The sequence below is a fragment of the Niabella digestorum genome (assembly GCF_036409055.1).
In the GTDB taxonomy this organism is placed as follows: domain Bacteria; phylum Bacteroidota; class Bacteroidia; order Chitinophagales; family Chitinophagaceae; genus Niabella; species Niabella composti.
The window spans coordinates 115,344-173,014 of the sequence record NZ_JAZGLY010000003.1 but is presented as its reverse complement, the minus strand read 5'-3'; the positions used below and the strand labels follow the sequence as shown (position 1 = coordinate 173,014).

The 57,671-nt window shown below is 40.3% G+C and carries 53 protein-coding genes, 1 tRNA gene, 1 other RNA gene and 1 riboswitch (2 of these 56 cut by a window edge); of the genes, 33 read left to right on the top strand and 22 right to left on the bottom strand.

Annotated elements, in window-relative coordinates; genetic code table 11:
- Positions 1–1,561 carry the 5' portion of a glycosyltransferase family 39 protein gene (locus V2H41_RS06190; protein WP_330974268.1) on the bottom strand. Its footprint begins 143 nt before the window's first position, so only the first 1,561 of its 1,704 coding nucleotides appear in the window; it begins with the start codon at positions 1,559–1,561; its stop codon lies off the left edge, out of view.
- A 78-nt stretch (positions 1,562–1,639) separates the two neighbouring features.
- Between V2H41_RS06190 and V2H41_RS06185 the strand changes: the two genes are divergently transcribed.
- The 5 genes from V2H41_RS06185 (at position 1,640) to V2H41_RS06165 (ending at position 6,837) form a co-directional block, all read left to right on the top strand.
- Complete coding sequence (locus tag V2H41_RS06185; RefSeq protein WP_330974267.1) at positions 1,640–2,152, top strand: acyl-CoA thioesterase; 513 nt, start codon at positions 1,640–1,642, stop codon at positions 2,150–2,152.
- Between the two features lie 96 nt (positions 2,153–2,248).
- Positions 2,249–2,639, top strand: an RNA gene (gene rnpB / locus V2H41_RS06180) — RNase P RNA component class A.
- 59 nt (positions 2,640–2,698) lie between these two features.
- Entirely contained in the window at positions 2,699–3,862 is a 1,164-nt protein-coding gene (locus tag V2H41_RS06175) for an esterase-like activity of phytase family protein (RefSeq protein WP_330974266.1), read from the top strand.
- 89 nt (positions 3,863–3,951) lie between these two features.
- Complete coding sequence (locus V2H41_RS06170; protein WP_330974265.1) at positions 3,952–4,521, top strand: DUF4136 domain-containing protein; 570 nt, start codon at positions 3,952–3,954, stop codon at positions 4,519–4,521.
- 177 nt (positions 4,522–4,698) lie between these two features.
- A complete protein-coding gene (locus V2H41_RS06165; RefSeq protein ID WP_330974264.1) occupies positions 4,699–6,837 on the top strand; it encodes a GH92 family glycosyl hydrolase in 2,139 nt (712 codons plus the stop codon).
- A 14-nt stretch (positions 6,838–6,851) separates the two neighbouring features.
- On the opposite strand, the gene V2H41_RS06160 is transcribed toward V2H41_RS06165, so the two are convergent.
- Positions 6,852–8,084 carry a 4-hydroxy-3-methylbut-2-enyl diphosphate reductase gene (locus V2H41_RS06160; protein WP_330974263.1) on the bottom strand — a complete coding sequence of 411 codons (1,233 nt, stop codon included), beginning with the start codon at positions 8,082–8,084 and terminating at the stop codon, positions 6,852–6,854.
- 99 nt (positions 8,085–8,183) lie between these two features.
- Between V2H41_RS06160 and V2H41_RS06155 the strand changes: the two genes are divergently transcribed.
- The gene (locus tag V2H41_RS06155; RefSeq protein WP_330974262.1) at positions 8,184–9,563 is read left to right on the top strand and encodes an alpha-amylase family glycosyl hydrolase; all 1,380 of its coding nucleotides are present in this window, start codon (positions 8,184–8,186) and stop codon (positions 9,561–9,563) included.
- Positions 9,564–9,636: 73 nt separating this feature from the next.
- Here the strand turns inward: V2H41_RS06155 and V2H41_RS06150 are convergent, their stop codons facing one another.
- Both V2H41_RS06150 and V2H41_RS06145 read right to left on the bottom strand, forming a co-directional pair.
- Positions 9,637–11,163: a trypsin-like peptidase domain-containing protein gene (locus V2H41_RS06150; protein ID WP_330974261.1), complete on the bottom strand. Its 1,527-nt coding sequence runs from the start codon at positions 11,161–11,163 to the stop codon at positions 9,637–9,639.
- Positions 11,164–11,353: 190 nt separating this feature from the next.
- Entirely contained in the window at positions 11,354–12,358 is a 1,005-nt protein-coding gene (locus V2H41_RS06145; RefSeq protein WP_330974260.1) for an acyl-CoA reductase, read from the bottom strand.
- 164 nt (positions 12,359–12,522) lie between these two features.
- Here V2H41_RS06145 and V2H41_RS06140 point away from each other — a divergent pair, with 164 nt between their 5' ends.
- From V2H41_RS06140 to V2H41_RS06125, 4 genes are all read left to right on the top strand, one after another.
- The gene (locus V2H41_RS06140) at positions 12,523–12,870 is read left to right on the top strand and encodes a 4Fe-4S dicluster domain-containing protein (RefSeq protein ID WP_330974259.1); all 348 of its coding nucleotides are present in this window, start codon (positions 12,523–12,525) and stop codon (positions 12,868–12,870) included.
- A gap of 106 nt (positions 12,871–12,976) precedes the next feature.
- Positions 12,977–13,963, top strand: coding sequence for a D-alanine--D-alanine ligase (locus V2H41_RS06135; RefSeq protein ID WP_330974258.1), 987 nt, complete (start codon positions 12,977–12,979; stop codon positions 13,961–13,963).
- A gap of 31 nt (positions 13,964–13,994) precedes the next feature.
- On the top strand, positions 13,995–14,834 hold the full coding sequence (locus V2H41_RS06130; protein WP_330974257.1) for a PASTA domain-containing protein: 840 nt from the start codon (positions 13,995–13,997) through the stop codon (positions 14,832–14,834).
- A gap of 29 nt (positions 14,835–14,863) precedes the next feature.
- Positions 14,864–15,175 carry a rhodanese-like domain-containing protein gene (locus V2H41_RS06125; protein WP_330974256.1) on the top strand — a complete coding sequence of 104 codons (312 nt, stop codon included), beginning with the start codon at positions 14,864–14,866 and terminating at the stop codon, positions 15,173–15,175.
- Positions 15,176–15,246: 71 nt separating this feature from the next.
- Here the strand turns inward: V2H41_RS06125 and V2H41_RS06120 are convergent, their stop codons facing one another.
- The 4 genes from V2H41_RS06120 to V2H41_RS06105 all read right to left on the bottom strand — a co-directional run bounded on the left by V2H41_RS06120 (position 15,247) and on the right by V2H41_RS06105 (position 21,803).
- The gene (locus V2H41_RS06120) at positions 15,247–17,490 is read right to left on the bottom strand and encodes a TonB-dependent receptor (protein WP_330974255.1); all 2,244 of its coding nucleotides are present in this window, start codon (positions 17,488–17,490) and stop codon (positions 15,247–15,249) included.
- A 75-nt stretch (positions 17,491–17,565) separates the two neighbouring features.
- Positions 17,566–17,671: riboswitch (TPP riboswitch) on the bottom strand.
- Between the two features lie 212 nt (positions 17,672–17,883).
- On the bottom strand, positions 17,884–19,296 hold the full coding sequence (gene lepB, locus V2H41_RS06115; protein WP_419784735.1) for a signal peptidase I: 1,413 nt from the start codon (positions 19,294–19,296) through the stop codon (positions 17,884–17,886).
- A gap of 341 nt (positions 19,297–19,637) precedes the next feature.
- Complete coding sequence (lpdA, locus tag V2H41_RS06110) at positions 19,638–21,041, bottom strand: dihydrolipoyl dehydrogenase (protein ID WP_330974253.1); 1,404 nt, start codon at positions 21,039–21,041, stop codon at positions 19,638–19,640.
- Between the two features lie 237 nt (positions 21,042–21,278).
- Positions 21,279–21,803 carry a DinB family protein gene (locus V2H41_RS06105; RefSeq protein WP_330974252.1) on the bottom strand — a complete coding sequence of 175 codons (525 nt, stop codon included), beginning with the start codon at positions 21,801–21,803 and terminating at the stop codon, positions 21,279–21,281.
- A gap of 158 nt (positions 21,804–21,961) precedes the next feature.
- Here V2H41_RS06105 and rpmB point away from each other — a divergent pair, with 158 nt between their 5' ends.
- The 6 genes from rpmB to V2H41_RS06075 all read left to right on the top strand — a co-directional run bounded on the left by rpmB (position 21,962) and on the right by V2H41_RS06075 (position 26,139).
- Entirely contained in the window at positions 21,962–22,198 is a 237-nt protein-coding gene (gene rpmB / locus V2H41_RS06100) for a 50S ribosomal protein L28 (protein ID WP_330974251.1), read from the top strand.
- A 19-nt stretch (positions 22,199–22,217) separates the two neighbouring features.
- A complete protein-coding gene (gene rpmG / locus V2H41_RS06095) occupies positions 22,218–22,406 on the top strand; it encodes a 50S ribosomal protein L33 (protein ID WP_330974250.1) in 189 nt (62 codons plus the stop codon).
- 72 nt (positions 22,407–22,478) lie between these two features.
- Positions 22,479–22,652, top strand: a complete 174-nt coding sequence (locus V2H41_RS06090; RefSeq protein WP_330974249.1) for a DUF4295 domain-containing protein — start codon at positions 22,479–22,481, stop codon at positions 22,650–22,652.
- 91 nt (positions 22,653–22,743) lie between these two features.
- A complete protein-coding gene (gene ftsY / locus V2H41_RS06085) occupies positions 22,744–23,715 on the top strand; it encodes a signal recognition particle-docking protein FtsY (RefSeq protein WP_330974248.1) in 972 nt (323 codons plus the stop codon).
- Positions 23,716–24,168: 453 nt separating this feature from the next.
- Complete coding sequence (gene rimO / locus V2H41_RS06080; protein ID WP_330974247.1) at positions 24,169–25,479, top strand: 30S ribosomal protein S12 methylthiotransferase RimO; 1,311 nt, start codon at positions 24,169–24,171, stop codon at positions 25,477–25,479.
- Between the two features lie 279 nt (positions 25,480–25,758).
- Positions 25,759–26,139, top strand: coding sequence for a septal ring lytic transglycosylase RlpA family protein (locus tag V2H41_RS06075; RefSeq protein ID WP_330974246.1), 381 nt, complete (start codon positions 25,759–25,761; stop codon positions 26,137–26,139).
- A 146-nt stretch (positions 26,140–26,285) separates the two neighbouring features.
- On the opposite strand, the gene fbaA is transcribed toward V2H41_RS06075, so the two are convergent.
- Both fbaA and V2H41_RS06065 read right to left on the bottom strand, forming a co-directional pair.
- Positions 26,286–27,356: a class II fructose-bisphosphate aldolase gene (gene fbaA, locus V2H41_RS06070; protein WP_330974245.1), complete on the bottom strand. Its 1,071-nt coding sequence runs from the start codon at positions 27,354–27,356 to the stop codon at positions 26,286–26,288.
- Positions 27,357–27,477: 121 nt separating this feature from the next.
- Complete coding sequence (locus tag V2H41_RS06065) at positions 27,478–28,572, bottom strand: hypothetical protein (RefSeq protein WP_330974244.1); 1,095 nt, start codon at positions 28,570–28,572, stop codon at positions 27,478–27,480.
- Positions 28,573–28,687: 115 nt separating this feature from the next.
- Between V2H41_RS06065 and V2H41_RS06060 the strand changes: the two genes are divergently transcribed.
- Positions 28,688–29,440, top strand: a complete 753-nt coding sequence (locus V2H41_RS06060; RefSeq protein WP_330974243.1) for a lysophospholipid acyltransferase family protein — start codon at positions 28,688–28,690, stop codon at positions 29,438–29,440.
- On the opposite strand, the gene hisIE is transcribed toward V2H41_RS06060, so the two are convergent.
- Genes hisIE through hisG form a run of 8 tightly spaced genes read right to left on the bottom strand, consistent with a single transcriptional unit; the run spans position 29,441 to position 36,783 of the window.
- Entirely contained in the window at positions 29,441–30,034 is a 594-nt protein-coding gene (gene hisIE / locus V2H41_RS06055; RefSeq protein WP_330974242.1) for a bifunctional phosphoribosyl-AMP cyclohydrolase/phosphoribosyl-ATP diphosphatase HisIE, read from the bottom strand. It lies immediately after the preceding gene.
- Positions 30,035–30,072: 38 nt separating this feature from the next.
- Complete coding sequence (gene hisF, locus V2H41_RS06050) at positions 30,073–30,828, bottom strand: imidazole glycerol phosphate synthase subunit HisF (protein ID WP_330974241.1); 756 nt, start codon at positions 30,826–30,828, stop codon at positions 30,073–30,075.
- A complete protein-coding gene (hisA, locus tag V2H41_RS06045) occupies positions 30,829–31,545 on the bottom strand; it encodes a 1-(5-phosphoribosyl)-5-[(5-phosphoribosylamino)methylideneamino]imidazole-4-carboxamide isomerase (RefSeq protein WP_330974240.1) in 717 nt (238 codons plus the stop codon).
- 53 nt (positions 31,546–31,598) lie between these two features.
- Positions 31,599–32,195, bottom strand: coding sequence for an imidazole glycerol phosphate synthase subunit HisH (gene hisH / locus V2H41_RS06040; RefSeq protein ID WP_330974239.1), 597 nt, complete (start codon positions 32,193–32,195; stop codon positions 31,599–31,601).
- 24 nt (positions 32,196–32,219) lie between these two features.
- Positions 32,220–33,359: a bifunctional histidinol-phosphatase/imidazoleglycerol-phosphate dehydratase HisB gene (gene hisB, locus V2H41_RS06035; RefSeq protein ID WP_330974238.1), complete on the bottom strand. Its 1,140-nt coding sequence runs from the start codon at positions 33,357–33,359 to the stop codon at positions 32,220–32,222.
- A 40-nt stretch (positions 33,360–33,399) separates the two neighbouring features.
- Positions 33,400–34,473: a histidinol-phosphate transaminase gene (gene hisC, locus V2H41_RS06030; protein WP_330974237.1), complete on the bottom strand. Its 1,074-nt coding sequence runs from the start codon at positions 34,471–34,473 to the stop codon at positions 33,400–33,402.
- 40 nt (positions 34,474–34,513) lie between these two features.
- Positions 34,514–35,803: a histidinol dehydrogenase gene (hisD, locus tag V2H41_RS06025; protein WP_330974236.1), complete on the bottom strand. Its 1,290-nt coding sequence runs from the start codon at positions 35,801–35,803 to the stop codon at positions 34,514–34,516.
- Positions 35,804–35,859: 56 nt separating this feature from the next.
- Positions 35,860–36,783 (bottom strand): ATP phosphoribosyltransferase, encoded by a 924-nt coding sequence (gene hisG, locus V2H41_RS06020; protein WP_330974235.1) that lies wholly within the window; start codon positions 36,781–36,783, stop codon positions 35,860–35,862.
- A 275-nt stretch (positions 36,784–37,058) separates the two neighbouring features.
- On the opposite strand from hisG, the gene V2H41_RS06015 reads away from it, so the two are divergent.
- The 9 genes from V2H41_RS06015 to trhO all read left to right on the top strand — a co-directional run bounded on the left by V2H41_RS06015 (position 37,059) and on the right by trhO (position 47,144).
- Complete coding sequence (locus tag V2H41_RS06015) at positions 37,059–37,832, top strand: exonuclease domain-containing protein (RefSeq protein ID WP_330974234.1); 774 nt, start codon at positions 37,059–37,061, stop codon at positions 37,830–37,832.
- 60 nt (positions 37,833–37,892) lie between these two features.
- Positions 37,893–38,651, top strand: coding sequence for a polyprenol monophosphomannose synthase (locus tag V2H41_RS06010; RefSeq protein ID WP_330974233.1), 759 nt, complete (start codon positions 37,893–37,895; stop codon positions 38,649–38,651).
- 26 nt (positions 38,652–38,677) lie between these two features.
- A complete protein-coding gene (locus tag V2H41_RS06005) occupies positions 38,678–39,133 on the top strand; it encodes a DUF4268 domain-containing protein (RefSeq protein ID WP_330974232.1) in 456 nt (151 codons plus the stop codon).
- Positions 39,134–39,172: 39 nt separating this feature from the next.
- Complete coding sequence (locus V2H41_RS06000) at positions 39,173–40,084, top strand: alpha/beta hydrolase (RefSeq protein WP_330974231.1); 912 nt, start codon at positions 39,173–39,175, stop codon at positions 40,082–40,084.
- Between the two features lie 18 nt (positions 40,085–40,102).
- A complete protein-coding gene (locus V2H41_RS05995; RefSeq protein WP_330974230.1) occupies positions 40,103–41,506 on the top strand; it encodes an MBL fold metallo-hydrolase in 1,404 nt (467 codons plus the stop codon).
- Between the two features lie 119 nt (positions 41,507–41,625).
- The gene (locus V2H41_RS05990; RefSeq protein ID WP_330974229.1) at positions 41,626–44,076 is read left to right on the top strand and encodes a penicillin acylase family protein; all 2,451 of its coding nucleotides are present in this window, start codon (positions 41,626–41,628) and stop codon (positions 44,074–44,076) included.
- Positions 44,077–44,267: 191 nt separating this feature from the next.
- The gene (locus tag V2H41_RS05985; RefSeq protein ID WP_330974228.1) at positions 44,268–45,584 is read left to right on the top strand and encodes an alkaline phosphatase family protein; all 1,317 of its coding nucleotides are present in this window, start codon (positions 44,268–44,270) and stop codon (positions 45,582–45,584) included.
- Between the two features lie 40 nt (positions 45,585–45,624).
- Complete coding sequence (locus V2H41_RS05980) at positions 45,625–45,963, top strand: hypothetical protein (RefSeq protein ID WP_330974227.1); 339 nt, start codon at positions 45,625–45,627, stop codon at positions 45,961–45,963.
- 140 nt (positions 45,964–46,103) lie between these two features.
- Positions 46,104–47,144 carry an oxygen-dependent tRNA uridine(34) hydroxylase TrhO gene (gene trhO / locus V2H41_RS05975; protein WP_330974226.1) on the top strand — a complete coding sequence of 347 codons (1,041 nt, stop codon included), beginning with the start codon at positions 46,104–46,106 and terminating at the stop codon, positions 47,142–47,144.
- A gap of 383 nt (positions 47,145–47,527) precedes the next feature.
- Here the strand turns inward: trhO and V2H41_RS05970 are convergent, their stop codons facing one another.
- Positions 47,528–47,947: a nucleoside-diphosphate kinase gene (locus tag V2H41_RS05970; protein WP_330974225.1), complete on the bottom strand. Its 420-nt coding sequence runs from the start codon at positions 47,945–47,947 to the stop codon at positions 47,528–47,530.
- Between the two features lie 87 nt (positions 47,948–48,034).
- Here V2H41_RS05970 and V2H41_RS05965 point away from each other — a divergent pair, with 87 nt between their 5' ends.
- Positions 48,035–49,042, top strand: a complete 1,008-nt coding sequence (locus V2H41_RS05965; RefSeq protein ID WP_330974224.1) for a DHH family phosphoesterase — start codon at positions 48,035–48,037, stop codon at positions 49,040–49,042.
- A gap of 65 nt (positions 49,043–49,107) precedes the next feature.
- Positions 49,108–50,127, top strand: a complete 1,020-nt coding sequence (locus tag V2H41_RS05960) for an FKBP-type peptidyl-prolyl cis-trans isomerase (protein ID WP_330974223.1) — start codon at positions 49,108–49,110, stop codon at positions 50,125–50,127.
- A 62-nt stretch (positions 50,128–50,189) separates the two neighbouring features.
- On the opposite strand, the gene V2H41_RS05955 is transcribed toward V2H41_RS05960, so the two are convergent.
- A complete protein-coding gene (locus tag V2H41_RS05955) occupies positions 50,190–51,692 on the bottom strand; it encodes an NAD(P)H-hydrate dehydratase (protein ID WP_330974222.1) in 1,503 nt (500 codons plus the stop codon).
- Positions 51,693–51,838: 146 nt separating this feature from the next.
- Here V2H41_RS05955 and V2H41_RS05950 point away from each other — a divergent pair, with 146 nt between their 5' ends.
- Positions 51,839–52,843: a nucleoside hydrolase gene (locus V2H41_RS05950; RefSeq protein WP_330974221.1), complete on the top strand. Its 1,005-nt coding sequence runs from the start codon at positions 51,839–51,841 to the stop codon at positions 52,841–52,843.
- 8 nt (positions 52,844–52,851) lie between these two features.
- Here V2H41_RS05950 and V2H41_RS05945 read toward each other — a convergent pair whose 3' ends face one another.
- On the bottom strand, positions 52,852–54,285 hold the full coding sequence (locus V2H41_RS05945; protein WP_330974220.1) for a serine hydrolase domain-containing protein: 1,434 nt from the start codon (positions 54,283–54,285) through the stop codon (positions 52,852–52,854).
- Between the two features lie 88 nt (positions 54,286–54,373).
- Positions 54,374–54,889, bottom strand: a complete 516-nt coding sequence (locus tag V2H41_RS05940) for a hypothetical protein (protein ID WP_330974219.1) — start codon at positions 54,887–54,889, stop codon at positions 54,374–54,376.
- 88 nt (positions 54,890–54,977) lie between these two features.
- On the opposite strand from V2H41_RS05940, the gene V2H41_RS05935 reads away from it, so the two are divergent.
- From V2H41_RS05935 to V2H41_RS05920, 4 genes are all read left to right on the top strand, one after another.
- A tRNA-Asp gene (locus V2H41_RS05935) sits at positions 54,978–55,051 on the top strand.
- Between the two features lie 372 nt (positions 55,052–55,423).
- A complete protein-coding gene (locus V2H41_RS05930) occupies positions 55,424–55,981 on the top strand; it encodes a hypothetical protein (protein ID WP_330974218.1) in 558 nt (185 codons plus the stop codon).
- Positions 55,982–56,052: 71 nt separating this feature from the next.
- Complete coding sequence (locus V2H41_RS05925) at positions 56,053–56,853, top strand: WxL protein host-binding domain-containing protein (protein WP_330974217.1); 801 nt, start codon at positions 56,053–56,055, stop codon at positions 56,851–56,853.
- Positions 56,846–57,671, top strand: partial view of a COG1470 family protein gene (locus V2H41_RS05920; protein ID WP_330974216.1) — the 5' end (the start) only. 1,907 nt of this gene lie beyond the right edge of the window; only the first 826 of its 2,733 coding nucleotides appear in the window; it begins with the start codon at positions 56,846–56,848; its stop codon lies beyond the right edge, outside the window. The genes V2H41_RS05925 and V2H41_RS05920 overlap by 8 nt, the downstream gene beginning before the upstream one ends.

The following is a 57,671-nucleotide window of genomic DNA, read 5'->3' as shown; positions in this document are numbered from 1 at the left end:
AAGTTATACCTGGTATAACATAATCTTCGGTTGAGTTGATGTAGTCATACTTGGCTATAAAGAAAGCATAATCTACTTGTAAGGGATTATATAGCTGTATATCGTGGTCGGCTTTGTTTTCAATCGTCAACGTAACCGCGTAAGTGCTATTGGCCTTTAATGTAGAAGGAATATCTGAAGGAGTAATTTTCAACGCATTGATGCAAGTGTAATGTTTGAGTGGCAGTAACGTGCCCGGCGCATATTTTGTATCGATATATGTATGTGAGGGGGCTTCCGCGTTTCCTCCTTTATAATAGTAGAGATTTTGGCCGGAGAATATACAATCATCCTGAAGATTGAAATTTGTTTTCCTATAACTCTTAGTATTATAGCCTATGGCTTGAGCACCTTCGTTATAATACATGTATAGAGAAGGCAATACATAGGAATTTTCAAATAGTATCGGGGTATCGCCGACCTTACTGTACACAGTTTTTGCCCATTCCTTACCATAAAAGAAGGGATAATAATTTTTGATCAGCAAAAAAGGCGAATGAGGTATGAAGAATAAAATACGCGCTAGCAAAATAAGTGCAATATTGGCTATAGCTAGCTTTTTAAATATGCGTTGATATTTGGAAGTGCCGTTGTTGAGTAACCATAAGAACAATACAATAAATGACGGCGTACCAATCAACGTCCAATGAGCCTCTACAGTGTTTTTAAGAGATGAGATTAAAAAGAAAATCAGTGTTCCGGCAAATACAAAAGCGTGGGCTCTTAAAAGTTTGTTTTGTATTTTAATTTTATAACAAGTAGCATAAAATAGCAGTGAGATAAACGGGCCGAAAACCAATAACTGTCCCAGTAAATAATCTGTCGTGTAATTAATTCTATAGTGTTTGGCAAGACGTTCATTAAGATGAAATCTAAGGCTGGGCCAGTCGTGCGTGTACTGCCAATAGATATGCGGAAGAAAGAATAAAGTAGTGAGTAAAACCACCAACCAGAAATGTTTATTCAATAGCAACCGTAAATTGGAGAGTACCACAAAAATTACAAGCAATATACCATGATATTTACTGTAGAACATTCCGGTTATAGCTACAGCCATCAATAATGTATTGCTCAGTGTGTTTTTATCTAGGAAATATTTATAGCTTAATAAAAACAAAGATGCAAAAAACAAGAGAGGTGCATCAGGTGTCGTAATAAAACTATAAACATTAAGAATAAGGGTTGCAGCACAAATGAGAATAAACCATCGCACATTTTTCAACGCATCGGGCAAAGCCTTGTACATAATTAATATGCTGCAGGTGGTAATCAATACTGTTCCCAGTCTGGTGAATACAGGCCCATGTCCCAGTAGTTCGCCCAAACGGATTAGTACAGTTACCATAGGTGGATGGTCGAAGTAGCTCCAGTCCAGATTTTTGGATAGCTGCCAGTAATAGGCTTCATCGCCTTCTAGATTCAGAAAGGCTGCCTGTAAGCAATTAACAACAAACCACCCTAGAGCAAAATAGGTTAGGTATTTTGTTTCATTTCGGGAAGTAGTATGGACACCGATACTCATGTATTTGTAATTTATTGCGGCGGTAGCTTTTTTAGTAATCATCTGGTAAAATGAAGCTTTGCCGCTACCTTTGCAAATATGACGAAAAAACCTAAAGATAGTATCGTAATAATGACAGAGTTGGTTTTGCCCAATGATACCAATACGTTTGGTAATCTCATGGGGGGACGACTTATGTATTGGATGGACATTGCGGCTGCTCTTTCGGCCCAAAAACATTGTAATGCACCGGTAGTAACCGCATCGGTAGATAACCTTTCGTTTGTAAACCCTATTAAATTGGGTAATGTAGTACATATCGAGGCGCGTGTGACACGCTCTTTTAACACCTCCATGGAAGTAATGCTAAATGTCTGGGGGGAAGATTTGGTGCGGAAGGATCGATATAAAAGCAATACAGCTTATTATACGTTTGTCGCATTGGATGCAGACGGAAAACCTACACCAGTACCTGCTATTGAGCCGGAGACTGACGAGGAAAAAGAATTATACAACGGAGCTTTGCGTCGCAGACAATTACGTTTAATATTGAGCAATAAAATGAAGCCGGGTGAAGCAACAGAGTTAAGGCGCCTTTTTGAAAAAGGATAAACTATGTTGGGCTTCATTAGGTGGTAATACCTTTTTATTCGAATAGCGAGAAGCCGTATTTTTGGTCGGTTCAATTATTGATTAAATTTACAAATAGTTACAAGCCAGGCTATCGCCTTTCAATTCTCTGAAGGGAGGAAAGTCCGGACAGCGTAGGGCAACACACCGGTGAATAGCCGGGTTCGCCAATAGGCGAAACAGAAAGTGCCACAGAAAATTACCACCTTTCTTTGCTTTACGGCAGGAAAGGCCAGGGTGAAAACGTGAGGTAAGAGCTCACGGGAATACTTAGTAATAAGTATTTCGGGTAAACCTTGTGTGCTGAAATGCCATGTAAACCCCGATTTTTCTTCGGCCCGGAGAAATGCTTCCATGCTATCGGGGAGGGTAGGCAGATTGACTTCCGGTAGTAATACCGGAAGCAGATAAATGATAGCCATTCCACTTTGGTGGAAGACAGAATCCGGCTTATCGGCTTGTAACTTTTTTTATTATTATATTTCTATGCTCAGGTTCTTCAAATTTTGGTCACGAACTGATCGCTACATGCAAAAATCTATTTCGTTATTTTATTTCTTTATATGTATAGGTATCTTTACTGGTTGTGTAACTAGTAAATCCTATCAAACATCCACTACTTCCGCAGATATTCGGGTTAGCTCATTGAAGTTTTTAGATCTTTACGAAATTCCTTACGAGCTACACTTTCAAAATACCTGGGTTGGAGGCTTATCCGGAATTGATTATGATAGGATCAACAATCGCTTTTTTACGATCAGCGATGAGCGCTCAGCTACCAGTGCCGCCAGATTTTATACGATGGCTATTGATATTAAGGATTACAAAATAGATTCGGTAAGATTTTTAGCGGTTGCTACATTGAAGGATGCCGCTAATGATACATTTCCCGCATTAAGAAAAAATCCTGAAAAGGCGGCAGATCCCGAATCTATAAGATATAATGCCGCTACCGGCACGCTGGTGTGGAGCAGTGAGGGTGATAAGGCTGTGAGAGGTGGAAAGATGGTGTATCAGAATCCATGGATTTATGAAATGGATTTGTCGGGAAATTTTAAAGACAGTTTTCTTATCCCTGCAAATCTCCGCATGTATAAAGAAGATAAAGGTGCGCGTGAGAATGGCGTATTTGAGGGGTTGAGTTTTAGTAGCAGTTATAAATATTTATGGGCAAGTATGGAAAGCCCTATTTATGAAGATGGCCCACTTGCAACCGCGCAGTATGCCAATGTTCCAGTTCGATTTACCAAATTTGATGTTGCAACAAAGAAACCGGTAGCACAGTTTGCTTACCTGTTGGATGCCGTAGCATATCCTCCCACACCCGAAAACGCATTTAGCGTAAATGGCATTTCAGAAATCTTGTGTATTGGTGAGAATAAGTTCTTGGTTATGGAACGTTCTTATTCAACAGGGATAGAGGGTTGTGTGGTAAAAATTTATTTGGCCGATTTCAGCAAGGCTACCGACATAACTGCAGTAAGTGGATTGCATCAGCATGCCACTTATCAACCGGCCTCTAAGAAGCTATTATTCAATCTTGCTTCTCTCAATCGTTATATCGATAATGTGGAGGGAATTACTTTAGGACCTATATTCCCCAATGGTCATTACTCATTGATTCTCATTGTAGATAACAACTTTAGTCGGGATGAAATACAGCAGGTATTGCTATTTGAAGTAATACCGTAGTAGGGCTGATTTTTACATTTTTTTTACAATTCCCATACAGTCTTTGAATATACTTTTTACGTCTTTAGGTTGCAAGGAGACAAATACATATGAAACTAATACGACTGTTGGGTTTTATTTTGCTACTATTTGTGTTTGCTGGTTGTGGGCCGACAGTACATATAGAAAAAGCCGGCAACATCAATTTATCAAAATATAGAACGTTTGCATGGGCGCAACGTGATAGGAGAGATGTGCGCGTAGATATGGCCGAGCAACGCATAAAAGATGCTGTAAATGCAGAGCTGGTACGTACACAAGGATGGCGAGAAGTACGTCGTAACCCCGATGTAATTCTTAGCTATGATGTATTGGTAGAAAGAGGTAAGCGTGTTCAGTCAGAACCTGTTTACTCTTGGGGTGGATTTCGTACTTTCTACAATCCTTATAGCAGACGATTCTTTAGGGTATATTATCCCCAACAATTTATAGGTTACGATAATTATACAGTGCCCATCAAGGAAGCTACGATTACAATATCGATGATCGATACCCGAACAGATCAGGTTATCTGGCAGGGGTGGGCTACTGATGAAATTGATAGTCGCCGGATGACGGCAAGAGAAGCTGAAAGAATTGTAAAAGCCATTTTCAGAAAATGGGAGACTATCAGGAGATAGTTACTTTTTGCTAAAAGCGTTGTTTGGTGAGTTGTGAAATGGGCAGAGTTCCAGTGGAGCTTTGCCCTTTTTGTTTATTATTTCTCGGGAGGAAAATTCTTTTTTCGATAATGAAGAACTTCCTTTTCTTTGAAACCAAAAACGATTTTGCGAATTGAAAACTCTAACGGCTCCTTCATGTTGAAAAAACTAAAATGTATTTGCATCGGTATATATCTAGCTTTATCTGCCCATGCACAGGATAAACTTACTGATTTTGTAAATCCCTTTATAGGAACGACCACACTCTGGGATAGTGTGGATTTGGGATATAAGCCTACAAGACGTGCTTGGGGGGCCGAGACCTATCCCGGTGCTTCCTTGCCCAACTCCATGGTACAGGTAACTCCTGTAACTATGTGGAAGAGTGGCTCTGGATATCAGTATGAGGATACGGTCATTTATGCTTTTGTACACACCAGTAAAGGGCATTGGAATTTGTGTTACGTGCCTTTAATAGCAGTGAGTGGCGACGTAAATCCTAAGGCGTATTATTCAGGATTTAAACACTCCAATGAGTCTGCACGGCCGGGTTATTATCAAGTGTATCTGGAAAAGTATGGAATTAATGCCGAGGTGACATCCACGCTTCGATGTGCTTTTCATAAATACACCTATAGAAGCGGTGATAAGAAAAAGCTGTTAGCCGATTTATCCCGTTCCAATGAAGATGTAAAAGACTGGGAAATAGAAAAACTCAATGAGTATGCTTTTGGTGGATTTCAAAAAACCGGCAATACTTTCTATTTCTACGCGGTAACCAATTATCAAATCGATAATATTGAGTTTGTCAAAGACGGGAACCAGGGAGTGAGTATTGTGAATTTTGAAGATTCCGGAAACAATTCAGCACCTTTAGAAATGAAAGTAGGTTTTTCCTATGTGAGTCTGGAAAATGCTAAAATGAATCTTGAAGCCGAAATGCTTTCCAAAAGTTTTGAACAGGTACAAAACGAGGCCGATGCGGTATGGGAGCAGTTATTGTCTAAAGTGCAAGTGCAGGGAGGCACGCGAGATGAGAAGGAAACGTTTTACAGTGCTTTATATAAATCATTTTTATGGCCCATTTTGCTAAGCGATGTAAATGGTGCATTTAAAAATGCAAAAGGCGAAATCGTTAATGAGGGTTTCCGTTATTATAGCGATCCCTCTTTTTGGGATGATTATAGGAATAAACTTGTTTTGCTGGGGATGCTGGCCCCCGATGTTACGCTTGACGTTATTAAGTCCATAATCGATAGAGGAGTTCTTAGAGGTTATATGCCTACTTTCTTTCATGGCGATCATGCCTCGGTATTTATTGCGGGAAGTTACTTAAGAGGACTTCGAGATTTTAACGTTCAAAAGGCTTATGAAGTTTTGCTGAACAATGCATTCGTGCCGGGGCGAGGTGGTCGTCCACATCTTCAGGAATACATGGATAGGGGATGGATTTCGGAAATGGATGTGCCGCATCCTCGTTTGGAAACAGTGGCTAAAGCAGCCGTTACGAAAACGCAAGAATATGCTTATGATGATTATGCTATTGCTTTATTGGCGAAAGAGTTGGGAGATGAGAAAAATTATCAGATTTTGATGCAGCGTTCGCATAATTATAAGAATTTATTTGACCCAACCACACAATTGATGCGCGGACGACTGGCGAACGGTGATTGGATTATACCCTTCAATCCTGAGCAACCTTATTTTGAATACATGTATCGAGAGGCGAATGGATGGCAGTCTACCTTTTTTGCTCCGCATGACCCGCAGGGCTTTATCGCTCTTTATCCCGATAAGCAGGCTTTCGAAAGAAAACTCGATTCTTTGTTTACCATACCTTGGAAAGGGTATGAAGCACACAACTTTACCACTTTTATAGGACAGTATTGTCATGGCAATCAGCCCGGACATAGTTCGCCCTATTTTTATTATTTTATCGGTAAACAGGAAAAAGCACAACGTATTATTAATCTTATTCTAACCAAATATTACCGTATGGGGCCGGAACGACTGGCTTACGCAGGGATGGATGATGCGGGAGAAATGTCTTCCTGGTATGTGCTGAATGCCATCGGATTGTATACTTATTCGCCTGCAGATCCTGAATATCTTATTACCGTGCCTTTATTTAATAAAGTGGTATTCGATTTACAAGGTTCCAAATTCACCATCGTGAAAAAGGGTAAGGGTGAGAAAATCATAGGCCTTACTTATGGCAATAGAAAAGTTGATGGGTACACAATCCTGCACAGCCAGTTGCAACAAGGTAAAACACTGGTTATACAAACAGAATAAGCACAGGAATATTTCTATGTATTTGCTATCTGTGCTATAATTTCTTCTATCGATTTAGTGCCGGGATAGAAGCTGATAAGTTTTTGTATCACATCTTCCACCAATGCATCAGGGCAAGAAGCACCGCTGGTAATCAAGATGCGTATCGGTTCGGTAGTAGGCAGATAATCGGCGGTGAGTATTTCCTGTTTTGTATGGAAATTATAGTGCAAAATTTCTTTTCGGCTGAGAATTTTCTCACTATTGTTAATATAGTAGGTAGAAAGTTTTTCCTCGCATAATTCTACCAGATGCGAAGTGTTGGAAGAATTGTATCCTCCCACCACGATAGCTAAATCTGCAGGTGTATTTAACATCTCCAGTACGGAGGTTTGGTTATCATTGGTGGCATAGCAAAGGGTGTCTCGTGTATCTGCAAATCTTTCTGCAATAGTGGCTTTGGTAAGTTGATACTTATCAATCATTACTTGTTTGAGGAAATCTGCAATAGCCTGTGTATCGCTGGCCAACATAGTAGTTTGATTGACTACGCCGATACGTTGCAGATCTTTTTCCACATCAAACCCTTCGCTATATTGATTTTTAAATTCTTCGTAAAAGTTTTGTGCAGGAGATGCGCCGGTAATATAGGTTGCCAATCTTTGAGCCTGAGCCATATTCTTTACTACCACAGAGGGGGCGTTTGCGGATGCATGAGAGAAAGTGGCTCGGGTTTCTTCGTGAGAAGGTTTACCATGAATGATAATGGTATAATCTTTCGCGGCAATTGCTGCACTACGGTTCCATACTTTTTCTACAAAGGGACACGTAGTATTGTATTTTTCAATAGGGATACCTATATCCACCAATTTTTTTTCAATATCCAGCGTGGTTCCAAATGCAGGGATGAGTACAATATCTTCTTTGGTAAGTGAATCAAACGGAATAAGTTCCTTGCCTTCGGTATTTTGCAAAAAGCGTACGCCGTGGTTGGCCAAATCCGCATTTACTTGCGGGTTATGAATCATCTCACTAAGCAGGAAAATGCGCTTTCCTGGATTTTGCTCTACAGTTTTAAAAGCAATTTCGATAGCATTCTCTACTCCATAGCAAAATCCAAAATGACGCGCCAAGAATATCTGTACCGGCCCAAAATCAAGTAGCGTGGGGGTGAAATCCTTTTTCAGTTTATCCTTTTCTTTCCGCTTCTTTTTGATTAAGGAAATCAGATTACTTCTGTAAAAAACCGGTACATCAAATTGCTTCATATCTGCAAAGATAAACGGTTTTGCTCATTTGTAGGTAGGGGGCATAGTGTGGCCAATTGCTTGAAAAAATATTCCCTATCTTCATTAAAACAATATTTTATGGTAAGAATAACTGCATTTCTGCTAATTACCGCTATTATTGTATCCTGCAAACTCATGCCAAAGGAAGAAAAGTCTAAAACTGATATTAAATCCCAAAAAATGAAGAACAACATTGCATGGAAGCATTCTACCAATATTTATGAAGTTAATGTGCGGCAATACACCGAGGAAGGAACTTTTAATGCATTTGTGAAAGAATTGCCCCGATTGAAGGATATGGGTGTAGAGGTACTGTGGTTTATGCCTATTACTCCCATCGCTCAGGAGAAAAAGAAAGGTTCGTTGGGGAGTTATTATGCCTGTTCGGATTATACATCCATTAATCCGGAATTTGGTACACTGGACGACTTTAAGCGTCTAGTGGATACGGCTCATGTTATGGGATTTAAAGTGATTATCGATTGGGTGGCGAATCATACCGGATGGGATCATGTGTGGACGAAAGCGCATCCGGAATACTATCTCCGTGATACAGTAACCGGAACTTTTCAGATTGCTAGTGGAATGGACGATATTATTGAATTGGACTACAGCAATTCTGAACTGCGCAAGGCCATGATTGATGCTATGAAGTTTTGGGTAAATGAGTGCGATATCGATGGTTTTAGATGCGATCTCGCATCTTGGGTGGAAGTGGATTTCTGGCAGGAAGCAAGGCCGCAGCTGGACGCTTTAAAGCCACTGTTTTGGCTAGGAGAATTTGATGAATTAGAAAATCCCGAATACGGAAAAGTATTTGACGCGAGCTATTCCTGGAAGTGGATGCATAAAACAAAGGATTTCTATCAGCAGGGGCTTCCTATTGCAGAGCTGGTTGATTTATTACGACAATATAGTGCCTTAGGCGATAGTAGCATGCGTGCATGGTTCACTTCCAATCATGATGAGAATAGCTGGAATGGCACCGAGTACGAAAAATATGGCGATATGGCAAAATCTCTTGCCGTATTCAGTTGTACTTGGAACGGGGCGCCATTGATTTATAGCGGGCAAGAGATACCATTGAAAAATAAGCGATTGGAGTTTTTTGAAAAAGATCCAATACCGTGGACAGGGAAATATGAGTTGCATGATTTTTATAAAACATTATTGAATCTGCATGCTACGCATCCTGCTTTACGAGGAGGCGATCCGGCTGTGACAACTTATCTCATCCATACCAATGCTGCAGATAAAATATTTGCCTATTTGCGTAAAAATGGTGATGCCGAAGTGCTAGTATTGCTCAACTGGTCGGCAGATACCGTGGCTTTTAATATAGAGGATGCAAAAGTGCGGGGAAGTTTCAAAAGTGTCTTCTCTGGTGCGGAAAATAATTTTGATACAATGAAAGAGTTTCAACTATATCCTTGGGAATATTTGGTATATGTGAAGTAGTAGGCAAGTGTATTGAAAAAGAAAGCCGGTTTTATCAACCGGCTTTCTTATGCTTGTATCTTTTTATCTTATACTAGAAGTTATCATCACCTGACAAGTTAATCTGATAGCTATATCTTCCACTATAACCCGGATAAATACCGCCTAATTCGATAATGCTGCTGCGGCTGTTGCCAAGCGCCTTAGCCAGCTCATCGATATTCTTAATTTCTGTACCATTCACAGAAGTTATGATAAATCCTTTCTCCATTCTGGTACGTTTTAATGGACCATTTGGATGGATATTTACTACTTCCACACCACCTCTAATTCTATATTGTTCAGCTCGTTTGGCATCTAAATTTTTCAATTCTACACCTAAACGATCACTAATCGCTTCTGCAGAGGAGATGGCTACCAACTTAGTTTGAGATGATAATGTAACCTCTACAGTATTTTCTTTGCCATCACGGATATAAGTCAGTTTTACTTTATCTCCGGGTTGTGCACTAGCCAGTATACCACTTATCTCAAGTCCTGATGCAATGCTTCTACCGTTGATTTTGGTTACAATATCGCCTTTTTTAATACCTGCTTTAGCAGCACCACCGGAGGGGTCTGTACCTAATACATATACGCCGCTGGAAACGTTGGCTCTTTTCAAATATTCTTCATTCTGAACGGAAGATGAAGAATAAGTGATTCCTAGATAACCGCGTTTTACATCACCGAACTTCACTATATCATTCACAATCTTTTTTACGATATTGGAAGGGATGGCAAAGGAATATCCTGCGTACGTACCTCCCGGGGCTAAAATAGCCGAGTTAATACCAATAAGTTCACCACGGGTATTTACGAGCGCCCCACCACTATTACCTTGGTTTACTGCGGCATCGGTTTGAATAAAGGCCTCAACTGGGGATTCGCTTTGCTGACTATTAATACCAATGCTTCTACCTATGGCACTTACGATACCGGCAGTTACAGTAGCTTCAAGATTAAAAGGGTAACCAATGGCCAATACCCATTGACCCAGTTGTAGGTTATCGGAGTTGCCATACACTAGGTAGGGCAGATTAGTGGCATCGATTTTTAAAACAGCCAAGTCGGTACTGGGGTCGCGACCCACCACCTTAGCGGTAAAGGTTTTACGTCCATCGCTGAGGGTTACTTTAATTTCGGAAGCAACGGTTCTGCCATCGCGGTCAGCAATTACGTGGTTATTGGTAACAATATAACCATCTTGGCTGATGATGACACCACTCCCCGAAGCTCTTTGTTCAGGTATAATGCGCGGACCAAATCCGAAGAAATCTCCAAAAAAATCCTCAAACGGGTCGCCGGTGCTGCCGCGCGAATCCGTTATTTTTCTTGCCGGAATTTTAGTTTTGATATGTACTACGGCCGGCACAGCGGTCTGAGAGGCTTTTGTAAAATCGGTCAATTCACTCTCACCATCTTTTTCTAAAAAGTTAGCATAGTTTACCGGTAGCTTTCCGTCAACGGGAGTTCCTATTGTGATAGCTGGGCTGCTAAAGAATTTACCATAAATGTAAACTCCCGCAAAAGCCGATAGGATGCTTACCAATACTACCAGTAATAACTGTTTTGCTCTCATATTCTTACTTTTTTATAATATTTCTAACCTAATACAATTCTTCTAATGTGCAAAATAGCAAATTGTCAGCTTTTTTCTTTTACAATCAATACAGTTTAACAAACTTTTACTAAAGTCTTCGTAGTTCTCTTTTTCTAAGATACATTAGACATGTGAAAGGTTGCTAATCTGTTGAAAGTAATCGTTAAAATCAGCTTAAATCTTCAATCCATTGCATGGTATCTACGCCATCGGCGTAATCGTTCAGGGAAGGGTGCTGGGCCATTCCAAAGGGGATGCCCCCTTTTCCCACAATACATTGAACAGACTCGTTGCTACTTAATTGGCTCAGAAGTGCTTCGCGGTTCGCATAATACTCGTAGTGCACTTGACCTGCAGGTGAAAAAAGATTGGCGTCTTCAATCAACAACAACGCTGCTGTACTCATGTAATACTTCTTGTTAAGGATATGAAGTGCCAGGTTATAGTCGTAATTGTTTTTGTATTTGTGATGCTCTGCCAAGTAGTCATATTTTTTAAGCACTTGAATAAGAGGAGCAAAATCGTACTGTTCTGGTACGTAAAGTTTGGTTACATTTCTGCAGCCCAATCCGAAATATAAAAAGATATCATCGGCCAAGCGCTCCAACTCCTCAGTGGTTTCATCGCCGTTAAGAATGGCTGCCGAAGTTCGATTTCGGCGTATGATATGTGGATATTTCCCAAAATAATATTCAAAGTATCCGGCACTGCTGTTGCTGCCTGTGGCAATATAGGCGTCGCAGTTTTTAAGCATTTCGGCAAACTCGATTTGTTCTTTGAGTTGCGGAGACCACTCAGAGAGTTTGTCTACTAGATGTTTAAGTATTATCTCGTCCTTGGAAGAAAGTTTGATGCGGCATTTATGTCCACTAATAAATACACAAAGAAAATCATGAAAGCCCACCAGGGGGATATTGCCCGCCATTACAATGCCGATGGTTTTAGGCTGAGTAGGTTGGGACTTGAGTGTGGGGTATTGATTAATCCATTCAATAAGTGCGTCTTTCTGTAAGTATAGCTCCGAAATGTTTTTAATACTAAGGTTGATAAATTCAGGAGTAAACCAGGAGTTGCGGATATAGGCTTGTTCTTTAGCATGGATCCATTCCTGATCGTTGCCTTTCATGTATGTACCTAATTTTACCAATAAATCGATGCGTTCTGTTAATTCCATATTCCTATCATTATAACCCATTAGTAGGGCATTTGTTGTCAATATATTAAAGTTTCGTGCTATTTCTGAACTTATTTATAATACTTCTAGTTTTTCCCATTCATTCAGTAATTTTGCACGTTATTACGAAAACAAATATAGTTTCATATATTAAACGATAAGTTATGGCAATAAAAATTACTGATGAGTGTATAAATTGTGGTGCTTGTGAACCTGAGTGCCCGAACAATGCAATTTACGAAGGGGGAGTAGAGTGGGCGATTGCAGATGGAACCTCGGTAAATGGCGAATATACTTTAATGAATGGTAAGGTGGTGGATGCGCATTTCAAGAATGAGCCTCTTGCTGTAGATACATATTATATTACACCTGATAAATGCACCGAATGCCAAGGCTTTCATGAAGAACCCCAGTGTGCTTCTGTATGTCCTGTGGATTGTTGTGTGCCTGATGAAATGTATCAAGAAACAATCGAAGAACTGCTGGCGAAAAAAGAAAGATTACACTTATAAACCACCGTATATTGAACCAGCATTCCGCACTGTTGTTTATAACGAGGAAGGACGGTTACTGCGGTGTATATTCCCTTTGTCCATATATTTTTAAATATTGCATTTAATGAAAAAAAACATTGCATTGGTAACCGGCGGGTATTCTGGTGAAGCGGTTATTTCTTATAAAAGTGCCGAAACTATTGGCAACCATCTTGACAGGGATCGGTATAATGTGTATAAAATAGATATTACGAAGGAGGGATGGTATTATGTAGCCGAAGATGGCACTCGTTCTGATGTGGACAAAAACACATTTACCATTGTAGACAATGGGCAAAGGATAAAATTCGATGCCGTGTTGATCGCCATGCATGGTACACCTGGAGAAGACGGAAAACTGCAGGGTTATTTTGATATGCTGAATATCCCGTATACAGGGTGTAGTGCAGCTACTTCAGCCCTTACCATGAACAAAAGCTATACAACAGCAGTGGCCAGCAGGTCAGGGATTCATGTAGCCAATTCCATCCTGTTGTTTGACCATTCGCTCTTACCAGCTGCTACAATTCTAGAAAAACTAAAACTACCCTTGTTTGTAAAGCCTAATAGTGGTGGTTCCAGTATCGGTATGAGTAAAGTGCTGCAGCCCGAAGAGCTAGAGCCCGCTATTCAGAAAGCCTTTAAGGAAGATAAGCAGGTGTTGATAGAGGAGATGATTGAAGGACGTGAGTTCACCATCGGTGTATATAAATCGCAAGGGGAAATAATTACCCTGCCTATGACTGAAGTTAAGGCTGACCCGAGTAAGGTGTTTTTTGATTTTGAAGCAAAATACGAAGGTAAGTCCACCGAAGTAACACCGGCACAGGTAGATGAATCTATAGCGGAAAAAATAAGGGAGGCAGCTAAAAGAGTTTATCAGGCGCTTAATTGCCGCGGGGTTATCCGTATTGATTTTATCTACAATGAAAAGGTGGGTGCGCCCTTTATGCTCGAGGTTAATACCATTCCTGGCCAGAGTGCGGCCAGCATTGTTCCCCAGCAAGTGGCTGCAGCTGGCAGAAACTTAAAAGATTTTTATACTTTGCTGGTAGAAGAATGTTTTTTGTAATGTTTATATTTACAGAAACTATTTTTTTCTAATGTTTAAATTCATTACCAATAAACCCCTGTGGGTGAATATATTGGCGGGGGTGTTGCTGTCGGTAGCAATCTTTGTGGGTGCGATAAGTTCTCTAGGATGGTTTACTAATCATAATGATGCGAAGACTGTTCCTGCCGTAACCGGAAAAACATTGATGGAAGCCGAACGCATTTTGTCCGAGGCTGGATTTACCATAGAAATACAGGATAGTGTTTATTATGATAGTCTTCCTCCATTTTATGTTATTAGGCAAGTACCGGATGAACTGGAGGTTGTAAAATCTACTCGTAGTGTATATCTTACTTATAATAGAGCCGAACCGCCATTAATAGAAATGCCCAATGTTGTAGGGTATAGTTTTCGTAATGCTTTGATGGTGCTGGAAAATGCCGGATTGAAACTGGGGGATACAACCTTACGACCCGATTTTGCGAAGAACTCTGTTCTAGAGCAATTGTATAACGGTGTTACCATTCAACCTGGAGCTAAAATCAAGATGGGGAGTAAAATCGATTTGGTAATTGGTTCCGAGCTCAGTCATGTATCATATGCTACTCCTAATCTTATTGGGCTTACATTATACGAAGCTCAGCAATTGTTGGATGGTATAGGCGTAAAACTGGCTGCTATTATTCCCGATCCCGATGTACGGGATACTGCTAATGCCTATATTTATAGACAAAACCCTCCGCGTTATGACGACGAAGGTAATTTGATCACTATTCGAGCAGGGCAGGTAATGGATGTATGGGTGGGTACTACCAAGCCTGTAACGGATTCCACCGATGTATTTACTCCTTCGTCAAGAAGAAGAGACTCAATTGGGGGGCATGAATAATTACTCAACTTTTTTAAATACTATATAACATGGATACTATCACAGTTCACCAGTTAAAAGAAAGATTAGATAATGGTGAAAAATTATTGCTGATTGATTGCCGGGAGCCGGCAGAATATGAAGAATATAATATCGGAGCTACATTGATACCTTTGGGGGATATTCAAAACGGAACATTAGGTCCGCTGGAAGGTAAAGAAGAAGAGGAGGTAATCATCCATTGCCGTAGTGGTAAGCGTAGCGCAGCAGCCTGCTTACACTTAGAAACATTAGGCTTTAAAAAAACTGTGAATGTAGAAGGTGGTATTCTGGCCTGGAAAGAAGCTTTCGATAATGATTAATATTTTTTTAGGATAATTAAAAAGCCTGTCGATATTACATCGACAGGCTTTTTTGTTGTATATGTTTTTGATTAGAAAGTAAAGGAAATACCGAGGTTCCAGTTCGTGCCCGCCTGGGGAAAGTAATAATTTTCCGTAGTGAAAACCCCGCCATATAGGTAACTAAAAGTATATCCGCTGTTTTCGTATTTTTTATTAAATACGTTATTAATCATACCTATGATACTAATATCTTTAAAAGTATTAGAGCTAAACTGATATCTGAGTCTTACATCAGCCAACGCATAAGGATTAATGCTCTTAAGCTTATTCTGAGCATTGTCGAGATATTGTCTTCCTACATATTTCCCTAGAACATCAATATAGAAATGTTGCGCGTCTGCAGGTTTAGTAAAAGGCTCTACAGTAAGAGAAGCTCCTGATATGATGTTGGGGGAGAAGGATATATCGGTATTGGTAAGGGTGGTCGCTATCTGTCCGCCGTTATCATAGTCATCATCGTATTGCGTGATACTTTTTATTTTATTGCGGCTGAAAGTGGCATTGGCAGCGACTTGCAACCAATCTACAGGTTTTGCAGCAACAGAGAGTTCTATACCGGCTCGATAACTATTATCCACATTAGTACGCGTATAAGCTCCTACATCATTAATTTTCCCGGTAAGAATGAGCTGGTCTTTATATTTCATATAGTATCCGTTAATTTCAGCTTCCCACTTAGGGGCATTAAAGCCATATCCCAGCTCAACATCTGTTAATCGTTCAGGACGGGGAGCTTCATCTGTATTTGCTTCGAAGTCGTTACGATTAGGCTCTTTATTAGCAATGGCTACAGATCCATATATTTTGCTTATTGCTGTTTTGGGATGCTTGATGATATAGCTTAATCCTGCCTTGGGATTAAAGAAAGTGAACTGATTTTTTGAATGAATATCGGGGTTCTTTCTGAAACCGTTAATGGTATAATCCACCACCCTCACTTGTAAGTCGGCAAAGCCGTACAGATTAGTAATGAGCTGCTGCTGTAGCTTTGTGTATATATTAAAGTCGTTCTTTTTTGCGGGTAAGTTGTACCAACGGTAATCATTGGGAAACCCTACTTGTGCCCATTTTACAAAGCCGTAGTGTTTAGCATCAAATATAGTATAGGCTCCACCAATATTGATAGTGGTATTTTCTTTGTTATAGTTTGCAGAAAATACGGTACCATAGTAATGGTTGTCGAGCCATAATTGGCGTATTAGATCGGTAGATGTGATTACAGAATCTCCAATGGTAACAGGATGTAGCCCATAGTCGTCAAAATCTTCACCAATTTTGTACTCATTATAATAGCCTCGTCCTCTTGTTAAAAACAAGCTGATATTGGAAGACCAGTGATTGTTGAATTTATGATTGAAGAATGCCTGATAATAATCCTGCTGATAATTATCGGTCTGGTCTTCATAGTAAACCCCATCACTTATTTTACCGAGTGTATTGGTTCTTCTGCCAATGGCATCTAATTGTTTGGTGTAATTTACTGTAGATGGGTCATCTTCGGAAGTATAGTAGGTGCCAATACCATTCCATGCTTGTCCGGTTCTTTCCCTCCCGGTAAGCAGATTAAATTTAATATTCGTCTTTTCATTTTTTGACGTCCATCCGGCAAGAAATTGAAGCGACTTCAAATCACTGAATGAACGTTGTATATAACCATCGGAACTAATTTTGGACAACCGTACATCTACCTGAAAACCTCCGGGCAGCAGTCCTGTTGCGGCTTTCAGCGTATGTTTCCACGTATTGAAGGAGCCATATGCATTACTCACAGATGCATAAGCTTTTTTACTTTGCTCAATATTGTAGATGTTTAGAGAAGCTCCAAAAGCGCCGGCTCCGTTGGTAGAAGAGCCTACGCCGCGTTGTATTTGTACAGAGTTTGCCGATGACGCCAAGTCGCCGAAGTTTACAAAGAAGGCACCTTGCGATTCGGGATCATTTACGGGAATGCCATTGAAGGTAACATTGGTTCTGGTAATATCGGTTCCTCTGATGCGTAACGATGAATAACCTACTCCAATACCGTCATCTGAACTTGTAATAACTGAAGGAATCTGATTGAGTAAGTAAGGGAAGTTTTGTCCTAGATTTTGCTTTTCGATTTCTTTAGAGCTGAGGTTGGATACAGCAAATGGTGATTTTTCATTCAATCTTGTAGAGCGTACTTCAACAGGAGTAAGTTCTTGTACACTGTCTCTGGTAGTTGTGTTTTGTGCATTAACGGCATGATGTGCATACACAACGATGCATGCGAACATGAAAATCCTCTTCATTTGTTTTTTCTTTTGTGGCCTGCTATGTGCAGTGCCGGGTTAAAAAAATAATGAGAGGGGAATGCTGAAATAAGAAAGGAGGGATATCATCCTTCCCTGCGCAGGCATTACCCTGATCAGGTTTGCGGGTATAATCTCAGCCTCATCAATAATAATTGATTCAGCACCCCGGGAAACACTGTGCCTTGAAAAGGCGCTGCAAAGATATAGTAAAAAATTGGTTTAAAGGTTTCGTAGGTGGAATAAATATTTTTTATGAGCACCTATGGCTGTTCATTTGAGAAATAGTTTTCAAAATATTACGGAAAGTGTAATAGTAAGTGCGTTTAAAATAAAAGCCTATGTGAAGTTGACTGATTTTCACACAGGCTTTTTTATAAAGCGTTGATGATTTTATTTGATGATTTTAAACAGACGTTTCCATCGCGGTCCCTTGTCATAGCTGAACCATATCATCCAGGCTTTACCTACTACGGCGCTTTCGGGTACAAAACCCCAGAATCGGCTATCCTGGCTCTTATGACGATTGTCACCCATCATCCAGTAATAATCCATTTTAAAAGTATACTGGTTAGTGGCTTGGCCGTTGATATAGTATTTCCCGTCTTTCACCTCCAAGGTATTGCCTTCATAGGACCTGATGACACGTTCATAAATAGGGTAATTTTCAGGAGTTAAGGTAATGGTACTACCTTTTTTAGGAACCCAGATGGGGCCGTAATCATCTACCGACCATTCGTGCGCTTTATCATAATAAGGGAACAAGCGCTCGGGCTCCGCATTAGTAGGTATTCTTTCTTTAGTGATGCTGGCAGCATCCACTGCAGGAAGTTTTTTAAGAATTTCCAGCTCGTCCAATGTGAGATTAATATGATATATATTATTGCCCAAAGGACTGAAGTCGGGCATGCCGCTCTCCATATTTAAAGCAATGCCGGCTTCACGCAGAAAGTCTTCATCAATGATGACATTATTTTTCGTTCTGAAATAATAATAGGTTGCGGAAGTAGGAGAGACATAACCGGGTTTATTATTGATGTATACAATGCCATCAACAATTTGCAAGGTGTCTCCTGCTACGGCGACACAACGTTTGATGTAATTATCTGTTTTATCCGGGGGATGAGATACTACCGGAAATGTTTCTGGATTGTTAAGTATGTATTGATCTTCCTGCGAGCCTGCGGCTGCTCTTCTTTTAATATCATAATACGGATTGGCGGATTCAAATTCCGGACGATGAATGACACTGTCTCCCGCGGGGAAGTTAAACACTACGCAGTCATTTCTTTTTACCGGCGATGCAAACCATCTGATATAGGGTAATTGAATTAGCGTAGAGTAAGACTTGCCATTGGTAAAAGGTAAATAGTTATGTACGAAAGGCACCGATAGCGGCGTATTGGGTATACGCGGTCCATAACTAAGTTTACTTACAAATAGAAAATCTTTTACCAATAAGGTTTTTTCCATAGAGCTGGAAGGAATCGTATAAGCTTCAAACACAAAAGTGCGAATAAGCGTAGCGGCAACTATTGCAAAAATGGCTGCATCTACCCATTCGCGCCATCCCGGTTTTCTGTGTTTTTTTACTCCTTCTGGTCCTATAAAGCGCGCGTCTTTATTCTTTGCCAGCCAAGGGAAGTAAAAGAAGGGAACCAGTGCTGCTGCCGTATGATCCAGAAATGAAAACCGACAGAATACTTTAGCAAATTCAATAAATATACCTGGCGTGATAAACCAGCCTACTACCGGAATCAACTGCCAGAATACCCAGTGTTTGGGGCGCTGGGCAATATCTTGCATTATCCATGTATTATAAAATGGAATATAGGCTTTCCAAGATTCACGACCTGCTTGTTTAAATAATTTGGCTAAGCCAAATGACGGTAACAGCACAAGTAAGAGACTGATAAGATATATGACTAACAAATGATTAACGGGCATCGGCCTAAGTTTTTGGCAAATTTATCGGAAACTATATAAATAGTGCGATGATGGCAAATAATTAACAATATCTATTTGTTTTAGTAAGCGAGATATGGCGGATAAATCGCACTGACGCATCCATTGAGCACATTATTTTGGTATATATATAAAGAGCGGCTACGATGCGTGCCGCTCTAGTGAATATAATACAGCTATATTTATAAATGGATTGCTTCGTCGTAAGCCACTTCGATAGCATCTTTCACACTTTCACTGATGGTCGGGTGTGGGTGGATGCTGTTCAGCACTTCGTGATAAGTAGTTTCGAGCTTGCGACCTACTACGGTTTCGGAGATGATTTCGGTAACGTTATAACCAATCATGTGAGTACCGAGCCATTCGCCGTATTTTGCATCGAAAATAACTTTTACGAAACCTTCCGCATGTCCTGCAGCGCTTGCTTTTCCACTAGCACTTAGCGGGAATTTTCCTACTCTTACTTCGTATCCGGCTTCTTTGGCTTTCGCTTCGGTATAACCCACGCTGGCAATTTCAGGATAGCAGTAAGTACATCCCGGCACGTTGTTATAATCGATAGGCTCCGGCTGATGCTTGTATTTACCTTCGGCATGGGCGATTGCTTCCACACATACAATACCTTCTTTACTTGCAACATGTGCCAATGCCTGTCCGGGCACACAGTCTCCGATGGCATAGAAACCGTCTACATTGGTTTTATAGTATTTGTCGACAAGTATCTTTCCTTTATCGGTTTTAATACCTAATGTTTCCAGTCCAATACCTTCGATATTGGCTGCAACACCTACGGCGCTCAATAAGATATCGGCTTGCAACTCTACTTCACCGTTTGCAGTTTTGATTTTGGCTTTTACGCCTTCTCCAGAAGTATCTACGCCGGTTACTTCGCTGTTAACAAGTATTTCGATGCCTTGTTTTTTCAGATTTTTTTCTAGTTCTTTTGAAATGTCTTCATCTTCTACCGGAACGATGCGAGGCAGATATTCTACAATGGTAACTTTAGTACCAAGGCTGTTGTAGAAGTAGCCGAATTCTATTCCAATAGCGCCGCTACCTACTACAATAATGCTTTTGGGTTGTTTAGGCAATGACATGGCTTCGCGATAGCCAATGATCTTTTTACCATCTTGTTTCATTGTGGGTAATTCGCGGCTGCGCCCACCTGTCGCTATGATAATATGTTTTCCTTCAACAATCTGCGTTTTCCCGTCGGCCGATTTTACCTCTACTTGGCCTTTGGCTTTTAGGGTGCCAAAGCCCATGATAACATCAATCTTATTTTTGCGCATTAAAAAGTTGACGCCCTTACTCATCTTATCAGCTACACTGCGACTGCGCTTAATAATTGCTTCGAAATTTGGGGTTCCGCTAGCTTCAATACCGTAGTCTTGGGCATGCTTAATATCGTTATACACCTGTGCACTCTTCAATAATGCTTTGGTAGGAATACAACCCCAGTTAAGGCAAATACCTCCCAGGCTTTCTTTTTCAATAATAGCTGTTTTAAAACCCAGTTGGGATGCGCGGATAGCAGCTACATAACCGCCCGGGCCACTGCCCAATACTACTACATCATATGCCATGTGTTATCAATTTTTATGATTAACTATTTTTAAATAAGCATTGTTCAAAAGAAGCATGCATACTTATATTATTACGTATACGATACATATTTGATACTATTGTTATGCAGCATCTTGTAACGGTCTTTGTAAGACGGTTTGAACTCTGCGAAATTAGATGAATTAGGTTAAATCGCAAAAGCCATCCATTTAGGGTAGCTCGTCTATTAGAAGTATGGCTCGCCGACTTTTTTAGCCTCAGCTGCGAGTGAAGATGATGCCATATTTTTCAGTCAATTCACGCTGATGATGCATCCAGTGTGCTGCTATAATATATCCCAATGCTAATACTGTTATGGGGTGCTCGCTAGCAATACCTTTTTTGGATAATTCTGTATCGGTGAAATGTTGAAAAAGCATCAGGGTACTTTGCCTAGCGATGAGCATTTCTTCTTTTAGGAATTCTAGGCTTTTATTCTGCAAGTTGGCGTGCTGAATGTAATAATCTTGGTCAAATCCCGGCAAATGCTGTTGCTCATCGCGAGAAATACAGAGGGCGCGGTAGGCAAATATGCGTTCGGTGTCGATGCAGTGCTGGAGCACCTGTTTTACTGTCCATTTGCCCGAGGCGTAAGCATAGTCGGCCTTAGATACCGGAATCTGCAAAAGAGCAACCTTTAACTCATCGAAGGATTGTGGAAGCAAGCTATGGAGGTCTATCCCCTCAACTAACTCTATATATCGTTGAAAATAAGAAGGATATTGAGATGGATCGATACGCATTTTTTGAGGTAAATTTAGGGAATTAGGTAGGTTTGGCAGGAAACTACAGTCATTTTTATAGTTAATTTTGCTATTTAGCTGATTGTAAAAAAAATCTAAGAGGATTATAAAGAATTTCGTCGAAAATCTCTTACCTTTGCAATCCAAAATTTTTTATTATGGCAAGAGTATGTCAGGTTACGGGTAAAACTCCTATCGGAGGGCATAAAGTATCGCACTCTAACATTAAGACAAAGCGTAGGTTTTTACCCAATTTGCAAAAGAAGAGATTTTACCTGGTAGAGGAGGATAAGTGGATTACTTTAAAGTTATCTGCTGATGCTATCCGTACTATCAATAAAAACGGTTTGTACTCAGTAGTAAAAGAGTTACGTGCGAAAGGTGAAAAAATCTAATTTTTAAAAGAAATTACAAATGGCAAAAAAATCAAAAGGTAACAGGGTTCAGGTAATATTGGAATGCACTGAGCATAAGGCCAGTGGGTTGCCCGGCACCAGCCGTTATATTACTGTGAAAAATAAAAAGAATAACCCTGAAAGATTGGAGTTGAAGAAATACAATCCTATCTTAAAGAAAGTAACGCTTCATAAAGAAATTAAGTAATTTTGCTTGGTGCGACCGGGAGCAATATTCCTATGCGCATCGGTAAGTGATCATTTATCAAATTTGTAAGAAATGGCAAAAGCAACTTCTAAAAACGCGAAGGTAAAAGACGCCAAAGCTGCAGCTGAAAGTAAAAACTGGACAAAAGTGATTCGTGTAGTACGCAGTCCTAAATCCGGCGCTTATACTTTTAAAGAGCAAATTGTGCACAAAGAAAAAGTAAAGGACTTCTTGGCTCAAAAATAATTTTGAGCTTCAACGTAATATAGTGCAAAGCTGTTCGTTTATTACGAATGGCTTTTGTTGTTTAAACTAGGGCACGAGAAAATATCAATAAATGAGTTTTTTAAAAAAGCTGTTTGGTAAAAAGGAAAAAGAGTCGCTCGACCAGGGACTTCAAAAGACCAAGGAAGGTTTTTTGAGTAAAATCAGTAAAGCTATTGTAGGGAAGAGTACGGTAGATGAAGAAGTACTGGATAATCTGGAAGAGGCTTTGGTGAGTGCCGACGTGGGGGTGGATACCACTGTGCGCATCATTAATCGTATTGAGGAGCGTGTAGCGCGGGATAAATACCTTAACACCTCTGAGCTCAATAGAATGCTTCAGGAGGAAATACAGGATATACTCGTTGATGCTCCCAATGGCAGCAATTATACCTTCGATAGCGAATTACCTGCCAAGCCTTATATAATTCTTGTAGTGGGTGTAAATGGAGTGGGGAAGACCACTACTATCGGTAAGCTGGCCCACAATTTTAAAAAAGCTGGAAAATCCGTATTGCTGGGAGCGGCCGATACTTTCCGTGCGGCGGCGGTGGATCAACTCACTATCTGGAGTGAGCGCGTGGGAGTGCCCATTATCAAGCAGGCCATGGGAAGCGATCCTGCAGCAGTAGCTTTTGATACGGCTCAAAGTGCCGTAAGTCGGCAATGCGATGTGGTGCTCATTGATACCGCAGGACGTTTGCATAACAAAATCCACTTAATGGATGAGCTGAATAAAATTAAGCGTGTTATTCAAAAAGTGATACCCGATGCACCGCATGAAGTACTGTTAGTCCTAGACGGCTCTACCGGACAAAATGCTCTCGAACAAGCCAAGCATTTTACTGCAGCTACAGATGTAACAGCTATGGCAGTAACCAAATTGGATGGTACTGCAAAGGGAGGCGTGGTATTGGCTATTGCCGACCAGTTTAAAATTCCCGTAAAATTCATTGGAGTAGGAGAAAAGGCTGAAGATTTGCTAATCTTCGACAAACATGAATTTGTTGACAGTTTGTTTAGTCTCGAAAATAAGCAGGATTAACAACTAGAGTAAAATACCCTATTATCGTTATAAAAGCCATTGCACTATGCAATGGCTTTTATATTGGGTATAAGTGTTATTAGCTAATGCTGTGCAGTTTTATAATCGCAATATTTTCCTATCATTTAATGTTGTGTCGAAAAACGATCGAAAATCTGTCGGATCGTAACGAACAACTATTTGCCGTATTACACAGGTGGATAAGGACGGTACCAGAAGTCATTCCACTGGAGTGAAAGTGATTGATAAACGGTAAAATCTGATACTATATCTTGTAAAAGGTAGCAATCGGCTTATTGAGGCCATGATTGCTGCCTTTTTATTTTATTATGCTTTAATTGTTAGGGTTAAGTTACCTTTGCAGCCTGTTTGCAAGAAAAAAGACGTCTTCATTATAATGAGACGGTATCAATAAAAAAGTATCGTAGTATAGCATTGTAGGAACTCAATTACATGAAATCAAAAACACTTAAGAAAGATAAGGTAAACATTATCACGTTGGGATGTAGCAAGAATATGGTGGATAGCGAAGTCCTAAGTGGACAGTTGCGTGCCAATGGTATTGATGTGGTGCATGAAAACACCAAAAAAGACCACAATATTGTTGTTGTCAACACCTGCGGTTTTATTGACAAAGCAAAGGAAGAAAGTATTAATACCATTCTAGAGCAGGTGGAACTGAAAAAGCATGGACGTATTGATAAGGTGTATGTTACAGGCTGTCTTAGTGAGCGTTATAAAGAAAGCCTAGAGCAGGAGATTCCTGAAGTGGATGCTTTTTTTGGTACTATGGAGCTACCGGCCATTTTGAAGCAGTTTGAAGCGGATTATAAATCAGAGTTAGTAGGGGAGCGATTGCTGGCAACGCCAAAGCATTATGCCTATCTAAAAATATCCGAAGGTTGTAATCGAACCTGTTCTTTTTGTGCTATTCCTTTGATGCGGGGTAAACATGTGAGTAAGCCCATTGAGGAGCTGGTGCTTGAAGCCGAGAAACTGGTAAGAATGGGAGTAAAAGAAATTATGCTCATCGCTCAGGAGCTAACTTATTACGGTTTGGATATTTATAAAAAGCGGATGCTCCCTGATTTATTGAATCGACTTGCCGACATTCAGGGTTTGGAGTGGATAAGATTGCATTACGCTTATCCTACCAAATTCCCACTGGAAGTGCTAGATGTGATGCGGGAGCGGGAGAATATTTGCAATTATCTAGATATACCATTACAGCATGCATCCGATAAGATGCTGAAAGCTATGAAAAGGCAGATAACCAAAGCTGAAATGAATGATCTGATTGCTGCCATACGCGAAAAAGTGCCAGGTATCTGTCTGCGTACTACATTGATTACAGGTTTTCCGGGCGAGACATTAGATGATGTGGAAGAATTGAAGCAGTTTCTGGATCAGCATCGATTTGATCGTGTGGGAATCTTTACCTACTCGCATGAGGAGAATACTACGGCCTATGCACTGCAGGATGATGTACCGCAGGAAGAGAAGGAGCGCCGTGCTCAGGAAATCATGGAGCATCAGCAAGAAATATCCTATGAACTCAATCAGGAAAAAGTAGGTAAGATATTTAAAACAATTATCGATAAAAAGGAAGCCGGCAGGTATATTGGTCGCACCGAATTTGACAGCGTAGAGGTGGATAATGAGGTGATTATTTCCGGGTCACAAAGGCTGCAAATAGGAGAATTTTACAATGTACGCATCGAAAAAGCATATGATTACGATTTGGAAGGAGTTGTTCTAAGTTAAGTTGTTGATAGAGAATCTTTTATAGTTTATTTGCGCCCCTCTATATTTAACTACATAGCGATATTTAATCTCTTTTAACAAGCGCTTGTAATATCGTCATATTGATTATCAATTATTTATGTATTTGGTAAGACATATTGGCGGTTGTTTATAGCCAGAGTGTGCATAAATAAGCCTACCTTTGCGGACGTATTTTGCATGTGGTAAAATATGTTAAAAGGCGTGATAACATAATAAAGCATGTTATTTCACGTTTATTGTTTAACTAAAATATCTCACATGAAGAAATATTTAGTTCTGTTTTTTGCAGTATTGTTGGGGTATCTTTATTGTGATGCTCAAACAACAACAACGCAAAAAGCTTCTTATTATCACAGTAAATTCAACGGACGTAAAACTGCTACCGGCGACATTTACAGGGAATATTTGATGACTGCGGCTTCGAATATATACAAATTGGGTACCCGTCTGTTGGTCACCAATAAGAAAAATGGAAAAAGCGTGCAGGTTGTGGTAAACGATCGTATGGCTCCTAATATTAAAGGACGTGTGGATTTAAGTAAGTCTGCATTTCAGAAAATAGCCCAGTTGCACCAAGGGGTAGTTCCTGTAGAAGTGAAAGTTTTAGAAGGTAGTAAGGATGAAGATGAATCACTGTAGATAGATTTTAAATAAGTTGAGTAAAGCCCCGCACTTACGCGGGGCTTTTTATTGGTGCTATTAAGAATCTTCTACGACAGAAGAAGTTTCGGCTAAATAAAAACCCGGCTATAAGCCGGGTTTTTATTTTTTGATTATTTTTTTTCTTAAGCATTTCTGTTAATACAGTTAAGGTCTTGGAAGGAGATTTCCAAACGTTTAATGAAAGACTCTTCACCTTTGCGCAGCCATACGCGCGGATCATAGTACTTTTTGTTGGGTTTATCTTCTCCTTCGGGATTACCTAACTGGCTTTGCAGGTAAGCTTCGAACTGTCTGTAATACTCGAATACACCACTTGCAAAAGCCCACTGCATGTCGGTATCAAGGTTCATTTTAATAGCACCATAGCTGATTGCTTCTGCGATTTTTTCTTTTTCAGAACCGCTACCACCGTGGAATACGAAGTAAACCGGTTTGTTGCTAGCAGTTTTGAATTTTTCAGCAATGTATTTTTGACTGTTATCCAAAATAACAGGCGTCAGCTGTACGTTACCGGGTTTGTATACTCCGTGCACATTTCCGAAAGCCGCAGCTACAGTAAACATATTGCTTACAGTGCTTAATCTTTCATAAGCATAAGCCACATCTTCAGGTTGTGTATATAACTTAGAGTTATCTATATTAGTATTGTCTACGCCATCTTCTTCACCACCGGTTACACCCAGTTCTATCTCAATGCTCATACCCAAAGGAGCCATGCGTTTGAAGAATTCCAAAGAAGTGCTTACGTTTTCTTCAATAGGCTCTTCACTCAAATCCAGCATGTGCGAGCTGAACAGGGGTCTCCCTTTTTCTTTATAAAATTTTTCTCCTTCATCGATGAGGGCGCTTACCCAGGGCAACCATTTTCTGGCAGCATGGTCGGTGTGCAGTACTACAGGAACACCATAGTATTTTGCAACAGTGTGCACGTGCAGGGCACCACTCACGGCACCATAAATGTTAGCCTGTAAATTGTCGTTAGGCATTCCTTTACCAGCATAAAACTGCGCTCCACCGTTACTGAACTGAATCATAACAGGAGAATTCACTTTTGCAGCTGTTTCCAGTACAGCGTTTACACTGTCTGTTCCCACAACGTTCACCGCTGGTAATGCAAAATTATTTTCTTTAGCGTCGTTGTACAGAGCTTCCAGCTCCTCGCCGTATAATACTCCGGCAGTGTATTTACTCATCTTTCAAAAATTGATTTTATTAATTAAAATAAGCCTTTCTTTTAAGGCTCGCTAAGATAATAATATTATGTGATAAATACATGAACAAAAAGAGTTGTTTTGTTTGTAAAATTAATGCGTACTATATAGGTTTAGGGGTTCTGCGGGCTAAACTGCGGGTTTTCTCCTGAATCAGCTTGAGGTTGTTGCGTAGCATGTATTTTAAATGCAGTTTCAGAATTTGTCCCATATTGTTACAACGATTGAACGCCTGCGTTTTAAAGTATTCATTTAGTTGCTGTTTGAGTAATGCTTCCTTCTCGGGAGTTGATACAGTATCACGAGACATGATGTTGAGTAGCTCCATGAGGCGGAATCGTGTTACTGCTACCCGATAGGCCATTGCAGAACGCTCTTCAGCTCTATATTGCTCAATAGATTCCTGATTGAGATGGCTGAGCACCGTTTTTACAAATAGATTATTTTCTTTGAAAAATTGTGGCATGTACAAATGCCTCCGCCCTTCATAGGTCTGTTGATCGAAGTCGATAGCGCGGAATTTGTATTGATAGCTTTCAATATCGGGTGTTGCCACTACCACGAAGTTATAAGCACGCATATCACCGAGTAGGCGTACGAAACAACGTTCGTTAAATTTTACAAATTCTTTTGCAAGACGTGTTTTATTGGTTTCTTCACGATTTAAGTATTGTTCCAGAAATACATCTCCCGGCAGTCCGGGAATATGTTCTTCTACCAATGTACTCCCATCTGTGTAATAGGTAAGCCTGTTAGGAGATAGGAAATGTTCCAGTTCCAATCCATAAATTCTGGAGGCATCATTGATTTTGATATAGTAATGGTCATAGTTGGCGTTGTATTTATTAATGATACGTATACGAAAAGGTAACGAGTTGCCGAAAGCACAATAGTCAATGCGTGCTACATCCAATTGGTTGGCAAAGCTCATGTCACCTTCAGTTTTCAATATGGCATAAATTTTTACCAATCCTTCACGGAGATAATCCCAGTCACGTTTATCGTAAATTGCCTTTTCCCAATGCGTACTGTTGCCTAGCGCATCGTTTATCGGAATGGACCAAGTAAAGTTTAACAGGTCTTTATGCGAAACAGGCAGACGTACCTCGCGTCCCTGACGGGTGAGATAGTTAGCGAGTTCTGCATTTATGGGATAAAGAATTTTTTTCTTCGAAGGTTTGTTATAGCGTTCGTCCATATTCTCAATTTACTAAATAAAGTGTAGCTCTTTATATAGGAAAAATTTAAAATTCTGAAATTATTGGTAGGAATGTGTTATTTTCTAATTTTAAAGCTCTATTTTGCTGCTGTTCATGAGCAAAGTATTTAACAGACTGAAAAATGCAAACCTTTTGCGTAAGCTAGTGCATTTTACAGTAGGAATGGTTACCTACCCGGGTATTGCCATAATCAATAAGTTAAGAATAAAGGGCGCAGATGTATTAGCGTCTTTACCACAATCCAATGTACTATTTGTCAGTAATCATCAAACCTATTTTCTGGATGTCATCACTTTGTTTCACATTTTCTCTGCAGTAAAATGGGGTAAGAAGGATCGTTTGGGGGTGCCTTATTATTTGTTAAATCCCTTTACTAGGGTAAATTATGTGGCTGCAGAGCAAACGATGAAAAGCAGCTGGGTGAGCCGCCTGTTTTTACTGGCAGGAGGAATTACGGTTCGACGAACATGGAACGAGAACAGTAAGGAAGAGTGCAGAGGGCTTGATCCTAGCGACACCCGAAAGATTGCGCGTTCTTTGCTGAAAAACTGGATTATTACATTCCCTCAAGGAACCACTACGCCTTATGCTCCGGCTCGAAAAGGAACTGCCTTAATTATTAAACATCACAAACCGATTGTAATACCTGTGGTTATTAGTGGCTTTTCAAAAGCATTTTATAAAACCGGAATGCGATTGAGAAAAAGAGGAACCCAATTGACCGTGACTTTTAAAGAACCATTACAGATCGACTATAATGCGTCAGTCCAGGAAATTACCGCCCAACTTATGGATGCCATTGAGCAAAGCGAAAGATTTATGCCGGATGTGCTAAAGCATCCGTAGCTATTTATTGTGTCTGCTCTCTAAAACTCTGATCACATCCTGCAATGTAAACCCTTTGGCTTGGAGTAATACAAGATAGTGAAACATAAGATCGGCAGCCTCTCCCAGGAAAAGATCTTTATTATTGTCTTTAGCCTCAATAACAATTTCTACGGCTTCTTCACCCACTTTCTGTGCAATTTTGTTAATGCCTTTTGCAAACAGAGAGGCTGTGTAAGATTTTTCTAAGGGATTGTTTTTACGGTCGATAATGACTTTTTCCAATTGTTGCAAAGAAAAAGTGTCATTCGCCTTGCCAAAACAGCTGATATCTCCGGTGTGACAGGTGGGACCTTGCGGTACCGCCTTAATTAGTAAAGTATCCTGATCGCAGTCGAGTAATATTTCTTTTACTAGAAGAAAATTACCTGAAGTTTCGCCCTTAGTCCATAAACGTTGTTTGCTACGGCTATAAAAAGTTACTTTGCCTTCAGCTTGAGTTTTATTATACGCTTCTTCGTTCATAAAACCCAACATTAGTACTTCAAGCGTGTCTACATCCTGAATGATGACGGGGATAAGTCCGTCTGCATATTTAGAAAAATCTGGTGTCATAATACTATTAAAGTTTTATTTAGCTTTTCAGCTTATTACTATAAACGTACCGATATATTTTTTGAGTGTAAGTATTCTTTTAATGCACGAATCTCCACTTCTTTAAAGTGAAAAATACTTGCTGCTAAAGCCGCATCAGCGTGTCCTTGGGTAAACACTTCTTCAAAATGTTCGATAGTACCCGCGCCACCTGAAGCAATTACAGGAATATTTACCGACTGGCTGATAGTAGCAGTAATGTCCACCGCAAATCCTGCTTTGGTACCGTCATTCTCCATGGAAGTCAACAATATTTCGCCTGCTCCCAAATTGTAGCATTCCTTTACCCACTCCGTAGCCACCAGCGGGGTAGGCGTGCGGCCTCCGTGGGTTACTACTTTCCATATGCCATCGATAATCTTGATGTCAATAGCTACTACTACACACTGGCTACCGAAGTTTTTGGCAAGAGCACTGATGAGTTGCGGGTTCCTAACGGCTGAAGTGTTCACGGATATTTTGTCAGCACCATTCTCTAATAGCACTGATACATCTTCTACCGTATTAATACCACCACCCACTGTAAAGGGTATGTTGATATGTGTAGCAATATTTCGTACTAGTGTAGCTAGAGTCTTGCGCTTATCTACAGTGGCGGTAATGTCCAGAAATACTAGCTCGTCTGCTCCTTCCTGGCTATATCGAATGGCCAATTCTACCGGATCACCGGCATCGCGCAGGTCTACGAAATTGGTGCCTTTTACAGTACGTCCGTCTTTAATATCCAAACAAGGTATGATACGTTTTGCCAGCATTTAAAAATCAGATTTCAAGTCAGCAATATTAATTTTCCCTTCGTAAATAGCTTTCCCTACAATGGCTCCATAGCATCCGGCAGCTTTTAGGTCTTCTAGATCTTTCAGGGAACTTACGCCACCACTTGCAATCAGCTGAATGTTGCTAATCTCGCTTAGTACTTTTTTATACAAGTCAAGAGCACTGCCTTGCAATAACCCATCTCTACTGATATCAGTACAGAAAAACTGCTGAATACCTTTCTTACTATAGTTACTGATAAAGTCGATAATATGGATATCCGTAGCCTCAGTCCACCCTTTAACCTGAATTTTTTCATCTAACACATCTGCTCCCAGAATAAATTTATCTGCTCCATAGCGGGCGACCCATTGCATCAGTAATAATTCATTTTTTACCGCAATACTACCGATAGCTGCATATGTGGCACCTGAATTAAAAGCGATCTCTACGCTTTTATCACTGCTGATACCGCCGCTGAAATCAATTTTTAATGAAGTTTTACCGGCAATTTGTTCTAATACTTTCCAGTTTTTTACTTCACCGGCTTTGGCGCCATCCAGATCTACGAGATGCAGTCGCTCGAGACCGGCATCTTCAAATCTTTTTGCTACCTCCAGTGGGCGTTCGTTATACACTTTCTTCTGACTATAGTCTCCTTTACTAAGACGTACGCACTTGCCTTCTATAATATCTATTGCAGGAATGATTTGCATTTTCAATTGTTTTAATCAGTCTTAGGACTTATTAGTCTTCTTATATTTAACTTTTATAATGCAAGGAAGTTTTTTAATATCTGTTCTCCGGTTTCGGCACTTTTCTCGGGGTGGAACTGTACCCCGTAAAAATTGTCTTTGTTCAGCGCGCAACTAAACTCAATGCCGTAGTGCGTCGTTGCGATGGAACTTTCATTTATTTCAGCATAATAGCTGTGCACAAAATAGCAATAGCTGCCATCCTTTACATTTCTAAAAAGCGGATTATCGGTTATGGAAATATTGTTCCAGCCGATTTGGGGTATCTTCAAAGGATTGGCCAGGTCTGTGTTTGTAAAACGTTTAACCTGTGTGTTGAAGATGCCTAGACATTCCGTATTGTTTTCCTCACTGTAATTGCAAAGCAATTGCATACCCAGGCAGATGCCCAACAGCGGCTGCTTGGCGGATGTGATGACTTTATCCAGACTCCTTTGTTTTAGGTAATTCATAGCCGTGCTTGCTTCGCCTACACCGGGAAAAATAATTTTATCGGCGGATAAAATTTGCTCCTTATCATCGGTAACCACCGCTGTCACGCCCAATCGTTCCAATGCAAAAAGGACTGACTGGATATTGCCGGCATTATATTTTACAATAACAACGTTCATAAATCTTTTACTTATTGATCCTTTTTAAAGCACCCCTTTGGTACTGGGCAACTGTTCATTGCCGGGAGTTCTTTTGATAGCCATTTTGATCGCTTTGGCAAGCCCTTTGAAGATAGCCTCAATCTTATGATGCTCGTTATCACCTTCTGCTTTAATGTTTAAATTACACTTTGCCGCATCACTGAATGATTTAAAGAAATGATAAAACATCTCCGTTGGCATTTCTCCAATTTTTTCGCGTTTGAATGATGCATCCCATACCAGCCAAGGCCTACCACCAAAATCGATTGCGACTTGTGCTAGGCAGTCATCCATAGGTAATAAGAAACCGTAACGCTCAATACCCTTTTTATTGCCGAGCGCCAGATGAAAGGCTTCGCCTAATGCAATAGCTGTATCTTCAATTGTATGATGTTCATCTATGTGTAAATCTCCTTTGGTAACTATTTTGAGGTCGATACCACTATGTCTTCCTAGTTGATGCAACATGTGATCGAAAAAACCTAATCCCGTTTCAATTTCACAAATGCCAGTACCATCGAGATTGATTTCAATATCAATCTTCGTTTCGTTAGTGTATCGGCTGTGCTTAACTCTTCTTGCCTTCAACTGCAAATAAGCATAGATGTCTTCCCAGCTTTTTGTTTTCAGTGCAATTGTTTGTTCCAATTCTTTCAGGCTGTCTGAAATTTCTCCGGCACCGAGATTTTCATCTAGGTTCAGCCAGATGCCCTTACAGCCTAGGTTTTTAGCCAATTGTATATCTGTAATACGGTCACCGATTACAAAAGACCCTGCTAAATCGTATTCAGGATTATTGATGTATTTGGTCAGCAATCCAGTGTTCGGTTTTCTGGTAGGCGCATTTTCTTCGGGGAAGGTTTTATCTATTAGCACTTCTGAAAAATGAATGCCCTCATTCTCCAGATTACGCATAATAAGGTTGTGGTAAGGCCAGAAGGTTTCTTCAGGAAATTTATCAGTACCCAGACCATCCTGATTGGTAACCATCACCAGCTCAAAATCCATTTCCCGCGCTATTTTCCCCATCCAGGTAAACATCCCCGGGTAGAATGTAATTTTTTCGATGGAATCCAGCTGATAGGTAGGGGGAGCTTCATTTACTAGTGTTCCGTCTCTATCTATAAATAAAACTTTTTTCATACACTTCATTTAATTTTCATCGCTTATAATAAGTGATGGTTTAGCCGGGATAATTTTCTAATGCTTCAATTAATTTTTTGTTTTCCTCTTCTGTTCCCACTGTAATTCTCAGACACCCTTCACAACCTTTTGTGGTGCTGCGGTTTCTTACAATAATGCTTTTGCTTTGCAAATATGTAAAAACATCATTAGCCTGTTTCATTTTTACTAATAAAAAGTTGGCGTCCGACGGATATATTTTCTCTGTAATGGAAAGTTTGGCTAATGCTTCTTCTAGCCAGGTGCGTTGGGCAATGGTGAATTTTGTCCATTCATTTACCTGCATCACGTTCTTGAGTGCCTGCAGAGCCAACTTTTGCGTAGCTTCGTTGATGTTGTAAGGATATTTTACGTTGTTCATATAACCTATGATTTCCTTACTCGCAAATGCAAGCCCTATACGCAATGCGGCAAGTCCCCAAGCTTTAGACAAGGTTTGCATCACCACCAGATTGGGATAATCCACAAGTTGCGTTGTGAAAGTTTTTTGACGGGCGTAATTGATATAAGCTTCATCAATCACCACAATGCCATCGAAGTTATTTAATACGATTTCAATATCCTGTCTATTGATGCTATTGCCGGTAGGATTATTAGGCGAACAAATAAAAATAAGCTTAGTGCGATCATCCACTGCGTCTGCAATAGCCTGAATATCTAATTGATAATCGCTTGTGAGCGGCACTTCTTTCACTTGCACATTGTTAATAGCTGCACAAACGCTGTACATGCCATAAGTAGGAGGGAGAATGATTATATTATCTATTCCCGGCTCACAGAAAATACGCATCAGTACATCAATTGCTTCATCACTACCGTTGCCACAGAAGATGTTTTCAACAGGAACACCTTTGATATTGCTGATCTGTTTTTTAAGTTCCAACTGAAGCGGGTCGGGGTAGCGATTCAGCGGTTCATGCAGGTTGCCGATATCCAAGGACACCGGAGAACCGATAGCATTTTCGTTAGCATCCAGCATTACACTTGCTTCGCCTGTGAACTCGTGACGAGCAGTGCTGTAAGGAGCTAGTGATTTTATATTATCTCTTATCAAGTATTCTAAATTAAATTCCATATGTTCTGTACTAGTAATGATGCGTGCTGCAATACGTGTATTATTTCGCTTTTTTAATATGCCTTAATCTTACTTTTACTGCTTCGCTATGCGCCTGCAGCCCTTCTGCTTCGGCCATGGTTGTAACAGTATTTGCAATATTCTTCAATCCTTCGTCCGTGAGCTGCTGGAATGTAATCTTCTTATAAAAGCTATCCAGTGATACACCGCTATAGGCGGTAGCATATCCGTTGGTAGGTAAGGTATGATTCGTGCCGCTTGCATAATCGCCCACGCTTTCCGGAGAATAATTGCCTATAAAAACCGATCCTGCCGTGTGGATTTCCTTCAGTAGGGCATTGGTGGTTTTGCAAGCCAGAATTAAGTGTTCCGGAGCATAGGTATTGGAAAAGGCAATGGCATCCTTGATATTTTTCATCAAAACGATGCGTGCGTGCTCTAAAGCTTTTGCAGCTATGTTTTGTCTGGGTAGCAAGCTCAGTTGTTGTTGGATGGCCACCTCAGTTTGTTTAATAATATCAGCATCGGTACTTACCAATACCACTTGTGAGTCGGTGCCGTGTTCTGCTTGAGCTAAAAGATCTGCAGCAACAAAAGCGGGGTTGGCTGTTTTATCTGCAATTACCAACACCTCCGAAGGTCCGGCAGGCATATCAATAGCCACTTTACTTTGTAAGATTTGTTTAGCTACCATCACATATTGATTGCCCGGACCAAAGATTTTATTTACGGCCGGTATCGTTTTAGTGCCGTAAGCCATGGCCGCAATGGCCTGTGCGCCACCTACTTTAAAAATGCGTGTTATACCACACAAAGAGGCTGCAAATAGAATGGCATCGTGCACTTTTCCGTTTTTATTCGGAGGTGTACAAAGTACAATTTCTTTACATCCCGCAATAGATGCTGGTACCCCCAGCATGAGCACTGTAGAAAATAACGGAGCCGAACCGCCTGGAATGTATAATCCTACTTTTTCGATGGGTCTTGTTTCGCGCCAACAGGTTACACCTTTGGTCGTTTCAATCTTTACAATAGCCTGTTTTTGCGAACTATGAAACTTGTGAATATTATTTTTTGCCTGTAGAATGGCCTTTTTTAAAGAGGGGTCAATATTTCGGATAGCAGCGTTGATTTCTTGTGTTGTGACGGAAAGGTTCTTCAGTATAATGCCATCGAACTTTTGCGCATATTTTTTTAAAGCCGCATTACCGTTATTGGCGACATCATAAATAATGGCATTTACAGCAGGAAATATCGAACTGCTGTCCATTACAGGCCGCTGGCATATCGAGGGCCACTGTTTTGCGGAAGGATATTTATAGCGTTTCAATGTATCTGATTTTATGTGTAAGACACTAATCGGTTTTATCTTTTTTGACGCCCGGCTTACTCAATAATCTTCTCAATGGGCAAAATTAAAATTCCTTCGGCGCCGGCGGCTTTTAGTTTTTCAATCACATTCCAAAAATCATTTTCGCTAATAACCGAGTGCACCGACGACCAACCTTCTTTAGCCAGTGGCACGATGGTGGGGCTGCTGATGCCCGGCAAGTATTTGCAAATAGTTTCCAAGTTTTCGTTTGGAGCATTCAGCAATACATATTTGGTGTATTTAGCCTTCTTTACCGAGCGGATGCGGAACAATAGCTGGTCCAGTAGTTCCTGTCTTCTTTTAGACAAATTATTTCCGGAAATAAGCACCGCTTCGGATTTTAAGATGATCTGATATTCGTACAGTTCGTTGCTGAACAAAGTACTGCCACTACTTACTAGGTCGCAGATGGCGTCGGCTAGTCCGATGCGGGGGGCAATTTCTACCGAGCCGCTAATAACATGAATGTCTGCATTGATTTTATTTTGCTTCAGCCATTTCTTTAAGATAAATGGATAACTGGTAGCAATTTTGATACCGTCCAGTTCCTGAATGCTTTTAGGTTTCTTGCCTTTGGGAAGGGCGATGGATAATCTGCATTTCCCATAACCGAGACGTTCCAGAATTTTTGTGTCCTTATTTTTTTCGAGCACCACGTTTTCGCCTACAAATCCGATATCTGCCACACCGTCCTGTACGTACTCAGGGATATCATCATCACGCAGAAATAATATTTCCGCATCGAAATTGTCAACACTTATTTTTAGTTGATTATTGCCTGCGGGCACGTCAATGCCACATTCTTTCAGCAATTTCATGGAACCCTCGTTCAGTCTTCCGGATTTTTGCACAGCAATACGCAGTTTTTCAACTTTGCGTGGGGCTTCTTGACTGGTAGACAACGTAGCTTTGGGGTTCCTTTTAGTAGTTGCTTTCATTTTAAACTGTTTATCGTTTTATTAATCGTTAGGCGCTGCTAATAACAAAAAAGGCTTACAATTTGTAAGCCTTTACATATCATTAAATACATAACACCATCGGCTTACTTTTTTAAAAGTATGCGAAATGATGATGAGTATGTATGTTATTTCTTTTCATTGCGGGGCAAATATATAGCTTTTTATTAAAAAGACCTTTAAAATTTGAAAATCTTGTCTTCATTTTATCCTGACCAATTCTTATTTCTTTATCTTAGCTCCCGTCAAATAATATTATGTTACAAATTACAAAGCCTATTGCTTTCATTGACCTGGAAACTACAGGTACGAATCTGGGAACGGATAGAATTGTAGAAATTGCGATTCTAAAATTACTCCCTGATGGTACAAAAACAGTAAAAAGAAAGCTGATTAATCCCGAAATGCCCATTCCCAAATCCTCCAGCGATATTCATGGAATTACCGATGAGATGGTAAAAGATGCCCCCACATTTGCACTGGCAGCCCATGAGTTGAAACAGGTACTGGATGATTGCGATTTGGCCGGATACAACTCAAATCGGTTTGATATACCGCTACTGGTAGAAGAGTTTTTACGTGTAGGTGTGGATTTTGATATGAAGGGTAGAAGAATGATAGATGTGCAGGCGATTTTTCATAAAATGGAACAGCGCACCTTGAGTGCTGCCTATAAGTTCTATTGTGGTAAGGTGCTGGATGACGCACATTCTGCCCTTGCCGATGCTACCGCTACACATGAGGTATTATTGGCTCAATTAGAGCGTTATCCCGAATTGGGCAATACTGTAGAATCTATACACAAGTTTTTGGGCGAGGAGCCTATTATTGATTTTGCTCGCCGATTCGTAATGAGCAATGGAGTGGAGGTATTTAACTTCGGAAAATACAAAGGTCAGCCAATCGCTGAGGTGTTGGCTAGAGAGCCGCAATATTACGACTGGATGATGAAAGGCGATTTTCCGCAACAAACCAAACAAAAGCTCACGGAAATTTTTACCAGAGTAAAACTAAAAGGTTTGAAATCCTAATATCAAAGGGATAAGCATGAATGGGCGATGTGCTGCATGGTTTAACTAAATGGAGACTGTTTGGATAAATTAGTAATTATACCGACTTATAACGAAAAGGAGAATGTAAAAAACATTCTTGAGGCAGTATTTGGCCTACCCGGAGATTTTCATGTCTTGATTGTGGATGATGGTTCTCCTGACGGCACCGCCGATATTGTCAAGCAAATGCAGGCCGACTATCCGGGTAAATTACATCTGGAAGAACGAAAGGGGAAGCTGGGGCTGGGTACCGCCTATATACACGGTTTCAAATGGGCGTTGGCAAGAGGATATTCCTTCATCTTTGAGATGGATGCCGATTTCTCTCACAATCCGAATGACTTACTCAGGTTATACGATGCCTGTAAGAATGGAGGTGCCGATGTGGCTGTGGGAAGCCGTTATGTAAAAGGAGGCGGCTTTGTCAACTGGCCGGCCAACCGAATTTTATTGTCCAAAGGGGGATCTCTGTATACCCGCTTAATTACTTGGCTACCGGTAAAAGATCCTACAGCGGGATTTGTGTGTTATAAATCCGAAGTACTGGAAGCCATCGATTTTGATAATATTACATTTGTGGGTTATGCTTTTCAGATTGAAATGAAATTTGCTACTTGGAAATTAGGTTTTAAAATCAAAGAAGTGCCTATTATTTTCCAAGACAGAACCCAAGGCAAATCCAAAATGAATAAAGGTATTGTGAAGGAAGGTATACTGGGCGTTTTAAATCTTCGCTGGCAAAGCTTGTTTAAAAATTATCGGAAGAAGGTACGTACCAAAACATCAATACACTCATAGTTGTTCACTTTTGTATCCCACAACGAATGTATAGCAAAGCAGAAGCGTCTAATATCAGAAGGGAATTTTGGACAACATTCGGCATGTACATGAAGCCGATTCATAATGCCCATGGGGATACCATCAATTGGGTAAATTATAAAACCGGTATTCGTCACCTTTATTTTCGAATGGATGCCGATCGCAGATTTGCTTCTATTGCCATAGAATTGAAACATGCTGATAAGGAAGAGCGATTGAAGGTTTATCGGAAGCTGGAAGCATTGAAATCTTATTTTCACGGAATCATGGAGGAGGAGTGGGACTGGCAGCAGGTATTTTATGATGAAGATGGAAGTGAAGCTTCGCGAATTATTATGATGTTGCAAGATGTGAGTGTGTTCAATAAAGATACCTGGCCCTCCATCATTTCATTCTTTAAGCAAAGAATTATTAAGCTCGATGCTTTTTGGAATGATGTGAAATTTCAGTTTGAAGAGTAAAGCATGCGATAACGATTGCTAAACGTATAATTTCGACATATGAAAAATTGGATTTGTATATTCCTTTTGTTTTTTGCAAGTATGACGTATGCACAGGATACTTTGCCACTTTATGAAGTAATACCCAACAGCAAGCCGGCGGATAATCTGGAAAAAAGCGAAACGGCAGCAGATGGTATTACGCGTGTCAGTGAGGTCTCTGTACCACAGTTAATTGTATTTAGACCTGCCAATCCCAATGGAACTGCAGTAATTATTTGTCCGGGAGGTGGTTATCGTATTCTGGCTATTACACACGAAGGATATGATGTGGCAAGAGAATTGAATAAGTGGGGAGTGACAGCTTTTGTATTGAAATATCGCTTACCTAGCGATCGTACCATGTTGGATCGTTCTATAGGCCCTCTGCAGGATGCAGAGCGCGCTATACAGCTAGTGCGTGAGCATGCGCGTGAGTGGGGCATTAATCCTAAAAAAATAGGAATTATGGGTTTTTCTGCAGGAGGGCATCTGGCAGCGTCGCTTTCTACGCGTTATAGAGAATCATTAATTGAAAATCCTAAGAAAACTTCCTTTAGACCCGATTTCTCCGTATTGGTATATCCTGTAATTAGTTTTACAGATAGCCTCACACATATGGGCAGCCGGAATAATTTAATAGGTTCCAATCCTTTGGAAAGTCGGATAAAAAAATACTCCAATGAATTCAATATAGATAAGAAAACACCACCTGCTTTTTTAATTCATGCTAAAGATGATAAAACAGTACCCATAGGCAATGCTTATGCTTACTACAATACCCTGCAACAACTGAAAATTCCGGCAGCTTTAAAAGTATACGAAACAGGGGGACACGGATTTGGTATGTATAATAAAAAGGAAGCACATAACTGGATGGGAGAATTAAAAGCTTGGATGCAACAACAAAAATTCCTGCCCAATACTCTTTAACACTTTAAACATCGTTTTATGAAGATAGCTTTTCATGGCGCGGCACAAACTGTTACCGGCTCAAAACATTTAATTACCCTGAAAAATGGCAAAAAACTTTTATTGGATTGTGGCATGTTTCAGGGGATGGGAGAGGAGACGGCTTCGCTTAACCGCGATTTCGGATTTGTGAGTAGTGAAGTGGATGCCATGATACTTTCTCATGCACATATTGATCACTCGGGGCTTATTCCCAAGCTCGTAGCAGAAGGATTTCAAGGAAAAATCTTCTGTAGCCCGGCTACAAAAGACCTTACACGTATCTTATTATTGGATAGTGCAGAAATTCAGGAAAGTGAGGCGCGCTTTGCTGAAAAAAAGATTACAGCCTCTACTCATGATGTATTAAAACCGCTTTACACCATGGAGGATGTAAAGCAAGCACTGCCTTTGTTTGTAGCTAAGGAATATGGAGATTGGTTTGAAGTAATGGAAGGTGTGGAATGTATGTTTACCGATGCGGGTCATATTATCGGCAGTCAGTGTGTGCATCTCAAAATTAAAGAAGGGGGTAAGGACACCAGGATTACCTTCAGCGGTGATTTGGGCCGTTATCGCGATATTATTTTACGCTCTCCAGAAGTGTTTCCCCAAGCGGATTATATCATACTAGAATCTACATATGGCAATAGCTTGCATGACAATATTACAGGTACGCTCGAGTTGTTAGAACATTGGATTAATCGGGTGTGCGTAGAGCGCAAAGGGAAACTTATTTTGCCAGCATTTAGTGTAGGTCGTACGCAAGAAATACTCTACTTTCTCAATCAACTCGATTTGGAAAATAGGTTGCCTAAGATCCCTTACTTTGTAGATAGTCCGTTGAGTATTGAAGCTACAGATATGGTAAAGCGTTATCCGCAATATTTCAATAAGCGGATACAGAATATTATGAAGAGTGATGAAGATCCGTTTATGTTCCCCGGATTGGTATATATAAAGTCTGTTCAGGAATCTAAAGCCCTCAACTATCGTAATGGCCCGATGGTGATTATTTCCGCTAGTGGTATGGCGGATGCCGGAAGGGTGAAACATCATATCAGTAATAATATTGAAAACTCCAAAAACGCCATTGTGATGACGGGTTATTGTGAACCCAGCTCACTGGGAGCAAGACTACTGTCTGGTGCAAAGGAGGTGGGCATCTTTGGGGTAGAACATCAGGTGAACGCCGAAATAGGAGAGATAAGAAGTATGAGCGCCCACGGTGATTATGAAGACTTATGTCAGTGGCTGGCATGTCAAGATCCGCGGGAAGTAAAAAAGCTTTTCTTGGTGCATGGAGAGCCTGAAGTACAACAGGAATTTAAAAAGCGATTGTTGAAAAAAGGTTTTCAGGACGTGGTGATACCTACAAGACATTTCGAAACAGGCCTGGAATAAACAGGCCTTGTTTTTTATCAGCCCGGGGCTAACTATGGGCCGATAGGGTAATGTGATATAAAGCTGAGTATTTACAGGTCGGAAAAAATAATTATCTTTCTTGTAAAATATGCAAACCCATGAGACTGCTGCCATTTTGCTTTTCGTTTCTTGTTACCATATTGTTGATTTTTATTCTAAATCGTCCGATGGGTAGCAAAGTGCCCATGCCATTAGGAAGTTTTTTAAGCCCGCAGACAGGCTTTTGGCAAAATGCAGAAGATACGGCGTTTGACTACAACTTAAATATTGTGCACGAATATCTCAAAGCTCCTGCAAAAGTATATTTTGATGAGCGGCTGGTACCTCATGTGTTTGCACAAAACGATGAGGATTTGTATTTTATTCAGGGATACCTGCATGCACGGTTCCGATTGTTTCAGATGGACTTACAAACTCGAGCCGCTGAAGGCCGTGTAAGTGAAATTGCAGGCAAGGCAGCTATTGAGTACGACAAGGCACAACGGCGTCTAGGAATGAAGTTTGCAGCAGAAAATACGCTGAAGGAAATTGAAAAAAATGCTGATGCCTTAGCGAGATATACAGCTTATACAAACGGGGTGAATGCATACATTAATACACTCACTGAAAGCACCCTTCCTTTGGAATATAAAATTCTCAACTTTAAGCCCGAGAGGTGGAGTAATCTGCGTACACTCATGCTTTTAAAAATGATGGCGCAAATGCTTTCTTCAGGCACAGAGCGGGATTTGATTTATACCAACCTCCGTTCAATTCTTACTTCTGAGCAGTTCAACTTATTATATCCTCAGGTACAGGATTCTTTAGTGCCTATTATTCCTAAAGGCACTATATTTCCTAATTATAAAAAGCAGTATGTAATACCTACTGATGCCGATTCGGCCTATTTCTTCAATCATCGTCAGGTCGCTGTACATGAACCCAATCCACAGGATCGGGATAATGGTAGCAATAACTGGGTAGTTGCAGGCACTAAAACAGCTAGTGGCGCACCCATACTTTGCAATGACCCGCATCTAGAATTATCGTTGCCCTCTATTTGGTACGAAATGCAATTGTCTACTCCTTCTTCTAGCGTTTATGGAGTTACCTTGCCCGGATGTCCGTATGTAATTATTGGTTTTAATGAACACATTGCCTGGGGCGTTACGAATGCTCAAAGAGATGTAAAAGATTATTTCACAATTCAATTTAAAGATGCATCGAAGCGGGAGTATTGGTTCAATAATACCTGGAAAGCCTCACAGTTACGTGTTGAAGAAATAAAAGTAAAAGGGCAGACGCCGATATATGATACTGTAGCTTATACGGTGTTTGGTCCGGTGATATACGATGCTGCTTTTGCGGATACAGTTTCAGGACAATCAGCTTTAGCAGTTACATGGGTAGCCCATCATACCGGAGATGAAGGACTGGCCTTTTACAAGTTGAATAGAGCTACAAGCTATAATGAGTATGCTGAAGCTATCAAAACTTTTGAGTGTCCTGCACAAAATTTTGTATTTGCCTCTAAAAGTGGGGATATAGCTATTTGGCAACAAGGTAAGTTTCCTAATAGGTGGCAAGGGCAAGGATTATACGTAATGCCCGGACGTGATAGCAGTTATATGTGGCAGGGGTATATTCCTCAGGAGGAAAATCCACATGCTGTAAATCCTGATCGAGGTTTTCTTGAAAGTGCCAATCAACGTCCTGTAGATGGTACTTATCCTTACTTTATTCCGGGTACTTATATCACACCTCGGGGTAGAGCAATTGAGTATTTTTTGCAACGTATGAACAGTATTACTGTTCAGGATATGATGGAGCTACAGCAGAACTATTATAATATACTTGCACGAGATTTAGTACCTATCTTGATAGCACACACCCATGAAGAAAAACTTTCTGAAAAAGCTAAAAAATATCTAGATATTATCCGTGGTTGGGATTTTGATGCAGGGCCTCATTCAATTGGGCAAACCATTTATCGATGCTGGTTAGATAGCCTGCAGCGAAATATATGGGAAGATGAATTAATGGCTGCGGGTCCTACAACCATTTTGCCCGAGGAAGAGACACTCATGGAGCTTTTAAAAATCGATACTACATTATTATCGTTTGTTGATGATAAAAGAACAACCGTTGTAGAAACACTGACCAATCAGGTTACGGCAGCTTTAAACAGTGCGACTAAGGCATTATCTGATTATGAGAAGGAGCATCGGTTGGAGTGGGCGAAGTTTAAAGAACCGGCCATTTACCATTTACTAAAGAATAATCTGCCTTCGTTTGCACATAAAAACCTGCCTGTTGGAGGCTCGGGAAATACAATTAATGCCATTAAAAAAAGTCATGGCCCTAGCTGGCGTATGGTGGTGCATTTAACGCCCGACATGGAAGCGTATGGAGTATATCCCGGAGGACAGAGTGGGAATCCAGGAAGTCGTTTTTATGATAATGCCGTCAATAACTGGGTAGAAGGTAGATATTACCAATTATGGATGATGAAAGAGCATGATGCAAAGGATAGTCGTGTAAAGTGGGTAATGAATTTTTCCAAAGCATAATGGGTAAATCCAGATAGATTGTTATTTGGAAAAAACAATAATTGCGATTACATTTGTTTAGAGGGTACGATTGCTGCTGATATTACATAGAAACGTATTTATTCGTTTCTTGCATCCATCATCTGTGCATATTTTTTATGCTGAGGGAAATGAGAAAAATTCATCAAAGCCCCTAATAAAAATTATCTCTTATGCGAAAATTAGGACTACTCTTTACACTGATATTGGTACTGGGTCCCTACTTTGTGTATGCCCAGGCAGATAAACATGTTATTATGGTTTCCGTGGACGGTTTGCGTCCCGAGTTTTATCTTTCTAACAAGTGGCATGCACCCAATTTGAAGCAATTAAAAAAGAAAGGTGCATTTGCCGAAGGCGTTGTGAGCGTTTTTCCCTCGGTTACTTTTCCTTCGCATACAACCATGGTAACCGGGGTATCTCCTGCCGAACATGGTATATATTATAATGCTGTTTTTTCTTATGATAGTACCAATGGTGGTATTTATTGGAATTTTAAACAAATTAAGAAGAAGACATTATGGGACGTGGCTCGTAAAGCCGGATTAAAAACGGCTGCTATAGTATGGCCGGTATCAGCTGGTGCGCCTGTCGATTATAATATCCCCGATATTGGTCATATGGGAAATGATGTTTTGGAGAAATACAGTTACCCATCGGATTTTACGGCTACCATTAAGAAGGAAATATTGGGAGGGGTGGATAAGATTGATGTTGGTGATGACATTGCTGTTGCCAAAATTGGGGCATGGGTAATTAAAAACGCAAAGCCCAATTTAATGACGTTGCACATGTTTGGACTGGATCATATTGAGCATGCAAACGGAAGGGAAGGAGAAGCTGTACAGCGCGGGTTAAGTAAAATAGATAGTAGTGTTGGTATTATATGGAATGCTGTAAAGGAGGCCGGCATAGAAAAGAATACCTTGTTTTTGATAGTAGGGGATCATGGTTTTTACGATACCGATATTTCTGTAAGGCCTAATGTGATTCTAGCTAAAGAGGGGCTTATAAGAGATATAAATAAAGGAGATTGGGATGCGCGTTTCCATACAATGGGTGGAAGTGCGTTTCTGTTTGTAAAAAATAACGACCCAAAGATTATAGGTAAAGTAAGAGACTTATTTGACAAATTACCTGATAGCGATAAAAAATATTTTAGGATTATTGACCCTATGAAAATGAAGCAGGTAAAGGCCGATCCTAACGCTGTTTTTGCTTTAAGTGCTCTGAATAATGCTTCTTTTGCAGCTACCGAGAAAGGCGACTTTATCACACAGCGAAAGAAAGGAGGTGTGCATGGGCATTTCCCCGATACAAAAGAAATTCAGACTGGATTCATTGCTGTGGGCAAATCGGTAAGGTCCAATGCTAACTTAAAAGAAATGCGTTTATATGATATAGCGCCTATCGTACTAAAGTATCTGAATTTAAGTTTGGGAAAGTTGAAAGGAACGATTCCTGAAGGGTTATTTAAGGGCGACAAATAAGAGATACATGTAAAATTGTACCTATTACTCAATTTTTCATATGAAGTTTATTTTGTCTGTGATTGTTATAGGGATTTTATCTTTCGTAGCCGGACTCTACACCCCGTGGTGGAGTCTGGCTATTGTATCTTTTTTGGTTTCGCTGCTGATTGTTCAGCGTCCTGGTAAGGCATTTTTATCAGGATTTTTGGCAATATTTTTAACGTGGTTTCTCGTAGCAGCTTTCATCAATGCTGCTAATAACGGTATTTTAGCCAACCGCATAGGGGAGCTGCTGGGAATAGGGGCGCGCCCCCTTTTGTTAGTGTTTATCACTGCATTAGTCGGCGCAATCGTTGGGGGATTTGCTGCCCTAACCGCTTCTTATTTAAGAAAATAGATCATTTTAGAGGGATGCCATATAATTAATAAGGTTTAAGAAGAAATAATCGTACCTTTGCACACTGAAATTTGGTGCAGCCTGCAACTGCCCAATTATTGTATTTAATTTCCCGTCTTGCGGGATCAAATTTCATGTTTATGGCATTACATAATCGCATTTCCCGAAAGGAACTGAAAGAGCGTATCCTTAAGGACAATACTCCCCGTACTACTATTTCTTTCTATCAGTATTTTCCTATTTCTGACCCTACTACCTTTAGAAATCACGTCTATAAGATATTTAACAATTTGGGGGTATTAGGAAGAATTTACATTGCTGCGGAAGGCATCAATGCCCAAATTAGTGTGCCCACCGAAAACTTTGAGAAGTTCAAAGAAACGCTTTATTCATTAGATCCCGCTCTGGATGGGATTCGGCTGAATATTGCCGTGGATGACGATGGAAAATCGTTTTATGTTCTGGATGTGAAGGTGCGTCCAAAAATAGTTGCCGATGGGATTGATGATCCTTCCTTTGATATGTCCAGAAGAGGTAAGTACGCTGATGCTGAGACTTTCAACAAGCTGGCTAATGATCCTAACACCATTATTATCGACATGCGTAATCACTACGAATACGAAGTGGGACATTTTGAGAATGCCATAGAAGTTCCTAGTGATACCTTTAGGGAGCAGTTGCCCATGGCGGTGGAGATGATGCAAGAGCACAAGGATAAAACCATAGTGATGTACTGTACCGGAGGCATCAGATGTGAAAAAGCCTCAGCGTACATGTTGCATAAAGGTTTTAAAAATGTGTATCACCTCGAGGGTGGAATTATTAATTATGTGAACCAGGTGAAGCAGAAAGGATTGGAGAACAAGTTTCATGGTAAAAACTTTGTGTTTGACCAAAGACTGGGTGAGCGTATTACGGATGAGATTATTGCGCATTGTCATCAATGCGGTAAGCCGGCGGATACACATGTAAACTGTGCTAATGATGCTTGTCATCTGTTATTTATACAGTGTGAGGATTGTGCTAAAGAGTTTGAAGGGTGTTGTAGTAAGGAGTGTCAGGAGTTTATTCATCTCCCTCCTGAAGAACAGAAAAAAAAACGTAAGGGCATAGATTTAGGCAGAAATGTATTCAATAAATCCAAGGAAAGGCTTGGAAAGCTCCTTGCAAAGGATAAGTAATACATATAAGTAAATTGCTCAAATCATTGATTTTAGACAATTATTCTATACTTTTGCGCTCAAAATGCGAACATTGGAGCAATGTTTGCTGATTTCCATTAGCAAAAACCTTAACTTATGAACCGAACTTTTCAAATGTTATTACTATTAATATTAATAGTAATTCCAGTCATGCTATTTATAGCTGACAATCAAAAGGTCCTCAAAACCGGAATGAAATATCCTGTTCCTCCCAAATCGGAGAGTAGCGGGAAGATGATTTATCTGAATACAGATAAGAGTTAAAATAGTGTAGGAAATTTAAGGATCAATAACGTCTTCGTTATACTAAAAAATCCGGCATTTGCCGGATTTTTTAGTATGTTGATATATGCATTAGAAGTTTATCCTACTCTTTCAAAGTGATTGAAGAAGAAATCTCCTTCAATTTTTGCATTTTCATCACTATCACTTCCATGAATAGCGTTTTCTTCAATGGATTTTGCAAAGGTTTTGCGAATAGTGCCTTCTGCAGCGTTAGCCGGATTGGTAGCTCCAATTAGTTCACGAAAATCAGCTACTGCATTTTCTTTCTCCAGAATAGCAGCAATAATGGGGCCGCGGCTCATAAAATTCACTAAGTCTTGGAAAAAGGGTTTATCTTTATGAACTGCATAGAATTCCCCAGCTTTTTCCTTACTAAGCCGGGTTAATTTCATTGCAACTAATTTGAAGCCCGCTTTGGTGATACGATCTAAAATAGCTCCTGCATGGCCATTTTCCATCGCATCGGGTTTAATCATTGTAAATGTACGATTGCTCATATATACTAATTATAATTTTAGGGAGGCAAAGGTACAGAAAGTAATATTTAAAAATGAGCTTAATTTACCTATTTTTGCGCCTCTTCGATGGAAGCAATAGCAAATATACTATCCTTATTGCCCCAACCTGCTAAGGTGGTGATAACCATGCACCAGAAGCCGGATGCAGATGCAATGGGGTCGGCATTGGGGCTTTGGCATTTTCTGAAAAAATTTGGACATGAGGTGACCGTGATTTCACCTACAAACTGGGCACCTTGGCTTAATTGGATGCCGGGTTGTGCTGAGGTGCTGAATTTTGAAAAGCAAAGGGAGCTGTCCATAGAGCTGATCAATAGCGCTCAATATCTTTTCTGTTTGGATTTTAACATCTTTCATCGTACAAAGAGTATGGCGCCTTTTCTGGCGGCATTTAACGGCATAAGAGTGCTAATCGATCATCATGAACAACCTGATACACCCAACTTTCACTATGGGATCAGCGATATTACGAAGAGTTCGACCAGTGAAATGGTGTATGATTTTATTGTAGCAGCAGGAAAAGATAGCTGGATTGATGAATACATAGCACAGTGCCTATATGCAGGAGTGGTAGCAGATACCGGTTCATTTCGTTTTGCGAGTACGCATGCCTCAGTACATCTGATGGTGGCACGTCTGATGGAAACGGGTTTTAACCATGCAGAAGTACATAGCAACTTGTTTGATAACTTTCTGGAGAATCGATTGCGATTTATAGGTCATGTACTGACGAATTGCCTAGAGTTCATCTATGAATATAATACGGCATTGATTGCTATTCCAAAACACGATATATTGCGCTTTGAAATAAAGACAGGAGACACAGAAGGGTTGGTAAACCTACCCCTCTCGGTACAGGGAATAAAACTGGTAGGGTTGGTTATCGATCGCGACGAAGAAAGAAAATGGAGTTTTAGAAGTAAAGGAGCGTTTGATTGTAATACTTTTGCCCGTACGTACTTCAATGGAGGAGGCCACTTTAATGCTTCCGGAGGAAGTACTAAAGATTCTCTTAAAGATACTGTCACTAAATTTAAAAGTGCCGTAAGAGAAAACGGGAGTTTGCTACAGTAAATTGCAACATCCCAAAAAACAGCCAAGCGGCTTTCAATATCAAATTAAAAATTAAAAATCGACAAATGAAACGTTTAAAAATTCTGAGCATTGCAGTTTTTGCAGCTTGCGCATTCACTGCATGTAAAAATGCAGACTATAAAACCAGCCCTAATGGTTTAAAATATATCATCTTCGACGGTGGTAGTAAAGATAGTACCAAGGATGGATATGTGCTGAAAATGCATATGACAGCTCGTATCAGTGGTAGCAAGGACTCTTTCTTAGTTAATACTTATGGGAAAATGCCCTACTTCGATCAAGTACAGCAAATTCCTGCGGGGCAGCCTATATACGATCCGAGAGAGGTGTTTAAAGAGTTGAAGAAGGGCGATAGTATGGTGGCTATTATTTATATCGATTCTGCTATTAAGAAAGGGTTGACTCATGAAGCGCAGTTACCTCCCTTCCTGAAAAAAGGCGATAAAATTATTTACACTTATAAAGTATTGGAAGTATTTAAAGAAGATAGTATAGCGCGTGCAGATTATCAAAAAGAGATGGAAAAAGATCTTCCCCGCCAGAAGAAAGAGCAGGAAGAAATGATGCAAAAATTCAGAAAAGAGCAGGAAGAAGCACGTAAAGCCGAAGAGGCTGAGTTAGAAAAATCAGGTGAAAAAGCTAAGCAAATTCAGGAAGTACAAAATTACCTGGCAAGTAAAAAAATTACTGCAACCCCAACGCCTGTAGGTACTTTCGTTAAAATAGATAATCCGGGTTCAGGTGCCCAGGTTGCCGATGGTAAGTTTGTTACAGTAAAATATACCGGAAAAACAGTGGCTAAAGACAGTACTTTCGATGCCAATCAATTTACCGTAAAATTAGGTGAGCAGCCCTTTATTCGTGGTTTTGAAGATGGACTAAGACAATTTAAACAAGGTGGTAAAGGCACCATTTACATTCCAGGATATCTGGCTTACGGCAAGGATGGTAACGGTGTGTTTAAACCTTACGAAGCATTATATTTTGATGTAGAAATCCTGAACGTATCCGATTCTGATCCGAATGTGCAGGAGCATGGTCCTAACGATGGACATGGACATTAATAAAAAGTAGTTGAATATATTTTAAAGCGACCTTCTGTTTTGAAGGTCGCTTTTTTATGTAATTATACTGTTTCCAGTCGCTTAATAACGGATAGATTATCTATAATATCTCCGGCTATCATGGGGCCCATTCCATAATGTAGAGCGGCTTGATCTCCGGCCATGCCATGTATATACACTCCTAATATTGCTGCCTCGGATGAGGAATAACCTTGCGCTAATAAGCCAGTGATGATTCCGGTAAGCACATCCCCACTACCACCTGTGGCCATACCAGCATTACCGCTCGTATTGAAATATCCCTTACCTGAAGGTGTAGCGATAAAAGTGCGATGCCCCTTTAATACAATTACGAGGTTTTTTGTACGAGCTTGCTGCAGTGCCGTTTCAATCCTTGCAAAGTCATCTTTATTTTCTTCAAACAATCGAGCGAACTCTTTAGGATGGGGAGTGAGAATGCTGTGAGGAGGTAGTAGGGGCCACCATTCACTATGTTCCGATAAAATATTTAATGCATCGGCATCTAGCACTAATGGTTTAGGGTATGCCACCAGCAGCTGATGCAGAAAAGCTGTTGTAGCGCTGTCTGTACCTATGCCGGGACCTACTCCCACTGCGGAATAAGACGTTACATCATAATCAAGTTTTGTAATGACTTTTTCATTGCGATCCACACGACACATAGCTTCCGGCGCAGCGGTTTGTAGAATAGTTACTCCACAACTTGGAACATGCGCGGAAACAAGACCCACTCCGCTCCGCAGACAGGCGCGGGTGCTTAATACAGCCGCGCCCATTTTGCCATAGCTGCCTGCAATTATTAATGCATGTCCGAAGCTTCCTTTATGCGAAAAAGCATTTCTAGGTTTGTAAAGTTGTTTTATAAAATTAAAATCAACGAGTTCGTAATTCGTGTCTACTGTATGTAAAAAATCGGTATGTAGCTTGATATCCAGAATATGTACATTACCAAAGTATACCGCATTTTCCGGAAGTAATAATGCGGGTTTGTAGCATTGGAAGCTAAGTGTATGTGCTGCTTTTATTACTGGAAAATCTTTTGAACTGCGATCGCATAATAAGCCGCTAGGAATATCGATAGCAATAACATGCTTTGCTGTATGATTGATAAAGTGAATCAGCTCGGCCGCCAACCCCTCGGGTTTTCTGTTTAATCCTGTACCAAATAAAGCATCAATAATTACAGCATCGTTGGGAATGGAGGGGAAGTCGGAAGTACTTTTTAGAGTAATGATTTCAACGGTGCTTATTTGTTTTAATCTTTCAAGATTAATATTAAAACAATCAGTGCCTGCACTCAGGGATAGTACGAATACTTTTACTTGCTTGTTGTGAGACTTAAGTAAGCGCGCTATAACGAGTCCATCGCCACCATTGTTGCCGGTAGTGCAAAAAATATAGAATATGTCTTGCGAGATATGCTCCAAAATCCAGTGAGTGCAGGCCTCGGCTGCTCTTTCCATTAGATCAATAGGTGAGATAGGTTCATGTTGCATCGTGTATTGATCCCATTCCCGAATTTGTGCGGCAGACAATATTTTCATCGATATAAATAATTACAACTCTAAAGTTAAATACATAATAGCAACTTGTATAGTCTGATGTTACAGAATTATACGGTTGTGTGTAATTTTAGACAGAATCTTTTACAGTACTTACCTTTTATTAACGATTGCTCAAATACTTAAAAATGAAAAGAATTTTATTATGTCTCTCATGGCTACTCCTGCTTATGAGTTTCACTAACTGTATAGATGCGCAGCGCACTAAAGCTGTTCCTGCAATCATTTTTGATACTGATATGGGACCGGATTATGACGATTTAGGTGCTATTGCCGTACTCTATGCATTAGAAGCTCGAAAAGAGTGTAAGGTGCTAGCCACCTTATCTAGCAACGGGCACCCAGCCATAGCGCCAACCATTGAGTTATTAAATAGATATTTTAACAGGGGAGAGGTTCCTGTAGGGATAGCTGGCCCCACAGCACCGGCATTTACGCACAAAAGCGGGTGGAATGAAGCGCTGATTCAACGCTTTGCTCCTGAGCTACGGAGTAAGCAATATCCGTATGCAGTAGAAATTTATCGCCGTATTTTATCACAGCAACCGGATCGATCGGTAACCATTGTTACGGTAGGTTTTTTGTCAAACATCAACGATTTATTGCATTCAGAGCCTGACACTTATTCTAAGCTTTCGGGGGTAGATTTGGTGAAGAAGAAGGTAAAGCAATGGGTGGCTATGGCGGCGGATTTCCCGCAAGGAAGAGAATTTAATGTTTACAAGGACACTACTGCTGCTTACCAGGCTTTGGCGCTATGGCCTCAAGACGTGCCTATTGTTTTCAGTGGATTTGATATAGGTTCCCGTATTCGTACAGGAAAACGTCTGGCTGAGCAATTCCCTCAAACCCCTATAGGCATGGGATATGCTATCAATTTTAGTGCGGTGCCAGAAAAGGGTAACGGTCGGCAATCTTGGGATCAAACAGCCGTGTTATGTGCCGTACGCACACCCGAAAAGTATTTTTATGTAATAGGACCTGGTAAGATTGAAGTTAGTAAGGATGGTAGTAATATTTGGAACCCCAATGCAAATGCCAATCACTTTTTCTTAGTCCATAAATATCCTTATGCTCAAATAGAAAACTTGCTTGAGGAGCTAATGATGTATCAGCCTTCTGCAAAGCTCTAATGCACCTACTATTTTTTTGATTTTTGTGGCACCGTTCGAGATTGTTGTTTGGAGTTGCTACTTTTTTTATTTGTTGAGGAGCTCTTTTTATTTACTGTAGCGGTTTTCTTGATATTATTGTTTTGTAAGTTTTGAGTGGTTGATTTTCGGGATGCTACAGTTTTTTTTGAGGTGCTGGTGGCGGCCACTTTATTTTTAGTGGCATTGCTAGCTGCGGTTTTCTTCACATTGCTATTAGGAACTCTCTTCACCACGGTCGGGGGAGGAGTGGAGTCGGGGTCCTCACTACCTTCATCTTGCATATAATCGCCGAATACATTATAGGCCATCTTGGCTACATTATAAATATTCTGATTGTATTTGTTTCCAAGAATAACAATTACTGCTTTCTCGTCCAAAAGTCGGGCAAACGCAGGAGTAAAACCATGCCATTTGCCATTGTGGTAAATGACGTTTTTACCGTTAGGCAGATTGAGCATACGCCAACCCAAGCCGTAATTGTGGATGGAAGGTCTTTCATGACTCTGCGGCTGATAGGCTGAATCCAATAGAGCTTGACTAATGAATCGATCGTCGTACAAAGCTGCATCCCATTTCAGCATATCTCGGGGGGTGCTATAAATATTCTTATCGCCGTAGGTATTATCGAAGATGTCTAATTCCCACAAAGCTCCGGAAGGCCGGTAAGAGAAGATGGCTCTGCCGCTATCTGCGGGAGTATACACGAATGTGTGGTGCATACCCAGTGGCTCAAAAATTGTTTGTTTTAGATATTGTGGGTAGGGAATATTGGTTACTTTCTCCAATATTAGTGCTAGCAATACATAGTTGGTATTACAATAGTTAAAACGTGTATTGGGCTTGTAACTTATTGCTGGCTTATGTTGTATCATGAAGTCTAAAACATCTTGATTACTCACCATTTTGTCCGCAGGCCATTTCGTTTTATCATCCATGAAATAAAGATAGTTGGGAAGCCCGCTGCGATGACATAGCAGGTCCTTGACGGTAATGTTGGGATATGGGAACTCCGGAAAGTATTTGGTGAGATCATCCTCCAATTTAATTCTGCCTTCCTGTACCAATCTCAGGATCGCCATACCGGTAAAAGGTTTACTGGTAGATGCTAAATGAAAAGCTGTGGTGTCGGTGATAGCTTCTTCTTTGGTACGAGGGTTGGTATATCCTACATAATTTTCGTAAAGAATAGTTCCTCCTTTGGCAACAATAACAGCTCCATTGAAATAATCGTTAAGCAATTTACGGTCGAAGAGGTCTTCCAATGCCGTACGGTATCGGGTAATGTCCTCAGCACTCAATTTCTCAGGAGCTATGACTACCAATGATGAGGAGTCGGTGGAACTAGCGGATGGTTTAGACCCCTGCGATTTACAACCAATCAAAAATAAAGCCGATACGATGTATAAACTAAATCTTCTCAAGACCTGTTTTTTGTCCGCAAAAGTAGGGCTATCACTTGTCAAAATCGGCCTCAGTTCTATATTTTATTTGATTTTAACATAATGATGATTACCATTTACCACTGAGAATTTTTTTGGCACGTGATTTAAATGCAGGTGTGGCATAGGGGAGCCGGCTTTCAATAATGGTACATAGTTCCTGTCTGATTTCGGGATATAGTTTAGAGAGTTTTGCTAAAATACCTAAAGCAAAGGCTTGCGATGCAATAGTTTCTTCGGGGTCTTCAATATATCTAAAGCATGCATCCATGATGATACCATGATACTTTTCGGGAATTTGAGGAATTTGATCAAATGCTCGTAAAATATTTCTCCTAACAGCGGAGGGTTTATCACTAGCTTGTAATTGAGCAATTAGTGTATCATAATGTTTATTGATGAGTTGGGGATGCTGGGCGATGCAGTAGCTTAATGGCCATGCGGCCCGCTGTACTATTTTGTTATCATCGCTTAAAAACCAGTGCAGCAACTCGTCAAAGCGTTGTTGGTTACTGCCGACCCACTTTACAATTTGTGTAGCCTGTTCTTTGCTATACGCATTTTGTAGAATGACTGATAGTTTCATACTAGGCTCAAGATAAAAAAAATAGATTTTTTTTGATAGAAGTTTGGTAGTTAAAAAAACTCTCCTATATTTGCACTCCCAATTTCAAGGATCGGTAGTTCAGTTGGTTAGAATGCCGCCCTGTCACGGCGGAGGTCGCGGGTTCGAGTCCCGTCCGGTCCGCAAAAGGACCACAAAAAGTGGTCCTTTTTTTATAGAAAAGATGATTTTTAAATTCATGCCCTCCATTCTGTTTCCTCCTTCAAACATGATGTACGGTTTCAATCAGTTGTTTTAGGTCTAAATGGTTTCTTACCCTACATTGATGGTGTAGTTTGAGTGATATCTCGTTGAGGTGGAAGGAGAAAACATTGAATTTATGTTAGAAAGAGATATCCCTCCATTTTTATTGTATAAGATTAATTGTACTTTTCTAAATACTTTTTATAATTTTGTATCAGATACCAGGCTTTTGAATTGTTTATGAGAATAGATACCCTGTTTTTGAATAAAAAATCACAGCCCTCATTTTTACATTACAATAAACATCTAAATATGTCTAAATCCAAGCTACTCGTTTTACTCTGCGCCCTCGCTCCAGTATTTGCAATGGCCCAGGATACGCAAACAGACAACCACACTATTGGTATTACCATTCCTTCAGTGGCATTAGTTGATATTGAGCCCAGTGCTAGTAAAAACATTACGATGAATTTTACAGCTCCTACCGAGGCCGGTTTGCCTATAGAGGCGCCTGCTCCCAATAATACGTTATGGTTGAACTATTCTTCAATTAAAGATGCTTCTAATCCTACTCGCACTATCAGTGTAAAATTAAATGCTTTGGTGACCGGTGTGGATATCAAGGTTACAGCTGCGGCTGCAGCAGGATCAGGAGATGGTACATTAGGAACACCTTCTGCATCTTTGGTGCTTACAGCAACCGATCAGCCTATTATTACAGGTATTGGTAGTGCTTATACTGGCAATGGTGCCAACAACGGGCATAACTTGACTTACGAACTAGAGGTGGGTAGTGCTACTGCTAGCTATGCAGATTTGGAAGCGAGTACTACTTCGGCTACTGTTGTTTATACCATTTCCGACAACTAAGTCTAGGAAAACATATAAGTCAATTTTACTAAACTTATAAGGCCTTTGGGCCTTTTATAATTTTTTTAGTTATGGTAAGCCGCTTTGTGCTTTTTATAGCATGTCTTTTATTGGGTGTGTGGGCACATGCCGGAATTGTAATCCATAACGGGCTCACTCATATTTTTAAAGTAAAGAGTGGAGAGGTTTATAAAGGTGTGATAAGCCTAGAAAATACTGCAAAGGCGCCTCAAAATGTAAAGGTGTACATGCAGGATGTTCGTTACAAATGGTCAGGTGAAATTTATTATACGAATCCCCAATCGCATGACCATTCCAATGCAGCGTGGATTCGGCTGGGCGGAACGCAGCTGACATTACAAGCCGGAGAGAAAGCAGATCTCCCGTATGAAATATGGGTGCCTCAAAACCTCAGAGAGGCCAGCAGCTATTGGTCGGTAATTATCATAGAGCCTGAAAATCCTATAGAACCCGATAAAATCGGGAAAGGGATAACCATTCACTCCGTGGTGCGGTATGCTATTCAAATCATTACCAATTATAATACTGATGAACTTAAGCCTAACTTGAAATTTGAGCATATAAAGGTAGAGAAAGAACAAAACAACAGAATTCTAAAAGTAGCTGTTTCAAATTTTGGTAGTGTGTTTTGTAAGTCTATAGTGAGTGCGGATCTCTATGATCGCAGAAACGGTCAGAAAGTAGGTACTTATCAAAGCGTACCTATGAGCTTGTTACCCGGTAATTCCAAATCTTTCTTTATTGATATTAGCTCGGTGCCCAGAGGTCAGTACACTTCGGTGATTATGGCTGTTGATGAAGATGAAAATGCTTTTGCGCTAAACGCCGAATTGGATATAAAGGATGATTAACCTCTGGTATATTTCTTTTTTTATACTGCTTCCTGTATCTGTTTTTTCTCAAAATCTTTTTACAGAAAAAGATGAGAAGAAAGAACTGCTACTCCCAGGGAAGATAGCACTTATATCCTTTAATATAGAAAATACCAGTGAGCAAAATAAGATCTATGATATTGCAGCCCGTACTGCTGATCCTACGATCGAAGCCGTAATTCGGAAAGATAGTATAGAGGTGCTGGCGCGCGAATCTAAAGTGTACATATTGCCCGTCAAGGTTTCCTCAAAAACTGCTGCAGGTAAATATCAAGTCACCTTAATTCTTACAGATAGAACTACTAATTCAGTTATTGAAAAGCACTCTCAAATTGTCGTTAGCTCAATAAAAAATATCAGCCTACACAATATTGAAGCCCCTCAGTATTTAAGAGCCGGGCAGGTGCTTAGAGCAAGTTTTCAGATAAAGAATCAAGGGAATGTTGCGGAGTACTTACGGTTTGAAACTAATGCTGACTTAATCGAGGGCATAGATACCGTTCATCTCCAACCCGGAGAAGTACGGATTATTGAGGTTGTGAAAAATACCGATATCAATCTACCCAACAATGATATATATTATCTCAGATTGACTGCTCATTCTTTAACCGATAGCTTGAGCAAATGGCATACAGGCACTCATACAACTCTTATTTCTGTGAAACCAGCGAGTAACGATATCTATCATCGTCTACCTGTTTATATTTCCGGTGCTTATATTGGGATGCAGGATAAAGGCGTGTACTCCGGAGGTTTTCAAGGAGAGATTCGTGGTAGCGGAAGCCTGAATAATAAAA

Coding starts and splice junctions, on each gene's coding strand:
- V2H41_RS06065 (WP_330974244.1), bottom strand. CDS start 28,572: ATGGACGAACGCTATAACAAACCTTCGAAGAAAAAAATTCTTTATCCC.
- V2H41_RS06105 (WP_330974252.1), bottom strand. CDS start 21,803: ATGCGTATCGATCCATCTCAATATCCTTCTTATTTTCAACGATATATA.
- V2H41_RS05930 (WP_330974218.1), top strand. CDS start 55,424: ATGTCTAAATCCAAGCTACTCGTTTTACTCTGCGCCCTCGCTCCAGTA.
- V2H41_RS05955 (WP_330974222.1), bottom strand. CDS start 51,692: ATGAAAATATTGTCTGCCGCACAAATTCGGGAATGGGATCAATACACG.
- V2H41_RS06125 (WP_330974256.1), top strand. CDS start 14,864: ATGGATACTATCACAGTTCACCAGTTAAAAGAAAGATTAGATAATGGT.
- V2H41_RS06170 (WP_330974265.1), top strand. CDS start 3,952: ATGAAACTAATACGACTGTTGGGTTTTATTTTGCTACTATTTGTGTTT.
- hisC (WP_330974237.1), bottom strand. CDS start 34,473: ATGGAATTTAATTTAGAATACTTGATAAGAGATAATATAAAATCACTA.
- hisA (WP_330974240.1), bottom strand. CDS start 31,545: ATGCAAATCATTCCTGCAATAGATATTATAGAAGGCAAGTGCGTACGT.
- V2H41_RS06090 (WP_330974249.1), top strand. CDS start 22,479: ATGGCAAAAGCAACTTCTAAAAACGCGAAGGTAAAAGACGCCAAAGCT.
- V2H41_RS06005 (WP_330974232.1), top strand. CDS start 38,678: ATGTATAGCAAAGCAGAAGCGTCTAATATCAGAAGGGAATTTTGGACA.
- hisB (WP_330974238.1), bottom strand. CDS start 33,359: ATGAAAAAAGTTTTATTTATAGATAGAGACGGAACACTAGTAAATGAA.
- rimO (WP_330974247.1), top strand. CDS start 24,169: ATGAAATCAAAAACACTTAAGAAAGATAAGGTAAACATTATCACGTTG.
- hisIE (WP_330974242.1), bottom strand. CDS start 30,034: ATGACACCAGATTTTTCTAAATATGCAGACGGACTTATCCCCGTCATC.
- V2H41_RS06155 (WP_330974262.1), top strand. CDS start 8,184: ATGGTAAGAATAACTGCATTTCTGCTAATTACCGCTATTATTGTATCC.
- V2H41_RS05960 (WP_330974223.1), top strand. CDS start 49,108: ATGAAACGTTTAAAAATTCTGAGCATTGCAGTTTTTGCAGCTTGCGCA.
- hisF (WP_330974241.1), bottom strand. CDS start 30,828: ATGCTGGCAAAACGTATCATACCTTGTTTGGATATTAAAGACGGACGT.
- V2H41_RS06000 (WP_330974231.1), top strand. CDS start 39,173: ATGAAAAATTGGATTTGTATATTCCTTTTGTTTTTTGCAAGTATGACG.
- lpdA (WP_330974253.1), bottom strand. CDS start 21,041: ATGGCATATGATGTAGTAGTATTGGGCAGTGGCCCGGGCGGTTATGTA.
- ftsY (WP_330974248.1), top strand. CDS start 22,744: ATGAGTTTTTTAAAAAAGCTGTTTGGTAAAAAGGAAAAAGAGTCGCTC.
- lepB (WP_419784735.1), bottom strand. CDS start 19,296: ATGCAAGATATTGCCCAGCGCCCCAAACACTGGGTATTCTGGCAGTTG.
- trhO (WP_330974226.1), top strand. CDS start 46,104: ATGGCATTACATAATCGCATTTCCCGAAAGGAACTGAAAGAGCGTATC.
- V2H41_RS05995 (WP_330974230.1), top strand. CDS start 40,103: ATGAAGATAGCTTTTCATGGCGCGGCACAAACTGTTACCGGCTCAAAA.
- V2H41_RS05925 (WP_330974217.1), top strand. CDS start 56,053: ATGGTAAGCCGCTTTGTGCTTTTTATAGCATGTCTTTTATTGGGTGTG.
- V2H41_RS05970 (WP_330974225.1), bottom strand. CDS start 47,947: ATGAGCAATCGTACATTTACAATGATTAAACCCGATGCGATGGAAAAT.
- V2H41_RS05985 (WP_330974228.1), top strand. CDS start 44,268: ATGCGAAAATTAGGACTACTCTTTACACTGATATTGGTACTGGGTCCC.
- V2H41_RS06015 (WP_330974234.1), top strand. CDS start 37,059: ATGTTACAAATTACAAAGCCTATTGCTTTCATTGACCTGGAAACTACA.
- V2H41_RS06150 (WP_330974261.1), bottom strand. CDS start 11,163: ATGAGAGCAAAACAGTTATTACTGGTAGTATTGGTAAGCATCCTATCG.
- V2H41_RS05990 (WP_330974229.1), top strand. CDS start 41,626: ATGAGACTGCTGCCATTTTGCTTTTCGTTTCTTGTTACCATATTGTTG.
- V2H41_RS06120 (WP_330974255.1), bottom strand. CDS start 17,490: ATGAAGAGGATTTTCATGTTCGCATGCATCGTTGTGTATGCACATCAT.
- V2H41_RS06185 (WP_330974267.1), top strand. CDS start 1,640: ATGACGAAAAAACCTAAAGATAGTATCGTAATAATGACAGAGTTGGTT.
- rpmB (WP_330974251.1), top strand. CDS start 21,962: ATGGCAAGAGTATGTCAGGTTACGGGTAAAACTCCTATCGGAGGGCAT.
- hisG (WP_330974235.1), bottom strand. CDS start 36,783: ATGAAAGCAACTACTAAAAGGAACCCCAAAGCTACGTTGTCTACCAGT.
- rpmG (WP_330974250.1), top strand. CDS start 22,218: ATGGCAAAAAAATCAAAAGGTAACAGGGTTCAGGTAATATTGGAATGC.
- V2H41_RS05965 (WP_330974224.1), top strand. CDS start 48,035: ATGGAAGCAATAGCAAATATACTATCCTTATTGCCCCAACCTGCTAAG.
- V2H41_RS06165 (WP_330974264.1), top strand. CDS start 4,699: ATGTTGAAAAAACTAAAATGTATTTGCATCGGTATATATCTAGCTTTA.
- V2H41_RS06135 (WP_330974258.1), top strand. CDS start 12,977: ATGAAAAAAAACATTGCATTGGTAACCGGCGGGTATTCTGGTGAAGCG.
- V2H41_RS06075 (WP_330974246.1), top strand. CDS start 25,759: ATGAAGAAATATTTAGTTCTGTTTTTTGCAGTATTGTTGGGGTATCTT.
- V2H41_RS06140 (WP_330974259.1), top strand. CDS start 12,523: ATGGCAATAAAAATTACTGATGAGTGTATAAATTGTGGTGCTTGTGAA.
- V2H41_RS05980 (WP_330974227.1), top strand. CDS start 45,625: ATGAAGTTTATTTTGTCTGTGATTGTTATAGGGATTTTATCTTTCGTA.
- V2H41_RS06160 (WP_330974263.1), bottom strand. CDS start 8,084: ATGAAGCAATTTGATGTACCGGTTTTTTACAGAAGTAATCTGATTTCC.
- hisH (WP_330974239.1), bottom strand. CDS start 32,195: ATGAACGTTGTTATTGTAAAATATAATGCCGGCAATATCCAGTCAGTC.
- V2H41_RS05950 (WP_330974221.1), top strand. CDS start 51,839: ATGAAAAGAATTTTATTATGTCTCTCATGGCTACTCCTGCTTATGAGT.
- V2H41_RS06145 (WP_330974260.1), bottom strand. CDS start 12,358: ATGGAATTAACAGAACGCATCGATTTATTGGTAAAATTAGGTACATAC.
- V2H41_RS06175 (WP_330974266.1), top strand. CDS start 2,699: ATGCAAAAATCTATTTCGTTATTTTATTTCTTTATATGTATAGGTATC.
- V2H41_RS06130 (WP_330974257.1), top strand. CDS start 13,995: ATGTTTAAATTCATTACCAATAAACCCCTGTGGGTGAATATATTGGCG.
- fbaA (WP_330974245.1), bottom strand. CDS start 27,356: ATGAGTAAATACACTGCCGGAGTATTATACGGCGAGGAGCTGGAAGCT.
- V2H41_RS05940 (WP_330974219.1), bottom strand. CDS start 54,889: ATGAAACTATCAGTCATTCTACAAAATGCGTATAGCAAAGAACAGGCT.
- V2H41_RS06060 (WP_330974243.1), top strand. CDS start 28,688: ATGAGCAAAGTATTTAACAGACTGAAAAATGCAAACCTTTTGCGTAAG.